The organism is Phycobacter sedimenti, from assembly GCF_038148855.1.
GTDB lineage: Bacteria > Pseudomonadota > Alphaproteobacteria > Rhodobacterales > Rhodobacteraceae > Phycobacter > Phycobacter sedimenti.
The window spans coordinates 224,457-280,762 of record NZ_JBBVGR010000004.1; the positions used below are offsets into that span (position 1 = coordinate 224,457).

Annotated in this window: 56 protein-coding genes and 1 other RNA gene (2 of these 57 cut by a window edge); 21 read left to right on the plus strand and 36 right to left on the minus strand. The window is 61.1% G+C overall.

What is annotated here, in order from left to right; genetic code table 11:
- Positions 1-55, plus strand: the 3' end of a protein-coding gene (locus AADA15_RS09050; RefSeq protein ID WP_341641235.1) for a MarR family winged helix-turn-helix transcriptional regulator. The gene continues 455 nt to the left of window position 1, outside the view; only the last 55 of its 510 coding nucleotides appear in the window; the start codon falls outside the window, past its left edge; it ends in the stop codon at positions 53-55.
- Positions 52-1,698 (plus strand): sulfatase-like hydrolase/transferase, encoded by a 1,647-nt coding sequence (locus tag AADA15_RS09055; protein WP_341641236.1) that lies wholly within the window; start codon positions 52-54, stop codon positions 1,696-1,698. The genes AADA15_RS09050 and AADA15_RS09055 overlap by 4 nt, the downstream gene beginning before the upstream one ends.
- A gap of 8 nt (positions 1,699-1,706) precedes the next feature.
- Here the strand turns inward: AADA15_RS09055 and uvrC are convergent, their stop codons facing one another.
- The 8 genes from uvrC to AADA15_RS09095 all read right to left on the minus strand — a co-directional run bounded on the left by uvrC (position 1,707) and on the right by AADA15_RS09095 (position 10,255).
- A complete protein-coding gene (gene uvrC / locus AADA15_RS09060; RefSeq protein WP_341641237.1) occupies positions 1,707-3,584 on the minus strand; it encodes an excinuclease ABC subunit UvrC in 1,878 nt (625 codons plus the stop codon).
- Between the two features lie 291 nt (positions 3,585-3,875).
- On the minus strand, positions 3,876-4,652 hold the full coding sequence (locus AADA15_RS09065; protein ID WP_341641238.1) for an SDR family oxidoreductase: 777 nt from the start codon (positions 4,650-4,652) through the stop codon (positions 3,876-3,878).
- Between the two features lie 34 nt (positions 4,653-4,686).
- Entirely contained in the window at positions 4,687-5,640 is a 954-nt protein-coding gene (locus AADA15_RS09070) for a calcium/sodium antiporter (RefSeq protein ID WP_341641239.1), read from the minus strand.
- Positions 5,641-5,811: 171 nt separating this feature from the next.
- Positions 5,812-6,609, minus strand: coding sequence for a S49 family peptidase (locus AADA15_RS09075; protein WP_341641375.1), 798 nt, complete (start codon positions 6,607-6,609; stop codon positions 5,812-5,814).
- A 279-nt stretch (positions 6,610-6,888) separates the two neighbouring features.
- Complete coding sequence (locus AADA15_RS09080) at positions 6,889-7,650, minus strand: ABC transporter permease (protein WP_341641240.1); 762 nt, start codon at positions 7,648-7,650, stop codon at positions 6,889-6,891.
- Positions 7,647-8,576: an ABC transporter ATP-binding protein gene (locus AADA15_RS09085; RefSeq protein WP_341641241.1), complete on the minus strand. Its 930-nt coding sequence runs from the start codon at positions 8,574-8,576 to the stop codon at positions 7,647-7,649. The genes AADA15_RS09080 and AADA15_RS09085 overlap by 4 nt, the downstream gene beginning before the upstream one ends.
- A 128-nt stretch (positions 8,577-8,704) precedes the next feature.
- Positions 8,705-9,211 (minus strand): SRPBCC family protein, encoded by a 507-nt coding sequence (locus tag AADA15_RS09090; protein WP_341641242.1) that lies wholly within the window; start codon positions 9,209-9,211, stop codon positions 8,705-8,707.
- Between the two features lie 123 nt (positions 9,212-9,334).
- Positions 9,335-10,255 carry an alpha/beta hydrolase gene (locus AADA15_RS09095; protein WP_341641243.1) on the minus strand — a complete coding sequence of 307 codons (921 nt, stop codon included), beginning with the start codon at positions 10,253-10,255 and terminating at the stop codon, positions 9,335-9,337.
- A gap of 154 nt (positions 10,256-10,409) precedes the next feature.
- Here AADA15_RS09095 and AADA15_RS09100 point away from each other — a divergent pair, with 154 nt between their 5' ends.
- Together AADA15_RS09100 and AADA15_RS09105 are read left to right on the plus strand one after the other, a co-directional pair.
- Positions 10,410-10,850 (plus strand): winged helix-turn-helix transcriptional regulator, encoded by a 441-nt coding sequence (locus AADA15_RS09100; RefSeq protein ID WP_341641244.1) that lies wholly within the window; start codon positions 10,410-10,412, stop codon positions 10,848-10,850.
- Between the two features lie 105 nt (positions 10,851-10,955).
- Positions 10,956-11,618 (plus strand): NAD(P)-dependent oxidoreductase, encoded by a 663-nt coding sequence (locus AADA15_RS09105; protein WP_341641245.1) that lies wholly within the window; start codon positions 10,956-10,958, stop codon positions 11,616-11,618.
- 222 nt (positions 11,619-11,840) lie between these two features.
- Here the strand turns inward: AADA15_RS09105 and AADA15_RS09110 are convergent, their stop codons facing one another.
- Entirely contained in the window at positions 11,841-12,701 is an 861-nt protein-coding gene (locus AADA15_RS09110; RefSeq protein WP_341641246.1) for a crotonase/enoyl-CoA hydratase family protein, read from the minus strand.
- Positions 12,702-12,772: 71 nt separating this feature from the next.
- Positions 12,773-13,954 carry a 4-hydroxybenzoate 3-monooxygenase gene (pobA, locus tag AADA15_RS09115; RefSeq protein WP_341641247.1) on the minus strand — a complete coding sequence of 394 codons (1,182 nt, stop codon included), beginning with the start codon at positions 13,952-13,954 and terminating at the stop codon, positions 12,773-12,775.
- Between the two features lie 93 nt (positions 13,955-14,047).
- Between pobA and AADA15_RS09120 the strand changes: the two genes are divergently transcribed.
- Complete coding sequence (locus AADA15_RS09120; RefSeq protein WP_341641248.1) at positions 14,048-14,908, plus strand: helix-turn-helix domain-containing protein; 861 nt, start codon at positions 14,048-14,050, stop codon at positions 14,906-14,908.
- A gap of 5 nt (positions 14,909-14,913) precedes the next feature.
- On the opposite strand, the gene AADA15_RS09125 is transcribed toward AADA15_RS09120, so the two are convergent.
- Complete coding sequence (locus AADA15_RS09125) at positions 14,914-15,546, minus strand: TetR/AcrR family transcriptional regulator (RefSeq protein WP_341641249.1); 633 nt, start codon at positions 15,544-15,546, stop codon at positions 14,914-14,916.
- A 173-nt stretch (positions 15,547-15,719) separates the two neighbouring features.
- On the opposite strand from AADA15_RS09125, the gene AADA15_RS09130 reads away from it, so the two are divergent.
- Genes AADA15_RS09130 through AADA15_RS09155 form a run of 6 tightly spaced genes read left to right on the plus strand, consistent with a single transcriptional unit; the run spans position 15,720 to position 20,922 of the window.
- Complete coding sequence (locus AADA15_RS09130; RefSeq protein WP_341641250.1) at positions 15,720-16,904, plus strand: lipid-transfer protein; 1,185 nt, start codon at positions 15,720-15,722, stop codon at positions 16,902-16,904.
- 7 nt (positions 16,905-16,911) lie between these two features.
- A complete protein-coding gene (locus tag AADA15_RS09135) occupies positions 16,912-17,358 on the plus strand; it encodes a MaoC family dehydratase N-terminal domain-containing protein (RefSeq protein WP_341641251.1) in 447 nt (148 codons plus the stop codon).
- Positions 17,355-17,765: a MaoC family dehydratase gene (locus tag AADA15_RS09140; protein ID WP_341641252.1), complete on the plus strand. Its 411-nt coding sequence runs from the start codon at positions 17,355-17,357 to the stop codon at positions 17,763-17,765. Before AADA15_RS09135 ends, AADA15_RS09140 begins: the two co-directional genes overlap by 4 nt.
- A 20-nt stretch (positions 17,766-17,785) precedes the next feature.
- On the plus strand, positions 17,786-18,613 hold the full coding sequence (locus AADA15_RS09145; protein WP_341641253.1) for an SDR family NAD(P)-dependent oxidoreductase: 828 nt from the start codon (positions 17,786-17,788) through the stop codon (positions 18,611-18,613).
- A gap of 55 nt (positions 18,614-18,668) precedes the next feature.
- The gene (locus AADA15_RS09150; RefSeq protein WP_341641254.1) at positions 18,669-19,760 is read left to right on the plus strand and encodes a CaiB/BaiF CoA transferase family protein; all 1,092 of its coding nucleotides are present in this window, start codon (positions 18,669-18,671) and stop codon (positions 19,758-19,760) included.
- A gap of 4 nt (positions 19,761-19,764) precedes the next feature.
- Entirely contained in the window at positions 19,765-20,922 is a 1,158-nt protein-coding gene (locus AADA15_RS09155; protein WP_341641255.1) for an acyl-CoA dehydrogenase family protein, read from the plus strand.
- A gap of 5 nt (positions 20,923-20,927) precedes the next feature.
- On the opposite strand, the gene AADA15_RS09160 is transcribed toward AADA15_RS09155, so the two are convergent.
- Positions 20,928-21,098 carry a hypothetical protein gene (locus AADA15_RS09160; RefSeq protein ID WP_341641381.1) on the minus strand — a complete coding sequence of 57 codons (171 nt, stop codon included), beginning with the start codon at positions 21,096-21,098 and terminating at the stop codon, positions 20,928-20,930.
- 136 nt (positions 21,099-21,234) lie between these two features.
- Complete coding sequence (hemE, locus tag AADA15_RS09165; RefSeq protein WP_341641256.1) at positions 21,235-22,269, minus strand: uroporphyrinogen decarboxylase; 1,035 nt, start codon at positions 22,267-22,269, stop codon at positions 21,235-21,237.
- Between the two features lie 111 nt (positions 22,270-22,380).
- Between hemE and hemC the strand changes: the two genes are divergently transcribed.
- Complete coding sequence (hemC, locus tag AADA15_RS09170) at positions 22,381-23,340, plus strand: hydroxymethylbilane synthase (protein WP_341641257.1); 960 nt, start codon at positions 22,381-22,383, stop codon at positions 23,338-23,340.
- Positions 23,341-23,414: 74 nt separating this feature from the next.
- Positions 23,415-24,359, plus strand: coding sequence for a fatty acid desaturase family protein (locus AADA15_RS09175; protein ID WP_341641258.1), 945 nt, complete (start codon positions 23,415-23,417; stop codon positions 24,357-24,359).
- Positions 24,360-24,389: 30 nt separating this feature from the next.
- Here the strand turns inward: AADA15_RS09175 and hemF are convergent, their stop codons facing one another.
- From hemF to clpS, 4 genes are all read right to left on the minus strand, one after another.
- Positions 24,390-25,283, minus strand: a complete 894-nt coding sequence (gene hemF, locus AADA15_RS09180) for an oxygen-dependent coproporphyrinogen oxidase (protein WP_341641259.1) — start codon at positions 25,281-25,283, stop codon at positions 24,390-24,392.
- 38 nt (positions 25,284-25,321) lie between these two features.
- The gene (locus tag AADA15_RS09185; RefSeq protein ID WP_341641260.1) at positions 25,322-26,125 is read right to left on the minus strand and encodes an SDR family NAD(P)-dependent oxidoreductase; all 804 of its coding nucleotides are present in this window, start codon (positions 26,123-26,125) and stop codon (positions 25,322-25,324) included.
- 101 nt (positions 26,126-26,226) lie between these two features.
- A complete protein-coding gene (locus AADA15_RS09190) occupies positions 26,227-27,219 on the minus strand; it encodes a class I SAM-dependent methyltransferase (RefSeq protein ID WP_341641261.1) in 993 nt (330 codons plus the stop codon).
- 13 nt (positions 27,220-27,232) lie between these two features.
- On the minus strand, positions 27,233-27,574 hold the full coding sequence (clpS, locus tag AADA15_RS09195) for an ATP-dependent Clp protease adapter ClpS (protein ID WP_341641262.1): 342 nt from the start codon (positions 27,572-27,574) through the stop codon (positions 27,233-27,235).
- An 86-nt stretch (positions 27,575-27,660) separates the two neighbouring features.
- Here clpS and AADA15_RS09200 point away from each other — a divergent pair, with 86 nt between their 5' ends.
- Both AADA15_RS09200 and AADA15_RS09205 read left to right on the plus strand, forming a co-directional pair.
- On the plus strand, positions 27,661-28,374 hold the full coding sequence (locus tag AADA15_RS09200) for an HAD family hydrolase (protein WP_341641263.1): 714 nt from the start codon (positions 27,661-27,663) through the stop codon (positions 28,372-28,374).
- Between the two features lie 300 nt (positions 28,375-28,674).
- Positions 28,675-30,270 (plus strand): D-alanyl-D-alanine carboxypeptidase family protein, encoded by a 1,596-nt coding sequence (locus tag AADA15_RS09205; protein WP_341641264.1) that lies wholly within the window; start codon positions 28,675-28,677, stop codon positions 30,268-30,270.
- A gap of 75 nt (positions 30,271-30,345) precedes the next feature.
- Here the strand turns inward: AADA15_RS09205 and ccoS are convergent, their stop codons facing one another.
- From ccoS to AADA15_RS09230, 5 genes are all read right to left on the minus strand, one after another.
- Complete coding sequence (ccoS, locus tag AADA15_RS09210; RefSeq protein WP_192964374.1) at positions 30,346-30,504, minus strand: cbb3-type cytochrome oxidase assembly protein CcoS; 159 nt, start codon at positions 30,502-30,504, stop codon at positions 30,346-30,348.
- Between the two features lie 18 nt (positions 30,505-30,522).
- A complete protein-coding gene (locus tag AADA15_RS09215) occupies positions 30,523-32,703 on the minus strand; it encodes a heavy metal translocating P-type ATPase (protein ID WP_341641265.1) in 2,181 nt (726 codons plus the stop codon).
- 6 nt (positions 32,704-32,709) lie between these two features.
- Positions 32,710-33,183, minus strand: a complete 474-nt coding sequence (locus tag AADA15_RS09220; RefSeq protein WP_341641266.1) for a FixH family protein — start codon at positions 33,181-33,183, stop codon at positions 32,710-32,712.
- Positions 33,184-33,186: 3 nt separating this feature from the next.
- Entirely contained in the window at positions 33,187-34,617 is a 1,431-nt protein-coding gene (gene ccoG, locus AADA15_RS09225) for a cytochrome c oxidase accessory protein CcoG (protein ID WP_341641267.1), read from the minus strand.
- A gap of 182 nt (positions 34,618-34,799) precedes the next feature.
- The gene (locus AADA15_RS09230) at positions 34,800-35,687 is read right to left on the minus strand and encodes a LysR family transcriptional regulator (protein WP_341641268.1); all 888 of its coding nucleotides are present in this window, start codon (positions 35,685-35,687) and stop codon (positions 34,800-34,802) included.
- 591 nt (positions 35,688-36,278) lie between these two features.
- On the opposite strand from AADA15_RS09230, the gene AADA15_RS09235 reads away from it, so the two are divergent.
- The gene (locus AADA15_RS09235) at positions 36,279-37,187 is read left to right on the plus strand and encodes a DMT family transporter (RefSeq protein ID WP_341641269.1); all 909 of its coding nucleotides are present in this window, start codon (positions 36,279-36,281) and stop codon (positions 37,185-37,187) included.
- An 84-nt stretch (positions 37,188-37,271) separates the two neighbouring features.
- Here AADA15_RS09235 and ccoP read toward each other — a convergent pair whose 3' ends face one another.
- Genes ccoP through ccoN form a run of 4 tightly spaced genes read right to left on the minus strand, consistent with a single transcriptional unit; the run spans position 37,272 to position 40,702 of the window.
- Entirely contained in the window at positions 37,272-38,141 is an 870-nt protein-coding gene (gene ccoP, locus AADA15_RS09240) for a cytochrome-c oxidase, cbb3-type subunit III (RefSeq protein ID WP_341641270.1), read from the minus strand.
- Positions 38,138-38,335 carry a cbb3-type cytochrome oxidase subunit 3 gene (locus AADA15_RS09245; RefSeq protein WP_341641271.1) on the minus strand — a complete coding sequence of 66 codons (198 nt, stop codon included), beginning with the start codon at positions 38,333-38,335 and terminating at the stop codon, positions 38,138-38,140. The genes ccoP and AADA15_RS09245 overlap by 4 nt, the downstream gene beginning before the upstream one ends.
- A gap of 14 nt (positions 38,336-38,349) precedes the next feature.
- Positions 38,350-39,078 (minus strand): cytochrome-c oxidase, cbb3-type subunit II, encoded by a 729-nt coding sequence (gene ccoO, locus AADA15_RS09250; RefSeq protein WP_341641272.1) that lies wholly within the window; start codon positions 39,076-39,078, stop codon positions 38,350-38,352.
- Between the two features lie 13 nt (positions 39,079-39,091).
- Positions 39,092-40,702 carry a cytochrome-c oxidase, cbb3-type subunit I gene (gene ccoN / locus AADA15_RS09255; RefSeq protein WP_341641273.1) on the minus strand — a complete coding sequence of 537 codons (1,611 nt, stop codon included), beginning with the start codon at positions 40,700-40,702 and terminating at the stop codon, positions 39,092-39,094.
- A gap of 204 nt (positions 40,703-40,906) precedes the next feature.
- Here ccoN and AADA15_RS09260 point away from each other — a divergent pair, with 204 nt between their 5' ends.
- A complete protein-coding gene (locus AADA15_RS09260; protein WP_341641274.1) occupies positions 40,907-41,746 on the plus strand; it encodes a universal stress protein in 840 nt (279 codons plus the stop codon).
- A 69-nt stretch (positions 41,747-41,815) separates the two neighbouring features.
- Here AADA15_RS09260 and AADA15_RS09265 read toward each other — a convergent pair whose 3' ends face one another.
- Both AADA15_RS09265 and glyA read right to left on the minus strand, forming a co-directional pair.
- On the minus strand, positions 41,816-42,073 hold the full coding sequence (locus AADA15_RS09265; protein ID WP_341641275.1) for a GlsB/YeaQ/YmgE family stress response membrane protein: 258 nt from the start codon (positions 42,071-42,073) through the stop codon (positions 41,816-41,818).
- Positions 42,074-42,137: 64 nt separating this feature from the next.
- Entirely contained in the window at positions 42,138-43,475 is a 1,338-nt protein-coding gene (glyA, locus tag AADA15_RS09270) for a serine hydroxymethyltransferase (RefSeq protein WP_341641276.1), read from the minus strand.
- 109 nt (positions 43,476-43,584) lie between these two features.
- On the opposite strand from glyA, the gene AADA15_RS09275 reads away from it, so the two are divergent.
- Positions 43,585-43,797, plus strand: coding sequence for a LysR family transcriptional regulator (locus AADA15_RS09275; RefSeq protein ID WP_341641277.1), 213 nt, complete (start codon positions 43,585-43,587; stop codon positions 43,795-43,797).
- Positions 43,798-43,848: 51 nt separating this feature from the next.
- Complete coding sequence (locus tag AADA15_RS09280) at positions 43,849-44,478, plus strand: LysR substrate-binding domain-containing protein (RefSeq protein WP_341641278.1); 630 nt, start codon at positions 43,849-43,851, stop codon at positions 44,476-44,478.
- Positions 44,479-44,586: 108 nt separating this feature from the next.
- Here the strand turns inward: AADA15_RS09280 and fnrL are convergent, their stop codons facing one another.
- A complete protein-coding gene (gene fnrL / locus AADA15_RS09285) occupies positions 44,587-45,327 on the minus strand; it encodes a transcriptional regulator FnrL (RefSeq protein ID WP_341641279.1) in 741 nt (246 codons plus the stop codon).
- 94 nt (positions 45,328-45,421) lie between these two features.
- On the opposite strand from fnrL, the gene hemN reads away from it, so the two are divergent.
- Positions 45,422-46,738, plus strand: a complete 1,317-nt coding sequence (gene hemN / locus AADA15_RS09290) for an oxygen-independent coproporphyrinogen III oxidase (RefSeq protein ID WP_341641280.1) — start codon at positions 45,422-45,424, stop codon at positions 46,736-46,738.
- Between the two features lie 208 nt (positions 46,739-46,946).
- Here the strand turns inward: hemN and AADA15_RS09295 are convergent, their stop codons facing one another.
- The 5 genes from AADA15_RS09295 to AADA15_RS09315 all read right to left on the minus strand — a co-directional run bounded on the left by AADA15_RS09295 (position 46,947) and on the right by AADA15_RS09315 (position 53,393).
- Positions 46,947-48,527: an ABC transporter ATP-binding protein gene (locus AADA15_RS09295; protein ID WP_341641281.1), complete on the minus strand. Its 1,581-nt coding sequence runs from the start codon at positions 48,525-48,527 to the stop codon at positions 46,947-46,949.
- The gene (locus AADA15_RS09300) at positions 48,524-49,630 is read right to left on the minus strand and encodes an ABC transporter permease (RefSeq protein ID WP_341641282.1); all 1,107 of its coding nucleotides are present in this window, start codon (positions 49,628-49,630) and stop codon (positions 48,524-48,526) included. Before AADA15_RS09300 ends, AADA15_RS09295 begins: the two co-directional genes overlap by 4 nt.
- A gap of 3 nt (positions 49,631-49,633) precedes the next feature.
- Positions 49,634-50,722 carry a microcin C ABC transporter permease YejB gene (locus tag AADA15_RS09305; RefSeq protein ID WP_341641283.1) on the minus strand — a complete coding sequence of 363 codons (1,089 nt, stop codon included), beginning with the start codon at positions 50,720-50,722 and terminating at the stop codon, positions 49,634-49,636.
- A 9-nt stretch (positions 50,723-50,731) separates the two neighbouring features.
- A complete protein-coding gene (locus AADA15_RS09310) occupies positions 50,732-52,588 on the minus strand; it encodes an extracellular solute-binding protein (RefSeq protein ID WP_341641376.1) in 1,857 nt (618 codons plus the stop codon).
- 298 nt (positions 52,589-52,886) lie between these two features.
- The gene (locus tag AADA15_RS09315) at positions 52,887-53,393 is read right to left on the minus strand and encodes a c-type cytochrome (RefSeq protein WP_341641284.1); all 507 of its coding nucleotides are present in this window, start codon (positions 53,391-53,393) and stop codon (positions 52,887-52,889) included.
- A gap of 119 nt (positions 53,394-53,512) precedes the next feature.
- Between AADA15_RS09315 and AADA15_RS09320 the strand changes: the two genes are divergently transcribed.
- Entirely contained in the window at positions 53,513-54,346 is an 834-nt protein-coding gene (locus AADA15_RS09320) for a prephenate dehydratase (protein WP_341641285.1), read from the plus strand.
- 67 nt (positions 54,347-54,413) lie between these two features.
- Here the strand turns inward: AADA15_RS09320 and ffs are convergent.
- Both ffs and AADA15_RS09330 read right to left on the minus strand, forming a co-directional pair.
- An RNA gene (gene ffs, locus AADA15_RS09325) (signal recognition particle sRNA small type) lies at positions 54,414-54,512 on the minus strand.
- A gap of 79 nt (positions 54,513-54,591) precedes the next feature.
- Positions 54,592-56,306 carry the 3' portion of a 5'-nucleotidase C-terminal domain-containing protein gene (locus AADA15_RS09330; protein WP_341641286.1) on the minus strand. It continues 142 nt past the right edge of the window, so only the last 1,715 of its 1,857 coding nucleotides appear in the window; its start codon lies beyond the right edge, outside the window — the gene reads right to left on this strand; the stop codon is at positions 54,592-54,594.

Sequence of the window (56,306 nt, forward strand, 5' to 3'; positions counted from 1 at the left end):
AGAGTTCCTGCGCATCCCCATCGAAGAGTTTCTGGAAGAGGACCCCGTAGAATGACAGACCGCCCCAACGTGCTTTGGATCATGGCAGACCAGCTGCGGTTCGACTACCTCAGCTGCTATGGCCATCCGCACCTGCACACCCCCCATATCGATGCGCTGGCCGCGCGTGGCGTGCGCTTCACCAACGCCTATGTGCAATCGCCGGTCTGCGGCCCCTCGCGGATGTCGGCCTATACCGGGCGCTATGTGCGCAGCCATGGCTCCACCTGGAACGGCATGCCTCTGCGCGTGGGCGAGCCGACCCTGGGCGACCATCTGCGCGAGGTGGACGCCCGTGCGGTTCTGGTCGGCAAGACCCACATGACCGCTGACGCCGAGGGCATGGCCTGGCTTGGCATCGATCCCGGCAGCGAAATCGGCGTGCGCGTCTCCGAATGCGGGTTCGAGCCTTTTGAGCGCGACGACGGGCTGCACCCTGATAGCCCACGTCAGAACTGGTCTGCTTATGATGACTATCTGGAGGCGCATGGGTTCTCCTCCGACAACCCGTGGGAAGACTTTGCCAACTCAGGCCTGGATGACGATGGTGAGTTGCTCTCGGCCTGGCTACTCAAAAATTCCCGCCTTGCCGCCAACGTGCCAGAGGAACATTCGGAAACCGCCTATATGACCGACCGCGCCATGGCGTTTATGGAAGAGGCCCAAAAGGACGGGCGCCCCTGGGTCTGCCACCTCTCCTATATCAAACCTCACTGGCCCTATATCGTGCCCGCCCCCTATCACGACATGTATGACGAGCGGCACATCATTGATCCGGTGCGATCCGAGGCCGAGCGGCAGACGGATCATCCGCTGATGCAGGCCTATCTCGATGCTCGGGTGTGCCGCAGTTTTGCACGCGATCACGTCCGCGAACATGTGATCCCCGCCTATATGGGGCTGATCAAACAGCTGGATGACAACCTTGGTCGGCTGTTCGCATGGATGGATGAAAAGGGCCTCAACGAGAACACCATCGTCGCCTTCACCTCGGACCACGGCGACTACATGGGCGACCACTGGATGGGCGACAAGGACTTCTATCACGAGATGGCCGTGAAGGTGCCGCTGATCATTGCCGATCCCCGCACCGAGGCAGATGGCACCCGCGGGCTGGTGACGGATGAATTGGTCGAGATGATCGACCTGGCACCCACCTTCATGAACGCCGTCGGCTGCCCTGCCAAACCCCATGTGATCGAGGGGCGCGACCTGACGCCGATCCTGCATGGCAAGGACGTGTTCTCGCGCCGCTATGTCATCAGCGAACATGACTATCACTGGTCCGACATGGCCCGCACGTTAAAGCAGCCACAGGAAGACGCCCATACCACGATGATCTTTGACGGGCGCTGGAAATACATTCGCTGCGAAGGCTTCCGCCCGGTCCTGTTTGATCTTGAGACCGACCCGCAGGAGGTCACGGACATCGGCGGATCGGACCTGCCCGAACATGTGGAGGTGCGGGCGCGGATGGAGGCCGCGCTGCTTGAGTGGGCAACCCGACACCACACCCGGATCACCGCAACCCAGACAGTGCTGGCACGACAGAAGCTGGCGGCAGAAACCGGGATCCTGATCGGGTTCTGGGACGAGGCGGAATACAAAGAGGTGACCGGCAAGGCCTTCGAGGACCTCACGCCTGCGGGCCGTCCCTGAGACGCCGCTCAGCCCTGGCCGTGGAAGTGGTCGTAGATCCGCTCGGCCAGGGCTGCTGAAACTCCCTCGACCGCCTTCAGATCCGACAGGTTCGCGCGGCTCACCGCCTTGGCGCTGCCGAAATGCGCCAGAAGCGCGCGTTTGCGGCTTGCGCCGACGCCTGCGATTTCATCGAGCGGGGTTACCCCCATGGCCTTGGCCCGTTTGGCCCGGTGGGTGCCGATGGCGAACCTGTGCGCCTCATCCCGCAGGCGCTGGATGAAATAGAGCACCGGATCGTTGCGTTGCAGGGCGAAGGCGGCCTCTCCTGGGCGGTAGAATTCCTCCTTGCCGTGATCCCGGTCCACGCCTTTTGCAACACCCACCATGGGGATGTCCTGCACGCCGTGCTCCTCCATGATCTCGGCCACGGCCGACACCTGCCCCGCGCCGCCATCAATCAGCAGAAGATCGGGCCACATCCCCTTTTCGCGGTCGGGATCCTCTTTGAGAAGACGCGAAAAACGGCGGTTCAGCACCTCTTTCATCATGCCGAAGTCATCGCCCGGGGTCAGATCGTCGCCCTTGATGTTGAACTTCCTGTAGGCGTTCTTCATCAGCCCCTCGGGGCCCGCCACGATCATTCCGCCAACGGCATTGGTGCCTTGGATATGGGAGTTGTCATAGACCTCGATCCGCTGCGGCGGCCCCTCAAGGCCGAAGGCATCCGCCAGCCCCTTCAGCAACTTCGCCTGCGTCGCGCTTTCGGCCATGCGTCGGGCCAGGCTTTCGCGGGCGTTACGAACGGCGCCTGCCACCAGTTCCGTCTTTTCGCCGCGCTGGGGCACCAGGATCTCGACCTTATGGTCTGTCTTCTCACTCAGCGCCTCCTGCATCAGATCCGCGTTTTCGATGTCATCGGAGAGGATCAGCTGCCGCGGCGGTTCCTTGTTGCTGTAGAATTGGCCCAGGAAGGCCTCCATCACCTCGGCTGGACTGTTGTCCACATCCACACGCGGATAGAAATCCTGATTGCCCCAGTTCTGGTTGGCGCGAATGAAGAAGACCTGCACGCAGGCCTGCCCGCCTTCCATATGCAGACCGATGATATCGGCTTCGGCCACGCCGCGCGGGTTGATCCCTTGCGAAGATTGCACCTGAGTCAGCGCCTTGATGCGGTCGCGCAAGGCGGCGGCGCGTTCGAACTCCATCGCCTCTGAAGCTTCCATCATCTGCTCGGCCAGTTCCTCCTGGATCTTGGTCGAGCGCCCGGACAGGAACCGCTCTGCATCGCGGACCGAGGCGGTATAGTCCTCGGCACTGATCTCGCCCGTGCAGGGCGCCGAGCAGCGCTTTATCTGGTATTGCAGGCAGGGGCGGGTGCGGCTCTCGAACATCGCGTCCGAACAATTGCGCAGAAGGAACGCCTTTTGCAGCTGGTTCAATGTCCGGTTCACTGCCCCTGCACTGGCAAAGGGGCCGAAATAGCTGCCCTTCTCCTTGCGCGCGCCCCGGTGTTTCTTGATCTGGGGAAAGACGTGATCCTTGGACACCAGGATATTCGGGAAGCTTTTGTCATCGCGCAGCAGCACGTTGTACTTGGGCTTCAGCTGCTTGATGAGGTTCTGTTCGAGCAGCAGCGCCTCGGTTTCCGTCCGGGTGGTCAGAAACATCATCGAGGTGGTGAGCGCGATCATCCGCTCGATCCGGGGGCTGTTTCCCGGACGCGTGTAGTTCGAAACCCGCGCTTTGAGGTTGCGCGCCTTGCCCACATAAAGGACCCGGCTTTCCGCATCCAGCATCCGATAGACACCGGGCGAGGCATCCAGCGTCTTCACATAGTCCTGGATAACAGCATAGCCGCTGCGGGGTGTTTCTGCAGTCTGATCGCTCATGTTCTGACACATATGATTCTCAGCATGTCGCTGCAACGATTGCGCTCCGGTTTCAAGAGCATACAAATCCACGACTCCTGTGGATAACTATGAAGATATCTTCGGGCTATCCGGCATTTTCCCTTGTTTCCCGCCGATTTTTGGCGATTGCCTAAAAATTGAGCGAACATTTAACGCATTGATTTTTAACGTTTCTTTTTGCGACACCGGACAAGGTTCTGAAAACAAAGGCACTTTTGTAACGGGTTTGTGAAACCCAATCCTTACGTGCACAACTTTCCTTAAGGACACCCGTTTTGCAGCTCACTCCAGCCCGACGACATCCGGCGTCTCCCATGCCAGATGCTGTCCGCCATCCACACAAATCAGCTGCCCGGTAACGGCGGGCGCTGCGAGGAAATAGTCCAGGGCCGCCGTAATATCCTGCAGGTTTGCCCCCCTGCCCAGCACCGTGCTGGCCCGCTGACGGGCGAATTGATCCGGGCTTTGGCGCGGACCTTGCAGGGTTGGGCCGGGGCCGATTGCGTTGACACGGATACCAGGCGCCAGGGACTGCGCCGCCGTTTGCGTCAGCGTCCACAACGCCGATTTTGCCAGCGTGTAGGTCATGAATTCAGGTGTAAGCGCCCGCACACGCTGGTCGATCATATTGACCACCAGTCCCCAGGCAACCGGCTCACCGCTGCCATCGACAGGCTGCGCCATATCCTGCGCGCACATCGCCTGGATCAGCTGAAAGGGCGCGCGCAGATTGCTGCCGAAATGGCGGTCCCAGCTTTCCCGCGTCGCCGTTTCGATGCTGTCATGTTCAAAGATGGACGCGTTGTTCACAAGGCAGGTAATCGGCCCGCCCAAGGCTGCTGCCGCTGCCGGCAGAAGGGCCGCGGCCTCTGCCTCTCGCAAAAGGTCCGCCTGCAGCACTTCGGCCTTGCGCCCCAACGCCCGGATTTGCGCGGCCGTTTCATCAGCCTCACTGCGCGAGGTCGCGAAATGCACGGCAACATCATAGCCCCGGCGCGCCAGCGCAACTGCCATGGCCTGCCCTAGGCGCTTACCCGCACCTGTCACCAAAGCCCGCATGCCTGCCTCCCTGATTATTGGTCTCCCGGTCTAACTAGAGCAGCACCCACAGGTAGACCACATAAAGCCCGGTCAAAAGCACGCCCCAGCGGCGGGTGATATCCTTCTTGGAGAAAACGAAGGGAACGATGATCAGCGAGGCCGCCAACATGACCCAAAGATCAAAGCGCAGGAACTCTGGGTCAACCGAGATCGGCCCCACAAAGGTTGCAATACCGATGATGGCCAGAAGGTTGAACATGTTAGAGCCGATCACATTGCCCAGCGCAACATCGGCTTGCCGCCGCAGGGCCGCCATGACCGTGGTTGCCAGCTCCGGCAGGGATGTGCCGATCGCAACCAGCGTAAGACCAATCACCGTTTCGCTGATGCCATAGGTTCTGGCGATGATGGTGGAGTTATCAACCAGAAGATCCGCACCCAGCGGCAGACCGATCAAGCCCAGGACCAGATAGACGGAAATCCGCCAGAACGGCATGTCCGGGTCGGCTTCTTCGATGTCCTCCAGGTCATCTTCCGATGCTTCGGAACCATTTCGGCGATGAGCCCGTGCTTCGCGGAAGGCCCCGCCCAGAACAAAGGCCAGCCCACCAAGCAGGATCAGACCCGACCAGACCGTGAAAACTCCGAAAAAGGCGAGGGCAATGAACAGGGCCGACGCAACCAGCATGTAAATGTAGTTTTTGCGCGTGTCGCATTCGCTGGTGTGAAGCCGCGACATGATCGCAGGCACCCCCAGCACCAGCAGGATGTTCGCCGTGTTGGACCCCACGACATTGCCAAGCGCAATCCCGTCGGCCTGATCCATGACCGCGCTGATCGCGATCAGCAGCTCGGGCGCCGATGTGCCGAACGCGACGATGGTCAGGCTGACGATCAAGGCCGGCACGCCCAGTCGAAGCGACAGGTTCACCGCCCCGCGCACTAGGGCATCCCCCGCCAGCAAAAGGATCACCAGCCCCAATGCACACAACAGCCAAGGCATCATCGCTTCTGCCCTCCCTTTCCGCAGGCGCAGGGGCCCTTGCCGATCTTGAAGCGCCCGCAGGATTGGCAGCGCGCGGACTGAAGGCGCTTCTGCCCCGGCATCCGCAGCTTTCCGAACATGGCCATTACCGCCATGACTACAAGGAAAATGGAAACGATCTTGAGTATCACGTCAGAGGCCAAACCGCGCGAACTGCGCGCGCTCCTCGATCCCGCCCAAGGCGTCTTGCGCAAGGCGCACACCAAACCGGCTCAGGAAGGGGCGTTTCATCCCGTAGCGGCGGATCCGCACCTTATCGCCGTAGCGTTCCTTCAGCTTTGGCATCAGGTGACCAATGCCGTCGATCAGTCCAAGCTCCTGCGCACGGCGGGCCAGCCAGACCTCTCCGGTGAACAGATCCTGATCCTTGCTCAGCGCATCGCCCCGGCGCTGGCTCACATGATCGATGAAATTGGTGTGGATATCGTTCAGCAGCCCCTTGAGACGCTCGACATCCTCGGGGTTTTCGGGGCGGAACGGGTCCAGCATGGATTTGCTTTGCCCGGCCGTATAGACCCGGCGCTCCACCCCCTGGCGCGCCAGCAGCACGTGGGCGCCAAAACCAGCCGAGATCACACCGATCGAGCCCAGGACCGAGCTTGCATCGGCCCAGATCTCATCCGCCGAGGCGGCAAGCCAATACCCGCCCGAGGCTGCCACATCCTCGACAAAGGCAATCACCGGGATCTCTTTTTCTTCCGCAAGCCGCCGGATCCGCGCCCCGATCAAAGAGCTTTGCACGGGCGATCCACCGGGAGAGTTGACCTCCAGCGCCACGGCAGCGGGCTTTCCCTTGCTGAAAGCACGTTCCAAAACCGGCGCCAAGGCGGCATCGCTCAGGCTGCCCCGTCCCGGCATGCCGATCGCGCCGGACAGGCGCACGACAGAGACAAGAGGCGGTCTATTGGTAAAGGGTATGCGCAGCTTCATGGCGCCGATGTAGAATGCCCCCCGGCCTGAAACAAGGTCCATGGCAAAGGGAATTCCCACTCAAGGCAAAAAGGCGCAAGGGAACGGGCAAATTTGCAACGAAGATGCTGATTGAGAGCGCAGATCCGCAAGCACGGGATGTGACAAGACCAGGTGGCGACATGCGCGCGGCGTGCATCCGCACGCCGCCGGGCCCAAGGCCGCCAGGGTGGTCCGGCACAGCCGGGGGCACCTGCGGGCGCGGGAGCCCTCCCCTTCCCCGGCCTATCCCCGCCGCAGTCAGGACCGGATGCGCCAACCGGTTTTGAAGATCCACCAGATCACCGCAAGACACATGCAGGTAAATCCGCCGATTGCCAAAAGGCTCGTCACCACCGGCACATCCGAGGTGCCAAAGAACGACCAGCGAAAGCCCGAGATCAGGTAGACCACAGGATTGAACAGGGTGATTTTCTGCCAGATCGGCGGCAGCATCGAGATCGAATAAAAAGACCCGCCCAGAAACACCAGCGGCGTGACGATCAACAGCGGCACCAGTTGAAGCTGTTCAAAGTTCTTCGCCCAGATCCCGATGATGAAACCCAACAGCGCAAAGCTGAGACAGGTGAGCAACAGGAACAATACCATCGCGCCAGGGTGCGCGATGCTCAGATCCACAAACAGCGACGCCGTGCCCAGGATGACCAGGCCAATGAACAGGGCCTTGGTCGCAGCTGCCCCGACATACCCCAGAACGATCTCAAGGAAACTGACCGGCGCTGACAACAACTCGTAGACCGTACCGATGAACTTTGGAAAATAGATCCCGAAAGAGGCGTTCGAGATGCTCTGCGTCATCACGCTCAGCATGATCAGCCCCGGCACGATGAAAGCGCCATAGGCGATGCCTTCAACTTGGTCGATCCGGCTGCCGATGGCAGCACCAAAGACGACGAAATAGAGCGAGGTCGACAGCACGGGCGACAGGAAACTCTGCATCAACGTGCGAAAAAAGCGTGCCATTTCAAATCGATAGATCGATACAACTGCGACCCAGTTCATGACTGTTCTCCTGCGACAAGACCCACGAAAATGTCCTCAAGGCTGGACTGACGCGTCACCACATCCGCCAGCACAAGGCCTGCGCCCGCAACATCGTTCAGAAGAGACGTGATGCCTGTGCGCTCGGCACGCGTGTCGTAGGAATAAATGAGGGCAGTTCCATCCTGCGATAGCTCCAGTCCGTAGGCGGACAAACCCTCGGGGATTGCCTCGATAGGGGCATTCAGCTGCACCTCAAGCTGCTTTTGGCCCATCTGCGCCATCAGCGTAGCCTTGTCCTCGACCAGCAGGATCTGCCCCTTGGTGATCACACCCACCCGGTCGGCAATCGCCTCTGCCTCTTCGATGTAATGTGTGGTCAGGATGATGGTCACGCCGTCCGCTTTCAACTCGCGCACCACCTCCCACATGTCCTTGCGCAGTTCCACATCGACCCCGGCGGTGGGTTCATCGAGGAACAGGATGCGCGGCTCGTGGCTCAGCGCCTTGGCAATCAGCACACGTCGCTTCATGCCGCCCGAAAGCTCCTTGATCTGGCTCTTGCGCTTGTCCCAGAGCGACAGCTTTTTCAGGATTCCCTCAAGAAGGGCATCGTTCCTTGGCTTGCCGAACAGCCCGCGCGAAAAGCGCACAGAATTCCACACCGTCTCGAACGGCTCAAGGTTGATTTCCTGCGGCACGAGGCCAATCAGGCGGCGCGCGGCGCGGAACTCTTGCGCGATGTCGTGCCCACCCACAGTGATACTGCCGGAAGTGGGCGTGGTGATGCCGCAGACCGTGGAGATCAGCGTCGTCTTGCCCGCTCCGTTCGGCCCCAAAAGGGCCAGGATCTCACCCTCTTCTATCTCGAGCGAGGCGCCTTTCAGCGCCTCGAACCCGCCCTCATAGGTCTTGCGCAGATCGTGAATGGACAGGATTGTGGACATGACATCTCCCTCTTGCCTTTTAGGCCGTACATTGCGCCACGCTACCCAGCGGCAGCGCTCCCGGCCACTGATGAGACGCGCAGCCAACTGTGCGCGCATGCAGGGGGAAACCTCCCGTCAGTTCCTGCTCAGGCGCCGGTGATTTTCTTGAACCAGCCCTTTTTCTCTTCTGAGGGCTCTTCACCGTCTTTACCTTCCGGGGCGAGGTGGGTCTGCAGATTTACAAAGAACTGGTCCGCCATCTTTTTGGCAAAACCGTCGATGATCCGGCTGCCCAGCTGCGCCAGTTTGCCTCCCACCTTGGCCTCGACCTCATAAGACAGCAGCGTTCCACCCTCCGACGGGGACAGGCTCACCACCGCTCCGCCCTTGGCAAAGCCCGCAGCGCCGCCCTTGCCCTCACCGGCGATGGTCAGCTTTTCACCGGGCACGAGGTCAGAGAGCGTCACTTGCCCTTTGAAGGTGGCTTTCACCGGACCGACCTTTTGAGTGACAGAGGCTTCAAACCCGTCTTCCGGCGATCCGGTGACCTCGGTTGCGCCCGGCACGCAGGCTTTTAGAACCTCGGGCGTCAGAAGCGCGGCATAGACCTCGGCCGGGGGGGCTGCGATTTCTTTCTGGTCACTCATCTGCATGGCGGGTCCTCCGTATTGGCCTCTGTTCGGCAATCATATGCTGCACCAGACGTAACCGAGGCCGACCACCTCTGCCAAGCAGGAACCGGATGTGTTGCCCTGACCCGGCACCGCAAGCATTCATCAAGCAGGGGCTTTGCCTTGCGGCGCCAGATGCTCCACCACACGAGAAATGACCACCTCATCCCGCAAGATGCGCCCATGTCCCAGACCGGCAGTCACATGCAGCCGGGCACCGGGCCAGCTGTCGGCCAGTGCCCGCCCCTCGGAGACCGGAACGATCTTGTCGCCATTGTCATGCACGATAAGGGCGGGTTGCGACAATCCCGGGGCCAGATCCGTGCCCTTCAGCGCGCTGAACGGAACGCCGTAGCGCTGCTCAAGCCTGCGTTGCGCTCGATATGCAACACGCTCTCCAAAGCCCAGGAGCCGCGCCACCTTGCCAAGGTACCGCTCAAGATCTGTCGGCGGCGCCAAGAGCGCAACGCGCCGAACCCGCATGCCCCGCGCAAGCGCCGCAACCGTGGCAGCCGCGCCATTGGAATGGGCCACGATGCCATCCAGCGGCCCCAGATGCGCGGCGACCTCTTCTGTCACCCAAAGCATTTCCGGCAAAGAGCTGCGCCGCCCTTCTGCGGCACCATGGCCGGGCGCATCAAAGGCTACCACGCGAAATCCCGCCGCAACCAAGGGCGCGGCAAAGCCGCCAAGCTGCGCGGCGCGCCCCGACATGCCGTGCACCAAAAGGACCGTCGGCAACGGCGCCTCATCCAGCACACCACATTCGCGCGGCATGGTGCGCCATTCATAGAGCGGGATCTCGGCCCCCGACTTCAGCCGCATGGGGCGCGCGGCCGCTGCGGTGAGCCATTTCTTTTCCTCGGATGACAGCTTTTGCCGCCGCGGCGTTGTGAACACCCGCGCCAACAGCGCTGACGCCGCAGCCGGAGAGATTGCTCCAAGCATCCCGGACACGGCCTGAATCACCGAAAGCAAAGGGGGCGGGCGGCGGTTTTGTTTCACCGTCGGGGTAACACTGACCATATCTGATCTCCTGTCCGTTCAAGGTCGCCATAGCCGCGCTTTGGGCCGGATGCGACGCCGGTCACAATATTGAGTTCCAATTTAGAACTCATTATCAGTTCCATTTGAGAACCTTGTCAATCCATGGTACAAGCGCCTTATGAAATGGCATGACATGAAAGACGCCGCCTGTCCCGTTGCCCGGGCCATGGGCGTGATCGGAGATCGCTGGACCTTGTTGATTCTCAGGGAATGTTTTCTGGGCGAACGCAGGTTTGACGGCTTTCAGAAGCGGCTAGGCATCACCAGACACCTTTTGGCCGAGCGGCTGAAACGGCTTGAGGCGATGGGACTACTGGACCGCCATCCCTACCAGGAACGCCCCTTGCGACACGAATATAGATTGACCGATTCGGGCAAAGCCTTCGCCCCGGTCATGCTCTCCCTGCAGGATTGGGCCCGAAAACACCTGCCCAGCGAGGATACGCCGCCCATTTCCTTTGCCCTGCGCGATGGCGGTGCGGAAATCGACCCGGTCCTGACCGACAGGCAAACCGGACAGGAGCTCAATCACCGCACGGTTCTGATACACCCCCGCAAAGCCTCCACTCCCTGAACTTGCCCCAAAGCCGCATCTTCGGCCGCAGGTATTAGGTAGGTATTTATCTTGACGTCAAGATTTATGACGACTATCTCGACGTCGAGACAAAAGGAGATGCACATGAAAATCGTAATTTTTGGCGCAAGCGGCGCCGTCGGAAATGCAACCCTTCAGGAAGCGCTCAACCGCGGACACAGCGTCACTGCGGTCGCCCGCAAACCGGACCGGGCCCCGAGGGTGCAAAGTGTTTCACTGGATCTGCTCGACCAGCCAGAGGCCGCAGTCGACCTCGCAAGAGGCCATGACATACTGATCAGCGCCTTGCGACCTGCCGAAGGCCGTGAAGCGGATCTGGTGCCGCTGACCCGCGCCGTACTGGAGGCCGCGCGCGCGAATGGCATTCCCGCCCTGATCACCGGAGGCGCTGCCCTGTTGAAGCTGGCGGACGGCAGCGGCCACACTGTTCTGAGCGCCCCCGGCTTCCTGCCGCCCGTGGTGCGCCCCATCGCGGAAGCGTGCGCCGCACAGGATGCCTTGCTCGAGGAAGATACAGAGACATGCTGGACCTGCCTGCGCCCTCCAGCGATGCTGCTCGAGGCCGAGCGCCGTGGCCAGTATGCACTGGGCACCGACACGCTGGTGACCGATTCGGAAGGCCAATCGCAGATTTCATACGCGGATTTCGCGGTAGCCATGATGGATCTGGCGGAGGCGCCCCACTCTGCGCGTCGACGCCTGACCGCTGGCTGGAGCGCTCCCGCGCCCGTCCTGCAGGCCGAATGAAAACGGGCCGAGGCTGGCTTGGGTCCGGCAGCGCGCCTTGCGCGCTGCGTTCCCTCCGGATCGCAACCCGGCACCACGATCCTAATCTCCCCGCATCGCGGCACCGCGCCGCGCCCCCGGGCGCGGCGCCAGGCCCAACGGCAGAAGATCATCCCGGATGATCGCCCTGCAGGCGGGAGACCTCCCCTGCACCGTCAGGAAGGGACCATAGTGGAAATCTGCCTAGCGGTTTCCTTTGGGGATTTCCTCTTTGAGCGTCCAATCGTAAGTGCCTTCGTCCCGCTCCCGGACCGTCTGTTTCCAGCCCATCTCTTCAGACCGCTCCTTGAAGGCGATCCCTTCGGGAGAGTGCCGCGTGATTCCGTCAAAAATCGTCGCAAGCCTCTGGGTCTGCATCATGCCCGTCTGCTCGATAGCCTGGTTGATCACCATCTTCTGCATGGCAAGCTGATTGATGGGAACCGTTGCCATCCGTGCCGCCAGCTCCTCTACTGCGTCGTCCAGGCGCGCCTGAGGCACGGCTTTCAACACGAGCCCCATATCCGCCGCCTCGCGCCCTGAGATCTTGTCACCGGTGAACAGCATGCGCTTGGCTTTTTCGGCCCCCAGCCGGTAGACCCACATGGCCGTCGTCGGACAGCCCCAGACGCGGGCCGGCATGTAACCGATCTGGGCCTCCTCGGCCATGAGTGTCATATCAGCGCACAGCGCAATGTCCGATCCGCCCGCCACGGCAAAGCCATGGACCTTGCACACCACAGGCTTCACCGCCCGCCAGAGCGACATGAAGTGCTGGGTATTCTCCCACATGAACCGGTAATCCTTGATCGGATCCCAAGGCATCGGCTGCGTCGCCTCACCCGATCCGTTACCTTCGGCATAATAGGCCAGATCGTAGCCTGCGCAGAAGGCCTCCCCCGCGCCCGAAAGCACCATCACATGCACAGCCGGATCTGCATCCGCCCGCGCCACCGCGGCGGCAAGGTCCTGCGGCATGCGGTCGTCGATGGCGTTCATCACCTCTGGCCGGTTGAGCGTAATCCGCGCAATCCGGCCATCTGTTTCATAGGCAACTGTACTCATGGCTTTCCTCCCTCTGATCCCGAAGAGAAAAGCATGCCCGGCCTCCGATACGAAGCCGGGCGAACGCAACGTCAGTAGGGCAGGCCGACGTAATTCTCCGCGAGCGACGCCTGCGCGGCCTCGGAGGAGAAGAGGTAATCGAGATCGGCGCATTGCAGGCGCTGATCAACCTCTTGAGCCTCCGGGAAGAGATGCAGCAGATTGGTCATCCACCAGCTGAACCGCTCGGCCTTCCAGACCCGGGCCAGTGCCTTTTCGGAATACCCGTCAAGTCCCGCACTGTCGCCCTTGAGGTAGTGATCCATGAAGCCGTGATAGAGATAGAAGATATCGGAGGCCGCCGAATTCAGCCCCTTGGCCCCCGTTGGCGGAACGATGTGAGCCGCATCCCCGGCGAGGAACAGATTGCCATAGCGCATCGGCTCTGCCACGAAACTGCGCAGGGGGGCGATGGATTTCTCGATCGTCGGCCCTGTCTCCATCGCCGATGCGACCTCTTCCGGCAGGCGGCGCTTCAGCTCCTCCCAGAACGCATCGTCCGACCAGTCTTCCGGTTTGTCCGTGAGTGGGACCTGGATGTAATAGCGGCTCAGCACCTGGCTGCGCATCGAGCAGAGCGCAAAGCCGCGCTCGTGGCGTGCATAGATCAACTCGGGCGATACGGGTTTGGTTTCGGACAGCACCCCAAGCCAGCCAAAAGGGTAGACCTTTTCGTATTCCTTCAGGACGTCAGACGGGATCGATTTGCGGCTGACCCCGTGAAAGCCATCGGCCCCGACGATGAAATCGCAGTCCACGCGATGCTCTTCGCCGTCCTTTTCGAAGGTCAGATAGGGGGCATCCGATTTCAGATCATGCGGCTGCACATTGGCCGCTTCATGGATCACCACACCAGCCATCGCATCGCGAGCCGCATAAAGATCGCGCGTCACCTCGGTCTGCCCATAGACCATTACGGTTGCACCATTTGCATGTTTTTCCAGATCGATGCGATCGGTACGGCCCTGATGCGCGATATAGAACCCTTCGTGGATTTCGCCTTCGGCGTCCATACGGTCCGAACAGCCCGCCTCCCGCATCAGATTGACGAAACCACGCTCCAGAACCCCGGCGCGGATACGCCCCAGGACATAGTCGCGGGTCTGCCGCTCCAGCACGATGCTATCGATGCCTTTGCGATGCAAAAGCTGCGACAGAAGCAGGCCAGACGGCCCCCCACCAATGATTGCGACCTGGGTTTTATGAACAGTCATTTACGCGCCTCCGTTGCAAAGTGGAGGGCACTATGGCGCCAAAGACTGAATTTGCGAATGGACCATCCGCGCAAGTTCTTGTACATTTCGCACATGACAAACGCGCTTCAGATCCGCAGCTACAACCTGTTCGGGGAAACGGACGAACTGGCCGATGTCCTGCATGTGGAAACCATCCGCTCGCGCTCGGAGCAGCACGACTGGGAACTGTCCCCGCATCGTCACGCCCGGCTGCATCAGGTCCTGTTCATGACAAGCGGCGGCGGAACGGTGGACCTGGAAGGGACCTCTCACCCGCTGCCCGCTCCCTGTTTCGTCAACATCCCGCGCGGCGTCGTGCATGGCTACCAGTTCGAACCGGATACCAGCGGCTGGGTGGCGACGCTGCCTTCGGACCTTCTGGACCACTCGATCCGAAATGGCGAAGGCGTGCGCAAACCCCTGGAGCACGCCTGCGTGAAACCCCTGCCTGCGGATCTGCGGACCCTGGCGGAAACCCTGTACCAAGAATACCACGGGCAAAGCTTTGCACGGGCCCAGCTTCTGCGGTCCCTGGCGGGCAGTCTGACCGCGCTCGTTGCCAGGCATATCCACAACGCCCTGGGACGCGCACAGACAGACGCAAGCAACCCGATCTTTTCCCGCTTTGAAGCCCTGGTCGAGCAACACTTTCGCAGCCGCAGGCCGCTCGCGGACTACGCCAGTGATCTTGCGGTCTCTCCCACGCATCTCAACCGGATCGTGCATCAGGTAACCGGCCAATCAGCCTCGCATCTGGTCAATGAGCGGATGCTGCGTGAGGCCCGCCGGATGCTGCTATACACCTCGCTCAGCGCCGCACAGATCGCCTATGAACTGGGCTTCAGCGATCCGGCGCATTTCAGCCGGGTGTTCACCAAGGGAACGGGCATGCCGCCGCGCCGGTTCCGCACGCAACTGGGCGAGAGCCCCTGATCGCCTCAATCCTTCTGTGATCGCGGCGTGGGCAGCAGACCATTCAGGATCATAGTGAGGTACTGTTCAGCGATTTCCTCATGGGGCACCGGGCGCGGTGTTCGATTCCAGAAGGGGATCCAGTTCAGCGCACCGAACACCCCCGCCGCAACGAGACGCGGATCGCAGTGGTGGATGACACCTTCGCGGATACCCTGCTCGATCAGCGCGCGCAGTTGAAAATCGACCCGTGCCTTGCCCTCATGAAGCGCTTCGCGCCGCTCGGGCGACAGGCTGTGCGGGCGCACCATGGCGAGGCTGGCGCCAAGATCTGTCGACACCCATTCGCAATAGCCCCGGATCAGGCGCGAAATCCGCTCCTCGACGGGCAGGGTCTCATCACGGCTGATCTCCATAACCTCGCCGAGGAACTCAAGGCTCAACTGATGACAGCCGAACAGGATGTCTTCTTTGCTTTGCACATAATAGTAGATGGTTCGCTTGGTGATGTTGAGCGCCGCCGCAATGTCCTCAAGCGAGGTCTGCTCGTAGCCCTGATCATTGAACAGGCGGGCACCGGCCATCAGAACCGCGCGCCGCTTGATCTCGCGCTGCGCACTGCGGCTGTCCGCCGTTTTCGTCCAGGTCCTGTTCCCCATCGCACATACCCATTCCGCCGTCAGCACACTGGCCAGCCGTCCTGTTGACGCCCGGTAATTACACTCATGAGTTACACACTTCTTGACAGTTTGCCCAGCCCGAACCGAAAGTAACCCGCAAGTGTAATTTCGACTCGCGCAGTATTTTGACGCGCAAACGGGAGAGAAAGCCAATGTCTGCAAATGTGATGGTCGCCGGGGTGGGCATGACCAAATTCGCCAAGCCCGGCCAGAATGAGCCCTATACCGACATGGGCGCCGCCGCAGTGCGTGATGCGCTGAAGGATGCGGGCCTGCCCTATGACGCGATCCAGCAGGCCTATGCGGGCTATGTCTATGGCGACAGCACTTGCGGGCAGGCTGCGCTTTACAAGGTGGGCATGACCGGCATTCCCGTAATGAACGTGAACAACAACTGCTCCACCGGGTCGACCGCCCTGTTCATGGCGCGTCAGGCTGTGGAATCAGGCGCTGTCGATGTGGCCCTGGCGCTGGGGTTCGAGCATATGCAGCCCGGCGCGCTGACCTCGCATTGGACAGACCGGCCCAGCCCCTTTGATGCGTTCGATGCCGAAACTGATGAACTGGTCGGCAACCCGCAGATTCCGCTGGCGCTGCGTTATTTCGGCGGTGCGGGCAAATCGCACATGGAGAAATACGGCTCCACCATGCTGGATCTGGCCCGCATTCGCGCCAAGGCCAGCCGCCATGCGGTGAACAACCCGCTGGCCCTGTTCCGCAACGAGCTGACCCCCGAGGACGTCCTCGAAAGCCCGATGATCTGGGACGGCGTGATGACCCGCCTGATGGCCTGCCCCCCCACCTGCGGCGCGGCGGCTGCCGTCGTGGTCAGCGAAGCCTACGCCAAGAAACATGGTCTCAACAGTAATGTGCGCATCATTGGCCAGGCGATGACCACCGACTACGCCAGCACCTTCGATGATCACGACATGATGAAGGTGGTGGGCTATGACATGACCGCTGCGGCCTCCAGACAGGTGCAGGAACAGACCGGCATCGGCATCGAAGATGTCGATGTGGTCGAACTGCACGACTGTTTTGCCCATAACGAGATGATCACCTACGAAGGTCTGGGCCTCTGCCCCGAGGGCGGCGCCTCCAAGTTCATCGCCGATGGCGACAACACCTATGGCGGCAAATACGTGACCAACCCGTCGGGCGGGCTTTTGTCCAAGGGGCACCCGCTGGGCGCCACAGGTCTTGCGCAATGTTACGAGTTGACCCGCCAGCTGCGTGGAACGGCTGGCGGCACTCAGGTCGAAGGCGCCCGCACCGCGCTACAGCACAACCTCGGCCTTGGCGGCGCTTGTGTCGTCACAATGTATCAGGCGCAGTGAGGCGGCAATGATCGACACCTCTTTCATCGGCCATGTCACCACGCCTTTCGAGGTGACGGTGGAACAGGGTCGGCTGCGGGATTTTGCCCGCGCCACCGGCCAGAGCGATCGCGTCTATTTCGACAGGGACGTGGCGCAGGCGGCAGGCTATCGCGGCGTTCTGGCGCCGCCCACCTATCTGTTCTCTCTGGATCTGGACCGCGAAGATCCGTTCTATTTCATCACGCTGTTGAAGATCGATATCGCCCGTGTCCTGCATGGGGAGCAGGCCTTCACCTATGGCGCGCCGATCTGCGCCGGGGACACCATTACCCTCGTGAGCGAAGTCACCGACATCTACGCCAAGAAGGGCGGCGCCATGGAGTTCGTGCATCTCAAAACCTCGGCCACCAACCAGCTGGGCGAAGACGCAGGCAGCATGACCCGCACCGTGATCGTGAGGCACCCGCAATGACCCTGCCAACCTACGCCGAGATCAGGGTGGGTGATGAACTCCCGCCCGTCACCACCAAGGAGATCACCCGCACCACACTGGCCCTGTTCGCCGGGGCCTCGGGCGATCACAACCCGATCCATATCGACATCGATTTTGCCAAACGCGCCGGCATGCCGGATGTCTTCGCCCATGGCATGTTGAACATGGCCTATCTGGGCCGCCTCCTGACGGGCTGGGTGCCGCAATCGGCCTTGCGCGAATTCACCACCCGTTTCGTGGCGATCACACAGGTCCATGCGGTGATCACATGCACCGGAAAGGTCGTGGAAAAACGCGACGGCAATCTGGTGGCACTCGAAATAGAAGCGGCGGATCAGAACGGCGAGGTCAAACTGGCCGGAACCGCCCTGATCGAACTGCCATAACGACAAGGGACTATGACACAATGAGCAAACTTGCAGGAAAGACCGCCTATGTCACCGGCGCCGGGCGCGGCATCGGCCGCTCCATCGCGCTGAAACTGGCGGCGGATGGCGCCAATGTGGTGCTGAACGATCTGGACGCGGAACCGGCAAACGCGGTCGTCGCCGAGATCGAGGCGATGGGCGGCAAGGCGCTGGCTATTCCTGGCTCGGTCACGGCAGCGGGCTTTGCCGATGATTTCATCGGGGCCGGGATCGACAAGTTCGGCGGCGTCGACATCATCGTCAACAATGCGGGTTACACCTGGGACAGCTTCATCGGCAAGATGAGCGATGAGCAGTTCGACGCCATGATCGACGTGCACCTGAAGGCGCCGTTTCAGATCCTGCGCGCGGCCTCCCCCTTTATCACGCAAGCCGCCGCACAGGAGGCCGCCGAAGGGCGCGAGGTCTTCCGCAAGGTCGTGAACATTTCCTCGATCTCGGGCACTGGCGGCAATCCGGGTCAGGCGAACTACTCCGCTGCCAAATCGGGCGTCATTGGCCTGACCAAGACCATGGCCAAGGAATGGGGTCGCTTCAAGGTGAACGTGAACGCCGTGGCCTTTGGCATGATCTCCACCCGCCTTACCGAGGCCACGGATGAGAAGAAATCGATCGAGGTCGAGGGCAACAAGGTCGCCATCGGCATACCCAGGAAACTGGTGCAGGGCATGGAGATGATGATCCCCCTTGGCCGCGCGGGCACGCCCGAGGAGGCAGCCGGCGGCGTCTATCTCTTCTGCATTCCCGAAAGCAACTACGTCTCGGGCCAAACCCTGATCGTGGGCGGCGGCCTTTCCGGCACCTGACGCAAGACGGCCTGCCCCTGCCCCGGGGCAGGCGACCCAAACGAGAGGCATCATCATGCTGGAAGGCACACGCATCATCGAGGTCGAAGGCCTTGGCCCCGGCCCCTTTGCCGCAATGACACTGGCCGACATGGGCGCTGATGTGATCTGCGTCCACCGCAAGGGAGGCGGCGTCACTCCCGGCATGCCGGAACGGTCTGTGCTGGACAGGGGCAAACGCTCGATCGAGCTGGACCTGAAGGATCCCGAAGACATCAAGACCTTCATGGCGCTGGTGGAAACCGCCGACGGTCTGATCGAAGGCTTTCGCCCCGGCGTGATGGAAAAGCTCGGCATCGGCCCCGAGGCCTGCCATGCCGTGAATTTGGCCCTCGTCTTTGGCCGTATGACCGGCTGGGGGCAGGACAGCGCCCTCTCCCATGCGGCGGGGCATGATCTCAACTACATTTCGCTATCCGGCGCCCTTTGGTACGGGTCGAACCCCGGCGATGCGCCGCTGACACCCGCCACGCTGGTCGGCGACATTGGCGGCGGCGCCATGTATCTGGTGGCGGGCATGCTGGCCGGTATTCTGCGCGCCCGCACCAGCGGCGAGGGCTGTGTGGTGGATGCGGCGATCTATGACGGCTCGGCTCATATGATGAACCTGTTGATGAGCATCCGTCAGGCGGGGAACTTTGGCGACACACGCGGACAGAACCTGCTTGATGGCCCGCACTGGAGCCGCACCTACGCCTGCGCCGATGGTGGCTATGTCTCGGTGCAATGTCTTGAGCCGAAATTCTATGCCCAGTTCCTGTCGCTGATGGGGCTTGCGAATGAGCCCGAGTTCCAGCGTCAGTTTGACAAAGCGCTTTGGCCCGCGCTGACCGGGCGCCTGGCGGGGATCTTCGCCAGCCAGCCCCGCGATCACTGGGCAGGTATTTTTGAGGGCACCGATGCCTGCGTTGCCCCAGTCCTCAGCCCCGGCGAAGCCTTGAGCCACCCGATGAATAACCGCGGCACCTGGGTCAATGCGCACGGCGCGCTTCAGGCTGCCCCTGCCCCGCGTTTTTCGGGAGCCGGAGACTGGACACCGCCCGAAAGCCCCGTTCGCGGGCAACACGCAAAAGAAATTCTGGCCGAACTTGGCCGTGACAAGGACTGACCCCATGACAGCGCATGTTTCACCGTGGATGACCGACGAGTTGGTAATGCTGCAGGACAGCTGCCGCAGCTTTTTCACCGCCGAAATGACCCCGCATGAGGAACGCTGGCAGAAACAGGGCCATATCGACCGGGAGTTCTGGAACAAGGCCGGGGAATTCGGCCTCCTGTGCGCAAGCGTTCCCGAGGAATACGGCGGCATGGGCGGCGATTTCCGCCACGAGGCAGTGATCACCACCGAACAGTTCCGCGCCGCCGGGTTTTCCGGCTTTGGCAACTCGGTGCACAGCCAGATCTGCGCAGGCTATATCCTCGATTATGGCACCGAGGATCAGAAACAGCGCTGGCTGCCCAAGATGGCCAGCGGCGAAATGGTCTGCGCCATCGCCATGACCGAACCCGGCACCGGGTCGGACCTGCAGAACATCAAGACAAACGCCCTGCGGGACGGCAACGACTATGTGCTCAGCGGCTCCAAAACCTTCATCACCAATGGTCAGCAGGCCGATCTGATCATCGTGGTCTGCAAGACCGATACCACGCAGGGCGCCAAGGGGATCTCTCTTCTGGTGGTGGAAACCGAGGGCGCCGAAGGTTTTGCACGGGGTCGCAATCTCGAAAAACTGGGTCTCAAGAGCCAGGATACATCCGAGCTGTTCTTTGACGAGGTGCGCGTGCCGCCCGAGAACCTGCTTGGAGGCGTCGAGGGACAGGGGTTTTACCAGCTGATGAAGGCGCTGCCGCAGGAACGGCTGGTGATCGCACTGGGAGCTGCCGCCGTGATCGAAAAGGCGCTGGAAGATACCGTCGCCTATACCTCAGAGCGGCGTGCCTTCGGGCAGGCGCTGATCGAGATGCAGAACACCCGCTTCAAGCTGGCCGAGGCCAAGACCATTGCCCATATCGCCCGCGTGTTTCTGGATGACTGCGTTGCCAAGCACCTGCGCGGAGAGCTGGACGCCGCCACCGCCTCGATGGCGAAATGGTGGGTAACCCAGATGCAATGCGATGTGGTGGACGAATGCCTGCAGCTACATGGTGGATACGGCTACATGCTGGAGTACCCGATCGCCAATATGTACGCCGATGCCCGCGTGCAAAAGATCTACGGCGGGTCGAACGAAATCATGAAAGAACTGATCGCCCGCACCCTGACGCAGTAGGCCGCTTAGCCGTCTTTCTTGGCGGCTGCGGCTTTCTTCATGCGCGCCAGCAATTCGGCTTTCGTTTCGCGCTTGCTGTAGGGGTTCTTCTCGGTGCCCTTGGCGTTGTGTTCGCTGTGGCGTGGTGCATTGCGGCCCATTTTCGGCGTTCCTTGTTTTCCGTAGTCCATCGTCATGCCTCACTTTGCGACACAGGTCTGATGCTCATGCACCACTTCGCAGCGCTGCACAAGGCGCGCCAGTCTGAACACCAGCGGTTACCGGCCTGCGGCACGCCATTGGTGCGGCGCGCCTCAACCTTGCGATGCGCCCTCAGCCCTCGCGGACCGTGTCGATCATCAGCTGCACGTTGTCGGGGTTTGCATCGGGCGTGATGCCATGGCCAAGGTTGAAGATATGCGGCCCGCCGCGCAGGGTTTTGACGATGTGGCGCGTCTCGTCGATCAGGTCCTGACCGCCGGTCACCATGTGGCGTGAGGCGAGGTTGCCCTGCACGCAGCCATCGACCTGCACATGTTCCGCGACCCACTCAGGCGTCACCGAATTGTCCACGGCAACGCAGTCGACACCAGACGCCTTGGCAAAGCCGATGTAGCCATCGCCCGCCTCGCGCGGGAAGCCAATCACGGGAATGCCGGGATGACGCTCTTTCAGCGCCGCGGTGATCTGGCGACAGGGCTCCAGCGCGTATTTCTGGAAATCATCGCCTTTGAGCGATCCGGCCCAGCTGTCAAAGATCTTCACGACCTCGGCGCCTGCCTCGATCTGATTCGACAGGTAATCGATTGTGGCCTCGGTGATACGGGTCAGAAGCGCCTCGAAAAGAGCGCGGTTTTCAGACTTGAGCGCATGGGCTGGCCCCTGATCGGGCGTGCCGCGTCCGGCTATCATATAGGTCGCAACCGTCCAGGGCGCCCCTGCAAAGCCAATGAGCGCTGTTTCGCTGGGAAGTTCCCGCTTCAGGATCTTCAGGGTCTCATAGATCGGATTCAGCGTCTCGTGGATGTCGCTGGACGGACCGAGCTTGGCAAAATCCGCTTCAGTTGTGATGGTAGACAGGCGTGGTCCCTCGCCGGTGACAAACCACAGATCGGCGCCCAGCGCCTGCGGCACCAGCAAGATATCGGCAAAGAGGATCGCCGCGTCGAACCCGTAGCGGCGGATCGGCTGCAAGGTCACCTCGGCGGCCAGTTCCGAATTGTAGCACAGCGACAGGAAATCCCCCGCCTCGGCCCGCGTTGCGCGATACTCAGGCAGGTAGCGGCCCGCCTGGCGCATCATCCAGATCGGCGGCACATGCTGTTTTTCGCCTGCCAATGCGCGCAGCAGTTTCTTCTGTTCGGCCATGGGATCCCTCGCTTGTCTCTTGGGTACTGAGGTCTAGCCTGAGCGGCAAATTGTCAAGGGCGGTGGGGCGGATGCTTGTCATGGCATAATGTCGCGAATAAAGGTTCTGACATGACACAGAACCTGCCCTCCCCCGCTTCGCCCCTGAAGATAGGCACCCGTGGATCGCCGCTGGCCCTCGCCCAGGCGCATGAAACGCGCGATCGCCTGTCTGCCGCATTCGACTTGCCGCAGGAGGCGTTTGAGATCGTCGTGATCAAGACGACCGGGGACAATCAGGCGCTGATCGCGGCGGACCGCCCTCTGAAGGAGATCGGCAACAAGGGCCTGTTCACCAAGGAAATCGAAGAGGCGATGCTCACGGGCGAGATCGACATCGCCGTCCATTCGATGAAGGACATGCCGGTGGCGCAGCCCGCAGGTCTGGTTCTGGATTGCTACCTGCCGCGCGAGGACGTGCGCGATGCCTTTGTCTCCCCCAGCCTGTCGTCAATCAAGGAGCTGGCGCCGGGGGCCGTGGTGGGCACCTCCTCCCTGCGCCGCCGCGCACAGCTGCTGAACCGTCGCCCGGACCTGCAGGTGGTCGAGTTTCGCGGCAACGTACAGACCAGGCTGAAAAAGCTGGCCGACGGTGTGGCCGATTGCACTTTCCTTGCCATGGCCGGCCTCAACCGGCTGGGGATGAGCGATGTTCCCGCGCGTGGGATCGACACCGATGACATGCTGCCCGCCGTCGCCCAGGGCGCCATCGGGATCGAACGGCGCGACGGTGACAGCCGCGCCGCGGATATGCTGGCCGCCATCCATGACCGTGAAACCGCCCAGCGCCTGGCCGCCGAACGGGCCTTTCTGGCCGCGCTGGATGGGTCGTGCGAAACGCCGATTGCGGGCCTTGCGGAACTGGACGGGACCACCCTGCGCCTGCGCGGCGAAGTGCTGCGGCCCGATGGGTCAGAGGCCCTGCAGGATGCCCAGACCTGCGCCATAGAGGACGGCCCGGATTTGGGCCGGGAGATGGCTGCCAAGCTGCTGGAGCAGGCCGGGGAAGGCTTCTTCGACTGGCGCGGCTAGGCGCGCCTGACGCCACGCCCTTCTTGACCGGACTGCTCCTGCCCTGAACACTTCGGGGCGGGAGGACTGTGATCATGACACCAGGAAAGGCCTATCTCACTTCGGGCGAAATCCGCCCCCTGGCCGCGCGGTCGGACCTCATGGGTCTATGGCTGCTGCTGCACTGCTGGGGCACCATTGCACTGGCGCTGGCGCTGTTCGCGCTCTGGCCCAATCCACTGACCTTTGTGCTGGCCGTGATGGTGATCGGTTCACGCCAGCTGGGGCTGGCGATCCTGATGCATGAGGCGGCGCATAACGCCCTGTTCAGGACCCTCCGCTGGAACGAGATGGCAGGGGATTGGCTTTGCGGGCGCCCCATTCTGGCCGATCTTGGCGCTTATCGGCACTATCACCTGACGCACCATCGGTTCACACAGACGGACAGGGACCCGGATCTTGTGCTCTCGGCCAAGTTTCCGACCTCCCGCGCCTCCCTGCGGCGCAAGTTCACCCGCGATCTCACCGGACAGACAGGGCTCAAACAGCTGATGGGTCAGATAGCGATGTCGCTGCAACTGGCCGGAGATGACGACGCGATCAAGGCGGCCAGCTCCGATTTCGCCCAAAGTTTCAAGGCCCCGCGCCTGTGGGGGGCCTTGCCGGTCTTTCTTGGCATCGCGTTGCTATTCAGCCTGATCGGGGACTGGTGGTGGGGGCTGGCCTTCTGGCTTCTGCCCTATCTGACATGGTTCCAATTCGTGCTGCGTGTGCGCAACATCGCGGAACATGGCGCGACCGAGCAGTCAGAGAACCCGCTGCAGAACGTGCGCACCACACGGGCAGGGCCGATTGCGCGCCTGTTCGTTGCGCCCTATTGGGTCAACTACCATCTGGAGCACCACATGGTCATGCACGTGCCCTGCTGGCAGCTGAGGCGCATGCACGGTCTTCTGCTCGATAAGGGTCTGGGAGAGCGCATGCGCATTGCGCACGGCTATGGTCAGGCCCTCGCCGAAGCGGGCTGGCGCCGCGCCTAGGCGTCACGGACCCAAAGTCCTCTCTTTCGATCAGACCCATTTCGCCAAGGGCGGCAGGCTCATCAGGACCGCATTGGCATCATGGCCGGTTTCCAGACCAAACTTGGTGCCGCGGTCATAGACAAGGTTGTACTCGGCATAAAGGCCCCGATGCACCAGCTGCGCCTCCTTGTCCTTGTCATCAAAGGACTGGACCCGGCGCTTTTCCACCAGGGGCAGATAGGCAGGCAGAAAGGCGCGACCGATGTCCTGCGTCAGCGCAAAATCCGCCTCCCAATCTCCGGTGCAGCGGTCGTCCATGAAGATCCCCCCGACACCGCGCGCACGGTGGCGATGGGGAATGTAGAAATACTCGTCCGCCCATTCCTTGAGGCGCGGGTAGAGATCGGCGCCATGCGGGTCGAGGTGCCGTTTCTGCTGCGCATGAAAATGCGCGGTGTCCTCATCATATTCGATGCACGGGTTCAGGTCAGAGCCGCCGCCGAACCACCAGGCGTGCGGCGTCCAGAACATGCGGGTGTTCATGTGGACCGCCGGCACATGCGGGTTCTGCATATGCGCCACGAGGGAGATCCCCGAGGCCCAGAACCGCGGATCCTCTTTCATGCCGGGAATGCCTTTGCGGGCCGCCATTGCGTTTTGAGCGCGCGCGCCAAGCGTACCGTAGACCTCGGAAATATTGACGCCGACCTTTTCAAAGACGCGCCCACCGCGCATCACGCTCATCAGCCCGCCACCGGCATCCGATCCGTCATCCGAGGTGCGCTTGGTTTCAGTGATCTCGAACCGCCCCGGAGCCTGATCCGAAAACGGGCCGGTCTCATGACTGTCCTCAAGAGCCTCAAAGGCGGCAACGATATCATCGCGCAACGTACGAAACCAGGCGGCGGCACGGGCCTTTTGGTCAATCATTTCAGAGGTCATTGTCAAATCTCATTGGGGCTTTGTCAGTGGGGAACGGATCAGTGGACAGGCGCGGCGACCGAATCCAGCAGGGTGCGCCCGCCGTCCACGGTCAGGATTTGCCCGGTCATGAACCCGGCCGCATCGGAAGCGAGATACTGTGCCGTTTCCGTCAGTTCGGTTGGCGCTGCAATCCGGCCCAGTGGCGTATGGTTCTCGATATCCTGCCGGTAAGCACGGTTGTCCTTGAGGGTATCACGCAAAGAAGCGCTCATCACCGACCCGAAGGCGATGGAATTGACCCTTATGCCGTGGGGCGCATAAGAGACCGACAACGAACGCGTCAGCTGATCGAGCGCCGCCGAAGCCACCGAATAGGCCATCAGGGCCGGGTGCGTGCGCCGCGCCGCGATGGAGGACAGGTTGATGATTGCCCCCCGAGGCGTACCGGGCTCGCGCCCCTCGCCCTGCTTGATCATCCGCCGCGCCACCTGCTGCGACAGGCGCATGTTCGGCAACAGATTCTCGGTCAGCAACAATTCTAGCGAGTCATCCTTGGGATCAAGCGGATCGCTTGGCACCACCTGGCGGGCACCGTTGACCAGAATGTCCACCCTTTCGAACGCATCGATCGTGGCAGACAGCAGGTTTGCGATGGTCAGCCGCTCGCGCAGATCACCCGCAAAAAAACGGATATTGCTTTCGTCGGCCTGCTCGCCAAGCTCTGCCAGAAGGGCCGCCTCATTGGTATCGGCAAACATCACGTTCGCGCCTTCGTCAGCAAACTTCTTGCCGATGGCAAGGCCGATCCCGCTTGAGGCACCGGTCACGATGGCGGTCTTGCCGGAAATCGAGAAGGACATGCGGGCACTCCAGGCCTGTGGAAAAGGTTGCGCGGACTGAACCGGAGACTAGACCGGGGCAGTTCGTTTGAAAACCGGCAATGCGGCACTCTGGCGGGTCGTCATCGCCGCAGCCTTTTGGGACGGCTTGCGTGCAGGACCTTGAAACGATTGTCGCCCGCAACCTCGTCGACCCTGGCAAAACGCTCGCCCAAAGTCGCCTCATAGGGAAGATGCCGATTGGCCACCATCCAGAGCGAGCCAGAGGCCGTCAGCATCGCGGCTGCAGCAGCAATGAAGGCCTGCCCCAGCTCTGGCTCGGCGCTGCGGCCAGAGTGAAACGGAGGGTTCATGACCACGGCGTTCATCGCAACAGGTGCCTTCCAGCCCCGCACATCCGCCCAGTGAAACGAGGCGCGCGGATCCTGTATGTTCTGGCGGGCACAAGACAGCGCATCGTGGTTGGCTTCAACCAGATGCAGGTCTTCGACCTCGTCATGTGTCAGGATCTGGCGGGACAGATACCCCCAGCCTGCCCCAAGATCCGCCACAGTGCGGCCCAGCTTGGCGGGCAGCGCTTCTGCCAAGAGGCGCGAAGCCGGGTCGATAGCATCTGCAGAGAACACCCCAGGAGAGGTCACGAACCCTTCAACCGACGTCTTTGCCTCAGACAGCCAGTCGCCCAGAACATCCCCTCCGCCATCAAACCAGAACACCTTGCCATGGGCCTTGGACACCGGCGCAGAGGGTGAGGCCAGCTTGCGCAGCGCCTTGTAGATCGAATCGATTCCGTCGGTTTTGGCCCCATCCACCAGAACCGGGCCTTTCGTCACCGCCGCAGCCTGCGCCACGGTCATGCGCGCCTGCGTCTTGGCCCGCGGCAGGAACACGACCGCTGCGGCAAAGGCCATATCGGTCGGCAGTTCGGGGCGGCAATCGTACCCCTGCGCCGCGAAGGCGTCATACTCGGGGCACATGGGCTGGATCAGAATCAGCCGCTCTTTTGGAAGCGGCGTCAGGTCATGATCGCTGCGCGGGTGAAAAACGGCGATACGGCCTTCTGCGGGCAGCGCAAAGCCGCCCGTCTCAAGCGCGAGCGACAGGCGTAGGGACATCACTGGACCTCTTTCAGTCTTCTTTTTCCATGGTGCATTGTAGCGGATGCTGATGCCGACGGGCAAAATCCATCACCTGGGCCACCTTGGTCTCGGCAATCTCGTGACTGAAGACACCGACAACGGCCAGTCCCTTTTTGTGCACGGTCAGCATGATCTCGAAGGCCTGCGCATGGGTCATGCCAAAGAACCGCTCAAGCACCATGACGACGAACTCCATCGGGGTGTAGTCGTCATTCAGCAGCAGTACCTTGTAACGCGGCGGGCGCTGGGTTTTCGGCCGTGTCTTGGTCAGGACCCCAAGATCGGTTTCGTCGTCCGATTTGTCCGTCATCATCACTGGCTGAAGCGGCATAGCGTCTGTTTTCCGGTCGTGCTTGGATTGGTATTCTCGCATATATAGCGTTTTGAGCGCGCAGGAAAAGAGAGTGTATCGCCGCAATGACGGGCAAATTGACAACAATCGGTTTCGATGCGGACGATACGCTTTGGCACAACGAACGGTTCTTTCGCGTCACGCAAGAGCGGTTTGCCGAATTGCTGCAGGATCATACGCCAATGGACATGGATGCCGAGACGCTGGCCGCGCGGCTGCTGGAGGCCGAAAAACGCAACCTTGGCCGCTATGGCTATGGGGTCAAAGGCTTCACCCTGTCGATGATCGAAACGGCAATCGAGGTAACAGATTCGCAGGTGCCCGCAACCGTCATCAAGGAGTTGATCGTGGCTGGGCAGATGATGCTCTCCTATCCGATCGAGCTGCTCCCTCATGCGCGCACCGCCGTTGAGCGTCTGGCGGACCGCTATCGCATTGTTCTGGTCACCAAAGGCGACCTTCTGGACCAGGAGCGCAAACTGGCCCAATCCGGACTTGGCGACATGTTTGACGGCGTGGAGATCGTATCGGAGAAAACTCCCGCCATCTATGCCGACATATTTGACCGTCACGGTGACGGCGCCGCAAAGGGCATGATGGTGGGCAACTCGATGCGGTCTGATGTGGTGCCCATGATCGAGGCCGGCGGCTGGGGCATCTACGTCCCGCACGGGCTGGTCTGGGAAGTCGAACATGCGGAAGCCCCGTCAGGCCACCCCCGCTACGCAGAAATCCCGGATCTTGGTGCGTTGGAAGTCCTGGTTGCGACCATCGGTTGACCAGGTCTGAGCACCCGCCCCGACAGGGGGCGGTTTTTGTGTCCACTGCGCATCACTCCGCCCCGCCATGAGGCGATGACGACACCGCGCGCACCCCGATATGCAACTTTTTTCGTCAACACTTTCTTAACAAAACGCGCATCTTGGGGCGACCTGGAAAAGATCCACAAGATGTCGCGCAATTGGCTGGCAATTCCTCCTGAACCAAGGATCCAGCCTGTTTCTTTCAACGCGTTTCCATGTTACGATTTCGCTAAAGCAGTAAAACGTCAGCCGGAAAACCGGCGGCAAGAGGCAGAAATGGCAGATATCGAACAGGTCAGGTGTAACCCTGTGACCTTTGCACTGCGGGCCGTGCCCCGTCAGGTGGCCTTGGTACTGGGTTTGGTTCTCTCGGTCACGTTGGCTGGTCTTGCAGCTCCGCAGGCGACGGCCGCGCCCTATGCGGCGATGGTCATGGATGCGCGCACCGGCGAGGTGCTGCACTCCCGCAACGCCGACACGCGGTTGCACCCGGCGTCTCTGACAAAGATGATGACGCTCTATATCGCTTTCGAAGCAGTCCGGAACGGTGAAATCACCCTGGACACCAAGGTTCGGATCAGCAGCAATGCCGCAGCTGAGCCTCCGTCAAAACTGGGCCTGAAGGCGGGCCAGCGCATTGCGTTCCGCTATCTGATCCGCGCCGCCGCGGTGAAATCGGCCAATGATGCCGCCACTGCCATCGGTGAAGCGCTTTCGGGATCCGAAGCCGCCTTCGCCCGCCGGATGACACGGACCGCCAAGGCGCTTGGCATGTCGCGCACCACCTTCAAGAACGCGCATGGCCTGACAGAAAGCGGGCATATGTCCACCGCCCGTGACATGACCACACTCGGGCGGCACATCCTTTATGACTACCCCGAATACTACAACCTGTTTTCGCGCACGTCTGCCGATGCAGGGATCCGCACCGTCCCCAACACCAATCGCCGCCTGCTGGCGGCTTACAAGGGCGCCGATGGGATCAAGACCGGCTACACCCGCGCCGCAGGCTTCAACCTTGTGGCATCGGCCCAACGGGGCAATGAGCGGATCATTGCAACCGTCTTTGGCGGCAAATCCTCGACCTCGCGCAATGCGAAGGTGGCGGAGCTTCTGGATCTCGGCTTTCGTCGAGCTCCTTCGCGGGCAAAACTGCGCAAACCGGCCGTCCCGGCCTATGTTGGCAATCAGAACATCGTCGTGGCAGACGGCAACGCCGCCCCGGACGTGGCCGGGAAAACCGTGCGGGTCAGCGGCAGTGTCAAGACCAGTCTGCGTCCGCGCCTGCGTCCTTCCTCGGGTGAAACCGCGCCTGTCCTGGTTGCCGACGTACAAACCGACATCGGCGTGAGTGCCGAAGCTTCGGCCGTCGAGGCAGCCGTGGCTCAGGCCACAGCGACGTCGCAGCCCCCGAGACTCGAACTCGATCCCGAGGTGCTGCAAGCCAGCGTTGCTACGGCCATCGCAGAAGCAAAGGTTGTACCCGCCTCCGCGCCGTCCGTAACAGTCCCTTCCACCGTGAGGACCTTCTTCAAAGGTCTGCGACCCGTGGCCCGTCCCAGCCGGTTGGCGCAGACCGACACCGCGGCAGCGCCGGAGCCGGTTGTTGTGACGCGTCTTTCCACGTCGGGCGGGCGCTATTGGGGGATCAATGTCGGTCGCTTCACCAACCGCTATGAGGCCGAAAAAGTGCTCCTGCGCACCGCGCTGTCAGAGATGGAAACCCTGAACGGTTCCTTGCGCAAGGTCGCAAAGTCCAAGCAAGGGTTCGAGGCAAACTTCCTTGGCATGACCAAGGAAACCGCCGAACTGGCCTGCAAGCGCCTGAGCGCACGGAATGTGACCTGCGAGACCCTTGGCCCCGCCTCGTAATTTCAACTGATACCCCCAAAGACGAACGAAGGCCCCGGTTTCGGGGCCTTCGTTTTTGGCAGGGGCAGCTTTGCCTCAGGGCTTGGGGTGATCGTCCCACTCATCGCTCAGGATCCGCCGCGCATCCCCTTCGGGGTCGTCATACTGATTTGAGCGCACCGTGTAGATGAACCCCACAAGCGCGGCGCCGCCCAGGATCAGGGAGATCGGGATCAGGTAGGACAGGACGCTCATACGCAAGGGCCTTTCGGATCAGGATTTCAAACGCAGCGCGTTCAGCGATACGGTGATGGAGGAGCTGGACATGGCCAGCGCCGCGATCAGGGGCGTTGCCAGACCTGCGACCGCCAGAGGCACGGCAATCACGTTGTAGAGCGTGGCAAGACGGAAGTTTTCGCGAATCCGGCGGATCGCCTTGCCCGCCACGGCGCAGGCGTCGGCAATGGGCTCGAGGTCCTGCCCCAGGAGCACGATGTCAGAAGCAACGCGCGCCGCATCCAGGGCAGAGGCCGGCGAGATCGACACATGCGCCGCAGCAAGGGCCGCCGTGTCGTTCAAACCATCGCCGACCATCAGCACCTTCTTGCCCTGATCGGCGAGCATCCGTATGCGCGCGGCCTTGTCCTCTGGCAGAGCCTCAGCCACCCATTTGTCGATGCCAAGCCGCTGCGCCAGCGCCTCCACCGCGCCGGTGGTATCGCCCGATATCAACAACACATCCTTGCCTGCCGCCTGCAAGGCCCGCACAGCTTCGGCTGCGCCGGGACGCAGGGAATCGGTAAAGAAAAAGCCAGACGGGCTGCCCTCCCCGGTATCGAGCCAGGCTGCCGTCTGACTGCCCTGCTGGGCACCCACCCAGGCCGCACGCCCCAGACGCACCGTGCGCCCCTGATAGACACCCTCGGTGCCATAGCCCGGCACCTCACGCAGATCGGTGACCTTTGCAGGTTCGATCCCGGCCTCGCGTGCGGCACGTACAAGGGCAACCGACAGAGGATGTGAAGACGGCATTGCAAGCGCCAGTGCAATTTCCACGTCGCTGCGGTCGATCGTTTCAAGGTTCACAAGCTGCGGCGTCCCGGCAGTCAGCGTGCCGGTCTTGTCGAACACTACGGTATCGACCCCGGCCAGACGCTCAAGCGCGGTGGAATGCTTGATCAGCATGCCCTTCTTGAACAGCCGCCCCGAGGCCGCCGTCGTGACGGCAGGCACCGCAAGACCAAGCGCGCAAGGGCAGGTGATGATCAGCACAGCAGCCGCGATATTGAGCGCGGTGCGCATGTCGAAGGTGAAAACATACCAGCCCAGAAAGGCGAGCGCCGACAGGATGTGTACCCCCGGCGCATAGAGTTTCGCGGCACTGTCAGCCAGCGAGGTATAGCGTGAACGGCCCGACTCTGCGATGGCCACCAGATCGGCCATGCGGTGCAGCGAGGTTTCCTCTCCCACCGCTGTTGCCCGGATGGTCAGGGGGCCGGTCAGGTTCACTTCTCCCGCCGAAACCCCTGTGCCGGGTGCTGCGAAAACCGGCAGGGTCTCACCGGTCAGAAGCGAGCGGTCCAGTTCCGAATGCCCTTCGACCACCTCACCATCTACGGGCATCCGTCCGCCGGGGCGCACCAGAATCAGATCGCCGATGACCAGATCAGCCACCGGAATCTCATATTCCTGCCCGTCCAGCAGGCGTATGGCGCGAGGCACCTCCAGCGCGGCCAGTTCCTGCGCCGCCGACCGGGCCACCGCGCGGGTGCGATAGTCCAGGTAGCGCCCCGCCAGAAGGAAAAAGGTCAGCGTCAGCGCCGCGTCGAAATAGGCATGTTCACCTGAGAGCGACGTCTCCCAGAGGGAGGTTACGAGGGCCAGAACCAGCGCCAGCACGATCGGCACGTCCATGTTCAGGCGACCGACCTTCAGCGCACTCCAGGCGTTCTTGAAGAAAGGCTGCGCCGAAAAGATGATCGCCGGAAAAGTGATTGCCGCCGAGATCCAGTGGAACATGTCCCGTGTTGCGTCCGACGCCCCGGACCAGACAGAGATAGACAGCAGCATCACATTCATCGAGGCAAAGCCCGCAACCGCCAGCCGCATCAGCAGATCCCGGCCCGCCTTGTCGTTCTGCGTCGCAGCCAAGGCAGTCAGGTCCAGCTCATGCGCCTCATACCCAAGACCTTCCAAGACCGGGATCAGATCGGTGGCGCGCAGGTCCGGCTCGGCCTCGATCAAGGCGCGTTTCAGCGTCAGGTTCACCCGTGCGGAATGTATCCCCGGATGGGCGTTCAGCGCCCGCTCCACCGCAGAGATGCACCCCTGACAATGGATTGTGGGCAGCGACAGAGCCAGACGCGCTTCGGTTGGGGCTTGCTCCACCGCCTCGGAGGGCGCCGCAACGCAGCCGGGGCATACCGCCATCTGTGGGCGCATCTGGGCCGTCATTTCGTCTTACCCTTTGGTCACATGCAGGATCACACGCTGGGTGAACTCGGTGCCATTCTTGGCCCGCGCAACCATGCGGATGTTCCAGTTGCCAGCCCCCAGATCGGCAGGGGCCACATAGGCCTGACCGTCAAACTGGAAATCCGGTTTCTGGTCGTCCTTCACATGGGTCGCCCGCCCGAGTGTCGCCGAAAGCTTGGCAACCTCTACGGGCTTGCCGTCCCGGTCGGTAATCTCAAGCTTCACGAAACCATCCTGCGCCGAAGCATAGACAGACCAGCCAAGGGCCTCTTGCGCGGTCCGCCGGACGTCAAACTCCTGACTGGCCACGTAAGAATTCTTCACCTCAAGCCCCGGAAAGGTCTTCACGGCATTGAAAGCCAGCGCAAGATTCACACTGATGATCACCGCAAAGGCCCCGACAAAGACCATGAGCGCATGGCGACCGGTGAACTCGCGCGGGCGTTTCTCTTCGGTCATGGCTCAGTTCCCCCGTCCGTTAAAGGTAGTGTCCTTGTAGGCCCGCTCGCCGTTACCGAGGTCTTCGACCCAGATCCGAACCGGAGAAGATTCAACCAGAGAAGACGGCGCCCCTTTTGGAGTCACAATATACACACGCTGAAGGAAAGCGGTATCCGCCGGCACCTCGACCGAAGAATAGGGTGTGCCTTCCAGCTGCACACGCATCTCCGGCGCGCCCTTGATCGAAACGTTGAACTGGCGCGGCTCTCCGTGCTTGTTGCGCAGGCGCACATCATAGGTGTTGCGGATGGAGCCGTCCGACAGGGTGACAAAGGTCGGATTTCGGACCGGAGCGACCGTGAGATCGATGTCCGAACGGATAAACAGGGCAAAGACCAGCGCAAAGCCAACCACTGACCAGAGCGAGGTGTACATAATCGTGCGCGGGCGCAGGATGTGCTTCCAGACGCTGCGCGGCGGCTGGCCTGCACGCTCGTTCGCCTCGTCCGACAGGGCCATGTAATCGATCAGCCCGCGGGGTTTGCCGATCTTGGCCATCACATCGTCGCAGGCATCGATACACAAAGCACAGGTGATGCATTCCAGCTGCTGTCCGTCGCGGATGTCGATCCCCATGGGGCAGACGTTGACGCAGGCCATACAGTCGATGCAATCGCCGAGCTGCTCTGTCTCGGCGGATTTGCGATGCTTGCCGCGCGGCTCACCACGCCACTCACGGTAGCCAACCGTCAGCGTGTCCTCGTCCATCATCGCCGCCTGAATACGCGGCCAGGGGCAGGCGTAGATACAGATCTGTTCGCGCGCGAAACCGCCAAAGAAGAAGGTGGTCAGTGTCAGAACCAGCATGGTGGTATAGGCGATGGGGTGCGCCTGAAGCGTCACCAGATCACGCAGCAGCGTCGGCGCATCGGCAAAGTAGAAGATCCAGGCCCCGCCTGTGGCCAGACCGATCAGGAACCAGGAGATCCATTTCGTCACCATCAAGCGTGCCTTGCGGACATCCATCTTCTTTTGGCGATGCAGGCGCAGGCGGGCATTCCGATCCCCCTCGATCCAGCGCTCAACCAGGATGAACAGGTCGGTCCAGACCGTTTGCGGGCAGGCATAGCCGCACCAGACACGACCCAAAGCGGATGTAAACAGGAACAGCCCCAAACCGGCCATGATCAAAAGGCCCGCCACGAAATAGAATTCATGGGGCCAGATCTCGATCCAGAAGAAATAGAAGCGGCGGTTTGCTAGATCCAACAACACGGCCTGATCCGGCAACGACGGTCCCCTGTCCCAGCGGATCCATGGCGTCAGGTAGTAGATGCCAAGCATCACCGCCATCAGATACCATTTGAGATTGCGGAAAGCCCCGGACACGCGCCTTGGAAAAATCGGCTCCCTGGCAACGTAAAGGCTTGGGGCGGGATCGGAATCGCTCACGGACTCACTCCACTGAATTGGGTCTTTGCCTTGCGTTCTCACAGAAGCGAGGTGACGCAGCTTTGACGTGGATCAAAAAGTGCATCGGGCAAATATCTTTTGCCGCGGCATTTCTCCGCATATCGGCGGCATGACCGGCATCCTTCACGCAGTTGTGAAGCCGTGGACAGGCATCGGGGCAATCAGATCGCGGAGCCGCCCGGCTCCCTGTGCCGTTTGAGCCATGCGACAAACTTGCGTGCCTGGGGGCGCACGACTCCCGGACGATGAACAATATGATAGCCGCGAGTGTCGTCTTCGGTGAACAAGGCCTCAAGCCGCCCTGCCCGCAGATCGTCCTCGACAAATGAACGCACGCTGACTGCGACACCCTGCCCGTCGCGCACCGCCTCCATCAACAGGTTGCCGGGCAAACGGATGCGCGGCCCCCGCAGTGCATCATCCACGCCACGCGACGTCAGCCATTTTGCGGCTTCGGTCGTGCCAAGCTCCTCCAGCCAAGGAAAATCCAGCAGATCCTGCGGCGAAGACACCCTGCGCCCGTCCAAAAGCTCTGGCGCAGCCACAACCACCATGGGCGATTCCAGCAAGGGCAGCGTCTCCAAACCCGGCCAATTGCCCGCCCCGTAGCGCAGCGCGATATCAATCCCGCCAAGGGTCAGTTCGACCAGTTCGCCTGTTGGATCAAGAACCATGTCCACCTCGGGGTGCAGCGCGCGAAACTCGGCCAGTCGCGGCATCAGCCACTGAGCGGCGAACATCGGGGTGCAGGTCACATGCAGCGGGCGCGCCGCGCCTGACGTGGTGAGATCCTGAACCGCCGTCTGGATCGCACTGAATCCTAATTGCAGCCCCCGCGCCAGATGCTCTCCTTCGGGCGTAAGGGTCAGGTTGCGCCCGCGGCGATCCAACAAAGCGACGCCCATGTGCCGTTCCAGTGCGCGCAGCTGCTGGCTGATGGCAGCGTGACTAACATTCAAGGCAGCTCCTGCCTGAACCACATTTCCCGTCTCCGCAAAGGCAGAAAAGGCCCTAAGTGCGGCCAGGGGCGGAAGAGAAAACCACTCCATATGTAACCTGTACTTACATTATGACTTTTTTCCTGACTCGCATGAAAGCCGGTTTGGCGCAACAGTTGCCGCATGTTCAAGCTCAGGAGGCACGACGATGCTGACCGATATCTACGCCCGCACAATGATCACCGCGACCCGTCAGACCTGCGTCAAATTACGTGATCTACCCGCGCCCAAACCGCTGCCCCTCGCCACTGGGCGGATCGCGCGCATCAGGCATTGGCTCGCGCATCGAAGCGTTCTGACGCCACGGCGTTCTCGCTGTGTTCATCCACTCAAGCTATGAAAACAGGCGTCGGCTTTTCAGGAAACGCGCGAACAGATCGAAAAGCCGACGCCTTGTACCCGCCTTGCCAGCACGTCGGCGCAGGCGGGATGCGAGAGCTGCGCAGACAGCTGCCACGAGGGAGGGCAGCAATCTGCGGAGCCTGTCTCTGTTGCATTCATAGAAGCACAGTCGCCGCGACAGCGATTTGATGCGGATCAAGTCGGTCAGGAAAAAGGGCTGCCGGGGCAGGAAAAACGCTCGCCCAGCCCGGCTTTCCGATTTCTGCGCGTGCTTCATGGAAGTCGTGCTATCCAACCAAAATGACACAGGCCTCACACAATCCGCCCCTGGCAGGGCCTTCGGTCCTTGTCGCCAGCCTCGGGGTTCTTTTTGCCTCCCTGTGCTTTGGCGTTTTACCCTATTTCGCCCGCGGCCTCACCGAACAGGGCATGCCGCCACATGTGATCGCCTTTCATCGCTTCACGCTGGCCGCCGTCGTTCTGTCGCCTCTGCTGATCCGACACCGACACAAGGCGCGGGCAATACTCTGGGGTCTCGGGGCAGGTGCTGCGATGGGACTGGGATGGATCGCCTATGTGGCCGCCCTGCGCACCGCGCCGGTTGCCCTCGTCGGGGTGCTCTACATGACCTATCCGGTTTTTACTCTGCTGATCGCTTGGGTTCTGTTTCAGGCCAAACCCAGCCTTCGCGCCATCGGCGCGGCCGGTCTGATCATCTTGGCGGCCCTCGTGGCAAGTGGCCCTGCGACGGCGGGGGCAGGTGTCCTTCCGGCGCTGATGCTCTCTCTGGCAGCTCCCCTGGGGTTCGGCCTTGGCATCACGGCGCTGGTCTACCGTTTGACTGCGCTGCCTCCACTGGCGCGTATCGCTGCGGTTTCCCTTGGCTCTGTCCTTGGTCTGTTGCCGCTGATTGTCACCTCGGCGCCTTCTTCCATTGTGCCGCAGGACGATCAGGGATGGCTTCTGCTGGCCGGGATCGCCCTAGGCACCGCGCTGATCCCACAGCTGATCTATTCCGTCTGCGCCCCGATCGCAGGCGCTGGCCAGACCGCAGTCATCGGCAGTATCGAGCTGCCAACCATGTTCGCCGTTGGCCTGTTGGCCTTTGGGGAAAGGATCAGCCCAGGCCAGATCACGGCCTGTCTCCTTATCCTCCTCGCGATCGTGATCAGCAGCCGGGACCGCCCGCATGCAGCCCCCCAGGGGTGAGGCTTCGCAACAGGGCCGACTACATGAGAAAAGGGCCACCCGTGGGGCAGCCCTTTGAGAATTGGCTTCAATGCGGGGACCCGTTTATTCACCACCACCAAGCTGATGTACATAGGCCGAAACCGCACGGATTTCAGCTTCGCTGAGGCGGGTGTTCCACGGTGGCATTACGCCGTAACGCGAATTGGTAACGGTTTCCGTCAGCGCAGCATGGTCACCGCCATAGAGCCAGATCGCATCCGCAAGGTTCGGTGCGCCCTGGGCCCGGTCACCGGTCCCATCGTCCATGTGACAGGACGCGCAGTTGTCCGCAAAGACCACCGAACCGGCTTCGACCTTGGACGCATCCTGCGGCTCGCCCGAGAGCGACATCACGAAGTTCACAACCAGGTCGATTTCTACGGCCTCAAGCAGTTCATCCCGGCCAAAGGCAGGCATTGCCGAATAGCGCGCTTCGTCGCTTTCCTCGTTGCGGATACCGTGGGAGATGGTGAAGTGGATATCCTCCATCGAGCCACCCCACAGCCAGTCGTCGTCCAGAAGGTTCGGATACCCTTTGGCACCAGCCGCACCGGAGCCGTGACACTGGGCACACCATGTCTTGAACACGGCCGAACCCGCAGACACCGCGTAGGAGTTCAGGTCCGCATCCGCCGAAATCTCGGTCAGCTCGGTTTCCACCAGCTTGGCGTTGACCGGCGCGTTGGCTTCTTCCACCGCGGCGATCTCATTGGCGACATCGGCGCGCGTGGACCAGCCGAGAACACCGGCAGTTGCCGAGTTGATCAGCGGCCAGGCAGGATAGGCGATGGTATAGCCGATCCCCCAGATGATGCAGAGGTAGAACGTATACAGCCACCAGCGCGGCATCGGGTTGTCGAACTCCTCGATCCCGTCCCACTCGTGGCCGGTGGTATTCGGATCGCCATCGAACTTTTGCGATTTCTTACTCATGTCCGCGCCTCCTTGGCTTTACCCTGTGCAGGGGCGGGTTTGTCATCGTGACGAAAGGGGATATCGGCCGTGTCGCGGTAGACCCGGCTGCTGCCCGGGCGGAACACCCAGACAACAACCCCGATGAAGAAGGCGAACAGCATCAGCAGCATCCAGCTGTCTGCGAACTGCCGCAGGAGTGTGTATTCTTCCATCTCTTCCTCCTGCCTTAGCGGCTTGCATCCGGGGTGAAGGTCGAGAAGTCGACCAGAGTCCCCAGCATCTGCAGATAGGCGATCAGTGCGTCCGCTTCGGAAACCCCCGGCTGACCGTCAAAGTTACGCACGTTGACGTTTTCACCGTAGCGCTCCAGCAGGCCATCATAGTCGCTGTCGGGATCCGCTTGCGCCATGAAATCGGCTTGGGCCGCTTCGACCATTTCCTCGGTATAGGGAACACCAAGGATCGCGTTGGTCGCCATCAGCTCGCCGATGTATTTGCCGTCGATCATGGTGGTCTCGAGGAAGCCGTACTTGGGCATCACCGATTCCGGCACCACCGACTGCGGATCGCGCAGGTGATCCACGTGCCATTCATCCGAATACCGACCGCCAACGCGGGCTAGATCCGGTCCGGTCCGCTTGGACCCCCACTGGAACGGATGATCGTACATCGACTCCGCCGCCAGCGAGTAGTGCCCATAGCGTTCGACCTCGTCCCGCATGGGGCGGATCATCTGGCTGTGGCACACATAGCAGCCTTCGCGGATGTAGACCTCCCGGCCGGTCATCTCGAGCGGGGTGTAGGGACGCATGCCCTCCACCTCTTCGATGGTGTTTTCCAGCCAGAACAGCGGTGCGATCTGCACCAGACCACCGATGGTCACAACCAGGAAACTGCACACCAGAAGGAGGGTCGCGTTGGTCTCGAGGATTTTATGTTTGTCGAGAATTGCCATTGTCCGGCCCTCCTTATTCAGCCGGGACCGTGACCGACAGGCTGGCTTCTTTAGCCGGGGCCCGACGGACGGTCATCCACAGGTTGTAGCACATGATGACGGCACCCGCGAGGAACATGACCCCACCCAGACCGCGAACCACATACATCGGGAACTTGGCGGCAACGGTGTCGGCAAAGGAGTTCACCAGGAAACCGTTCGCATCCACTTCACGCCACATCAGGCCTTCCATGATACCGGTCACCCACATCGAAGCGGCGTAAAGAACGATACCGATGGTGGCGAGCCAGAAGTGCCAGCTGACCATCTGCAGCGAGTAGAGACGTTCCCGCTTCCACAGGACCGGCACCAGGAAGTAGAGGGCACCGAAGGTGATCATGCCGTTCCAGCCGAGCGCACCGGAGTGCACGTGACCGATGGTCCAGTCGGTATAGTGCGACAGGGAGTTCACGGCGCGGATGGACATCATCGGACCTTCGAAGGTGGACATGCCGTAAAAGCCGACCGAGATCACCATCATGCGGATCACCGGGTCCGTGCGCAGCTTGTCCCAGGCGCCCGAGAGCGTCATCAGACCGTTGATCATACCGCCCCAGGAGGGCATCCACAGCACGATCGAGAACACCATGCCAAGGGTCGAGGCCCAGTCAGGCAGTGCGGTATAGTGCAGGTGGTGCGGACCGGCCCAGATGTAGATGAAGATCAGCGCCCAGAAGTGGATGATCGACAGTTTGTAGGAAAAGACCGGGCGTTCTGCCTGTTTCGGAATGAAGTAGTACATCATGCCAAGGAAGCCCGCGGTCAGGAAGAAGCCCACGGCGTTGTGACCATACCACCACTGTACCATGGCGTCCTGCACGCCCGGCCAGACGATGACCGACTTCGATCCCCAGATGGAAACCGGGATGGTCAGGTTGTTGACCACGTGCAGCATCGCAACGGTGACGATGAACGCAAGATAGAACCAGTTGGCCACGTAGATATGCGGCTCCTTGCGCTTGATCAGGGTACCGAGGAAGACAGCAAGATAGGCCACCCAGACCACGGTCAGCCACAGGTCGACGTACCACTCGGGCTCGGCGTATTCCTTGGACTGCGTACCGCCCAGCAGGTAGCCGGTTGCCGCAAGAACGATAAACAGCTGATAGCCCCAGAACACGAACCACGCCAGGTTGCCGCCCCAAAGCCGCGCCGCCGAGGTACGCTGCACCACGTAAAAGGATGTTGCCAGCAGCGCGTTGCCCCCGAAGGCAAAAATCACCGCAGAAGTGTGCAGCGGACGCAGGCGGCCAAAGTTGGCAAAGCCCTGCGCCCAGTCAAAGTTCAGCGCCGGGAAGGCCAGCTGGAAAGCAATGAACGTGCCTGCCAGAAAGCCCACAACGCCCCAAAAGGCGGTTGCGATGACACCGGCGCGCACGACGCTGTCAAAGTATTCGTGTTCGAGGCTGCCCGCGGCCAGTGCTGGCTCATCGGTGCGGCGCAGAGTGTAGAGGAAAAAGCCACCAGCCACGAGCATGACGATGACCGCATGCACCTGGTAAGCCAGATCCCGCGCGAAATTGATCCCCATCATCGCAAAAAGCGTGACGAGACCAAGCGCTATCAGCTTGAGATAATTAGACATCTTGCGTCCCTTTAACATGTACCGCGCGATTCTTCCGCCACGCGGGACCTTTTTAGACCGGGTTTGTGATGCAAAACGCGCCCGGACAACGCATTGATCTGCATCAAGACACTCACGAAACAACTGTGACACATCAAAAATGGCACGACCAATGAAACGCGCGTCCACTTGGGGATTTTGCGCTATTTCCACAACGAGGCGACAATGACCTACAAAACCCTATTGACCGTTCTGACAGACAAGAACACCGCCGCCGCGCCGCTGGCGCAGGCTGCCGCACTCGCCGACCATCTTGCGGGTCACACCGAGGCCTTGTGCCTTGGTGTCGACCGGACCCAGACCGGTTATTACTACGCCGGTGCCAATGCCATGATCATCCAGGAAGCAATGGTGCGTGCGCAGGAAGAAGCCGCAGATCTGCAGGCCCATGCAACCGAAGTTCTCAAACACCTCGGCACACCCTTCTCAACAGACATCGCCATTGCGCCCATCGCCGATCTGGGTCGGCACGTCGCCCGTCATGCGCGGTTCTCGGATCTGGTGATCCTCGGCAAACCTTACGGTGAAGGCGTTGGCGCCGAGGCCGAGCCGGTGGTGGAGGCCGCCCTGTTCGAGGGGCGCACACCAGTCCTGGTTGTTCCGGACAAGACCGCACCCCTGACCCAGCCCAAAACCGTTCTCTTGGCCTGGAACGAAAGCATCGAGGCGATGACGGCCATTCGCAAGGCCCTGCCCTTCCTGACCAAAGCAGATACTGCGCGCATCGTCGTGATCGATCCGCCGCAGCATGGCCCCGAACGCTCTGACCCCGGCGGCATGCTGGCGCAGATGCTGGCCCGCCACGGCGTGAAATGCGAGATTGATGTGCTGAGCAAGACGATGCCCCGCGTCTCGGACATCCTGAACCGTCATGCGACGGATACCGCAGCAGACATGATCGTCATGGGGGCCTATGGCCATTCGCGATTCCGCGAAGCGATCCTGGGCGGCGCCACCCGCAACATGCTGGAAAAGGCGGCCGTCCCGGTCTTCATGGCGCATTGATCCTGCGCCCATAATGCAAGCGAAGGCGCCTCACGTCTGGGGCGCCTTTTTTGGTTTCGGATAGCGCCCCTAGCGCCCCTTGCGGATCAGTCCGATCACGAACAGCAGGATCACCGCGCCGATGGTGGCATGGATGATGGAGGCCAGAGCCCCGCCTCCGACGGCAAAGCCAAGCGCCGGAAATATCATCCCCGCCAAAAAAGCCCCGACGATGCCCACAATGATGTTTCCAAAAATACCAAAGCCGCGCCCCTGCATGATCTTTCCCGACAACCACCCGGCAAGGGCGCCGATGATCAGCATTCCGATCAGGCTTTCGAATTGCATGGCTTTTACTCCTTTGTTTGGAACAGCCTAGCAGTCAAAACTCGCAACGTCACCCGCCTGGATTTCATGCCCGCACATAGTGCATCCCCTGAAACCTGACGCGCATCGCACGGGTCCGGTTGGCGACAGCTTCGGGATCATTGCCGGTCAGCCCGTCGGCAATCAGCCCAGCCAGTTCCGGAACATCGGCCAAGGACACACCGCGCCTGACCAGTTCAGGCGTACCAATCCGCAATCCGTTCAAATCCCCCGGAACCTCCGCAATCGGCAGGCCTATGCCACAGGCCAGAAACCCGGCTTTTCGCAGAGTTTTTGACGCGGCCTGCCCGCCCCCGAAATCCGCCGCCTCGAGCGCGAACTGGTGCGACTGGGTGGCACCCCCCTCCCCTTTGAACACCGGCAGGCCAAGCGCCTCCAGTTCCGCCGCCAGGGCCTGCGACAGCTCGATCATCGCGGCAGCATAGTCTTTTCCATATTCGACCCAGTCCAAGAGGCTCACCGCCAGCGCAGCCGTCTTGGCCGCGTCGAAGTTGGCGGTCATTCCCGGAAAGGCGATGGCGTCCAGCCGCTCGGCAATCCCCGCATCATTGGTGACGATCAACCCGCCAGCAGGCCCGCCAAGGCTCTTGTAGGTGCTCATGGTCATCAGGTGCGCGCCTTCCTGCAACGGGTTGGCCCAGGCGCCTCCGGCGATGATACCGCATTGATGCGCCGCATCGAACAGCACCTTTGCCTCCACTTCGTCCGCGATGGCTCTGATGTCCGCTACGGGATGCGGGAACAGGTTCAGACTGCCGCCAATGGTGATCAGCTTGGGCCGCACCTGCAGCGCCAGGCGTCGAAGGGCATCAAGATCAACGGTATAGCCATCGCCGTGCACCGGCGCCGGGTGGGTGTTTAGACCATAAAGACCCGCGCAGCCGTCCCTGTGGTGGGTCACATGCCCGCCCACGGCAGCGGGCGGCGCGATGATTGCGTCACCGGGCTGCGTCAGCGCCATGAACCCGTAAAGATTGGCCAACGCACCCGATCCGACGCGCACCTCTGCATAGGAGGCCTGAAACACCTCTGCCGCCAGTTCGGCTGCGATCACCTCGATTTCCTCGATCGCCTCCAGTCCCATTTCGTATTTGTCACCCGGATAACCCAGCGACGGGCGGCTGCCGAGCCCCAAGGACAAAACCGCCTCGGCCTTTGGATTCATGACATTGGTGGCAGGGTTGAGGTTGAAACACTCCTCATCATGGATCTGAGCGTTGCGCGCGATCAGCCTGTCGATCCGGTCCGCCACGTCGGAAGACTTGGATTCTGCGGTGCCTGCCGCGATCCCCTGCACGAGGGTTTCACATTTTTCAGGCACCCAGGTGCGCGGCAAAAGGGCGGGGGTCACGGCATCAGTCATATGTCTGGATCCTGTTTCATGGCTTGGTCCCCGTCAGTGAACCCCATGGATTGGCTTGCGGGCAAACCAGTTTTCTGAAAAATTAGGGTTAGAAAAATTGAGCCTTATCATGCCCGTTGCCCCCCCTCACCCAAAACCCCTTCCCCTCACTGCGCTACGCGCCTTTGAGGCAGCCGCGCGACTCGGCAGCTTTGCCGCGGCGGCCGAAGAGCTTGGCGTGACACCTGGTGCAGTATCTGCGCAGGTGAAATCCCTTGAAGACAGCATCGGCGCGCCTCTGTTCCACCGCCGCGCCAGGGCGGTGGAGCTGACTGCCCCCTGAATCCGCGTCCTGCCCGACTTTTCTGAAGCTTTTGATCGGCTGGGGGCCGCGGTGCAAAAGCTGCGGGATGAAGCCGCCCCGCAAGTGGTGCATATCGCGGCCTTGCCTGCGGTTGCGCAGTACTGGCTGTCGCCTCGGCTGCCGCACCTGCGCCATGACATGCCACAGACCACCATATCGATCACCGCGCTGGAAACGCCCCCGAACCTGAAACGCACGCCTTATGATCTGTGCCTGTTCTTCGACACCCAGCAGGGACATGAAGTCGAGACCGATATCATCTTTCCGGTCTGCAGCCCGGATCTGGCCGAACGGCTTTCACACCCGAAAGATCTGGAAGATGTGCCCTGTCTTTCCGACAGCACGTGGGACCGCGATTGGGCACATTGGCTTGCGGCAGAAGGCTTGAGCGGACAGGTGACGCCGCGTGGGCCGGTTTATTCGCTCTATGCACTGGCCGTGGAAGAAGCCTTGAACGGTGCCGGGGTCCTGATGGGTCATGCGGCTCTGCTCGCCCCCCTGTTGCGCGCAGGTCGTCTGGTTGCCCCGTTTGAAGGGAAAGTCACACTCCCCGCTTCCCTCAGGCTTTGGCGGCTGCCCGGGCGCAGTTCGACCGCGACGGTCAGCCGCGTGGCAGACTGGCTTCTGTCCAAAGGACCCCGGTCCATTCATGCAAGCTGACACATGGATCAAGGGTCGGGCACGCAAAGATGAGCCGGGCGCTACCGTGATGTGCGGCTTGCCATCGCCCAAAGCCAAAACAAACTGGCTGAAGCCGGATGTAGACCTCTACCCGATCAGGCCGCCATCGCTGTCGTCGCCCGCCTCTTCCATCAGGCGCCCCATGTCCGGAACGGTGACGCGGCGCTTGCCTTCCAGCTCGATCACCCCGTCCCTTTTGAGGGCAGACATCTGACGGCTCACCGTTTCCAGGGTAAGCCCCAGATAATCGGCCATGGCCTCGCGCGTGAGAGGCAGATCAAAGGACATCGTATTCGTCGCCCCCTTCGGGGTGAGCGATGCATCCCGGCGCGCAATGATCGCCAGAAGGCTTGCGATCTTTTCCCGCGCGGTCTTGCGCCCGAGGACAAGCATCCATTCCCGGGCCGCATCGAGCTCATCAAGAGTCATTTCGAGAAGGCGGTGCGCAATATGAGGTGTGCGCGCCATCAGCTCTTCGAAAGGCTTCTTGCGGAAGCAGCACATGACCACCTCGGTCGTGGCCACGACATTGTAAGCAGAACCGTCGCGCCCAGGCCTGCCCACGAAATCACTGGGCAGCAGCAGCCCCACCATTTGGGTGCGCCCGTCTTCCATGGTCTGTGTAAGCGTCGCGATGCCTGAGACAACCGAACCAACAAAGTTCATGAGATCACCCGACCAGATGATCGGCTGCCCCGCCTCGTAGGTGCGATAGTATTTGATCGCATCCAGCTCGCCCAATTCATCGGCATCACAACGGGCGCAGACCGCACGATGCCGAATCGGACAGTCGCCGCAACTGACGGAGGCTATGGTAGGGGCGTTCATGGCAATTATTGATTGATCTGGGTCAAGGTTTCTGTTCGCGTTCGCGTTTTACGTTAAAGGGATGGGACAGAAATCACAATTGGCAAGATACGGTTTGTTCGACGCCAAAGTGCCGCGGTACACGAGTTACCCAACAGTGCCGAGTTTTGGCGCCGACGTGAATGCGGCAGTATTTTCCGACTGGCTCACCCATATCCCCCCCGGCAGCGAGGTCTCGCTCTACGTTCATATCCCCTTCTGCCGCAGATTGTGCTGGTTCTGCGCCTGCCGCACCCAGAGCGCCCAGTTTGACGGGCCGGTGCTTGATTACATGGAGACACTGAAAGCCGAATTTGCATTGGTCAAAACCCGCCTGCCGGAAGGTGTCAAACTATCGCGGGTGCACTGGGGCGGCGGCACACCCAGCCTTCTGAGTGCTGATATGATACGGACTCTGGCGGCGACCCAGTTCGACCTCGCACCGCTCACCCCTCAGGGTGAGTTTTCCGTGGAGATCGATCCAAACGAATGCGACGCTCAGCGGCTTGACGCCTTGTGTGATGCGGGAATGACCCGTGCCTTTGTCGGGGTGCAGGACTTCGATCAGGAGATCCAGCAGACCATTGGTCGGCTCCAGAGCTTTGAAACGACCCACGAGCTGTTCGAGATGCTGCGCGCCCGGGGTGTTGAAAGCATCAGCGCCGAAGTTCTCTTTGGTCTGCCGCATCAGACCGCAGAACGGTTGACACACTCTCTGCAAAAGCTGCTGTCGCTCTCGCCCGAGCGCATCGCCGCCTACGGCTATGCGCATGTTCCATGGATGGCGCGACGGCAGACCATGATCCCGTCCGAAACCCTGCCTACGCCTGAAGCCTGTCTCGAGCTCTTCGAGACTGCCCGCCAACTGCTGATATGGGACGGCTACCGCGAAATCGGAATCGATCACTTTGCCCTTCCCCAAGACAACCTGATCAGGGCTCAGCACGGCGGACGCCTGCGCCGGGATTTCCAGGGCTACACCGACGACACCAACGATGTGCTGATTGGCATCGGCGCCTCGGCCATTTCGCGATTCCCACAGGGCTATGCTCAGAACGCAACCGGCACCGCCGATCACGCCGCCGCAGTTGCCAGAGGCGTTTTTTCAACGTCCCGAGGCCACATCCTTGGCGGAGAGGACCGCGTGCGCGCCCGGCTGATCGAGGCCCTGATGTGTGATTTCGGCATTCACCGCGAAGAGATCCTCAGCCGCTTCTCCGTCTCTGCACAATGGCTGGACAGGCTACTGGAGAAAACCGCATACGCCTTTCCCGGCATGATGGACCTGTCGCCAGACGGGCTGTTCGTTCGCGACCATGCAAGACCACTCACTCGCATGATGGCGCGCAGCCTCGATGCATATAACTCGATGCATATAACTCGATGCATATGACCTGAGCCCAGCCGGCCACAGTCCCTCGATCTGGGACAAATTCTGGATCGGGGCACTCCCGCCCGTCGCTGGTGCATGGGATGCACCGCTCCCGTTGGGCCAGGCTCGGCGCCCCTGGCGCCGAGCCTGGCCCAAGGCCGCCAAGGGGTCACGGCCAACAGCCGGGGCACCTGCGGGCGCGGGAGCACCTTCGTTTCTGCCAGTACGGTTATCGCGTGGCCGCAAGCAGCTGCCGGGTATAGTCTTCGCGCGGGGCTTCGAACAAAGTCCTGGCGTCCCCGGCCTCGACCACATCTCCCTGTTTCATCACGATCATCTTGTGCGACATGGCGCGCACAACATGGAGATCATGAGAAATGAACAGATAGGCCAGACCATAGCGCGCCTGCAGATCCCTGAGCAGATCCACGATCTGCACCTGAACCGTCATGTCCAGCGCCGAAGTCGGCTCATCCAGAACAACGAGGCGCGGACGCAGGACCATGGCGCGCGCGATTGCGATCCGCTGGCGCTGACCACCCGAAAACTCATGCGGGTAGCGATCCATCGCGGCGGGATCCAGCCCCACCTCCTGCATCACCTCCGCCACCAGATCGCGGGTGTCGCGGTGCTGGTCCACCTTGTGGATCGCAAGCCCCTCGGAGATGATCTGCGCGCAGGTCATGCGCGGGCTGAGCGAGCCAAAGGGATCCTGAAAAACGATCTGCATGTCCTTGCGCAAGCGCCGCAGATCCCGGGTCGACCATTTGCGCAGATCATCGCCCCTGAAACGCACCTCCCCTTCGGAGGCGATCAGCCGCATGATCGCCAACGCCAGCGTGGTCTTTCCCGACCCGCTTTCGCCGACGATACCCAGGGTCTCCCCCGCCCTGACCGAAATCGACGTTGGGTTGACCGCCTTCACATGACCCACGGTCCGTTTCAACAGCCCCTTCTGGATCGGGAACCACACCTTGAGGTTCGAGGTGCGGATCAGCTCTTCGGCGCCATCAGGCACCGGCGCGGGCTGGCCTGAGGGTTCGGCGGCGAGGAGTTTTTGGGTATAGGGGTGCTGCGGGTTGGCAAAGATCTCTTCTGCCGGGCCGCTCTCGACAATCTTTCCGCCTTTCATCACGCAGACCCTATCGGCAATGCGGCGCACGATGGCAAGGTCATGGGTGATGAACAACAGGCCCATGCCTTCGCTCTGTTTCAGCTCTGCCAGCAGATCGAGGATCTGCGCCTGAATCGTCACATCCAGCGCGGTGGTCGGCTCATCCGCGATCAGGATCTCGGGCTTGTTGGCCAGTGCCATAGCGATCATGACCCGCTGACGCTGCCCGCCGGACAACTCGTGCGGATAGGCGCCAAGCCGCGTTTCGGGATCGCGGATCCCGACCTTGACGAGCAGCTCCAGGATCCGATCCCGCGCGGCCTGCCCCACCAACCCCTGATGCAGGGCCAGCGATTCCGACAGCTGCTTCTCGATCGTGTGCAGCGGGTTGAGCGAGGTCATCGGCTCCTGAAAGATGAAGCTGATGTCGTTGCCGCGCAGACGCATCAGGTGCTTTTCATCGGCACCGACCATTTCCTCGCCGTTATACAGCACTGAGCCGCTTACCGTGGCGCTATCCCCCAGCAAAGACACGGTGGACAGGGCCGAGACAGACTTGCCCGACCCGGATTCCCCAACCAGAGCCACCGTTTCACCACGGTCCACGGTAAAGGACACGCCCTTCACGGCCTCTGTCGTCTTGCCGTCCTGCCGGAAGGAGACGCGCAGATCTTTGACCTCCAGTATCGCAGTCATGAGAAGGTCTTCCTTGGGTCGAACGCATCGCGGATGCCTTCAAAGATGAAGACAAGAAGCGACAGCATGATGGCAAAGGTAAAGAAGGCGGTGAAGGCCAGCCAGGGCGCTTCAAGGTTCTGTTTTGCCTGCAGGGTCAACTCCCCCAGCGAGGGCGCGGAGGACGGCAGACCAAAACCGAGGAAGTCGAGCGAGGCCAGCCCGCCGATGGTGCCGGTCACGATGAAGGGCAGCATGGTCAGCGTTGCCACCATCGCGTTCGGCAGCATGTGGCGGAACATGATGGTCATATTACCGACGCCCAGCGCCTTGGCCGCGCGGACATATTCAAGGTTCCGCGCCCGCAGGAATTCCGCCCTGACGACCCCGACAAGAGCCGTCCAGCCAAAGAGGATCATCAGGAAGACAAGCAGCCAGAAGCTGCGCCCCAGAATCGCGAACATGATGATGATGACATAGAGCGTGGGCGTGGAGGACCAGATCTCGATGAAGCGCTGGAACAGAAGATCGAGCCAGCCACCGAAATAGCCCTGCACCGCGCCTGCCGCGATCCCGACGACCGTGGCCGCGCCGGTCACGATCAGCGTGAAAACGATGGACAGGCGGAAGCCGTGAATGACCCGTGCCAGAACATCGCGTTTGGTGTCATCGGTGCCCAACAGGTTCTGCCCATTGGGCGGCAGCGGCGCTGCGCCGGGCCTGTCGACGGTGGTGTTGTAGGAATAGGGAATGGGCGGCCAGATGGTCCAGCCTTTGTGGAAATCCTCGCCCGCAAACGTGCCTGCGTCTATGTCCGCAAGGATGCCTTCTGGATCATCGAAACAGTCGACATTACCGCCCGACTGGATCAGGCATTCCACCTCGGGATCCCGGTAGACCGCCTCGGTCCGGAAATCGCCGCCGAATGCGGTTTCCGGATAGAACTTGAAGATCGGCATGAAAAGTTCGCCGCGATAGCTGACGAGGATCGGTTTGTCGTTCGCGATGAACTCGGCAAAGAGTGACAACACGAACAGGACCGAGAAGATCCAGAACGACCAATAGGCGCGCGTGTTGCGGCGAAAGTTGTTCCAGCGGCGTTGGTTGAGCGGGGACAATGCCATGGCTCAGCCCTCCCTCTTGTCGAAATCAATGCGCGGATCGACCAGCACATACATGATGTCCGAAATGATGCCGACCACGAGGCTCATCAGACCAAAGATAAAGAGCGTGCCAAAAATCACCGGATAATCGCGCGCCACGGCCGCCTCGAACCCGAGCCGCCCGAGCCCGTCGAGCGAAAAGATCGTCTCGATGATCAGTGAGCCTGAGAAGAACACCCCGATAAAGACCGCCGGAAAGCCTGCGATCACGATCAGCATCGCATTGCGGAACACATGCCCATAAAGAACGCGGCTTTCGCTGAGCCCCTTTGCGCGCGCGGTCATAACGTACTGTTTCTTGATCTCGTCGAGGAAGGAGTTCTTGGTCAGCAAGGTGAGCGTCGCAAAGGAGGCGATGGTGGAGGCCACAACCGGCAGGGTGATGTGCCAGAAATAGTCGCCGATCTTGCCCAGAAGGCTCAGCTCTTCCCAGTTGTCCGATGTCAGGCCGCGCAGCGGAAAGACCTGCCAGTAAGAGCCGCCCGCAAAAAGGACAAGCAGCATGATGGCAAACAGGAAGCCCGGAATGGCATAGGCTGCGATGATCACGCCGCTGGTCCAGGTGTCAAAGCGCGACCCGTCATTCAGCGCCTTGCGGATGCCCAGCGGGATCGAGATGACATAGGCGATAAGGGTTGACCAGAGGCCCAGCGAAATCGACACCGGCATCTTTTCCAGGACAAGATCGGTCACTTCGATCTTGCGGAAATAACTTTCGCCAAAGTCGAACCGCAGGTAATTGCCGATCATCTGGATAAATCGCTCCAGCGGTGGTTTATCAAGGCCGAACTGAACTTTGAGTTCTTCGATCAACTCGGGCGGCAGACCCTGACGCCCCGCATAGCTATCGTTGGCGCCCAAAGTTTCCGTGGCGCCAGTATCGCCGCCGCCGCCCGCAAACCCCTCGAATACGTCGCCACTGCCCTGCATCTGGGCAATGATCTGCTCCACCGGCCCACCGGGAACGAATTGAACAAGGGCGAAGTTGATCACCATGATCCCGAACAGGGTCGGGATGATCAGCAGAAACCGCCTGAGGATATAGGCTGCCATGGCCCGCGCCTATCGCAGGGCGCCAGAGGCCTTGAGATCGGCCTCCTTTTCGCCATTGACCCACCACAGGTCCAGCCAGCCAGACGAAAACGGCGGCAGGGTCTCGGGGTATTCATACATGCGCCAGTAAGCAATCCAGCTCACATCCAGATACCAGGTCGGTACCATGAAGCGTTTGGCCCGCAGCACGCGATCCAGGGCACGGGTATTGGCATAAAGGTCCTCCTGGGTGGTTGCCTTCACGATATTGCCGATCAGCGCGTCCACCGCCGGATCGGCAAGTCCCGCCGGATTGAAGACCGAATACTCATGCGCCTCGGATCCGAACTGCTGATAAAGGCCCGTCGAAGGCTCCAGAGACTTGGGATATGCAAAAGAGACCATATCAAAGTCTTTTTCGCGGCGGCGGCTGGTGTATTGGGCAAAATCCACCCGGTTCAGGACCGCCTCGATACCCATGGTGCGCAGATTGGTCACAAAGGGCTGAACGATCCGCTCCAGCACCGGGCTGTCGAGGAGAAATTCAATCTTCAGCACCTCTCCGGCGGCATTCCGGCGGATACCGTCATCGCCCACGATCCAGCCTGCCTCATCCAATAGTTTCATGGCACGGCGCAGGTTGCGCCGGTCCGATGGGCGGTCGGCCTTGGAGGTATGTGCCATCACGGCAGGTTCGTTCAGGATGGTCGGGTCGATCTGATCGCCAAGCGCTGCAAGCACCTCTTTTTCCAGCCCCTCAGGCAGGTCCTTGGCTTCCAGCGCGGTATCCTGCCAAAAGGAAGAGCGATGACGGAACAGACCGTATTGCAGGCTCTCGTTGGTCCATTCGAAATTATAGGCAAGCTGCACCGCCTCGCGCACGCGGATATCCTGGAACACGGGGCGCAGCAGGTTCATGACGAACCCGTTGGCCGAAGGAACGTTCCCGTCCGGGATTTCGTCCTTGATCACATCACCGCGCGCCACCGCATCGAATTCATAGGCCGTCGCCCAGTTCTTTGAGTTGTTCTCGGTGCGCAGGGTGTAGACGCCAGCCTTGAACCCCTCCATCGCGGCGATAGCGTCGCCGAAATACTCGATCCGCAGGCGATCAAAGTTGTGACGGCCCTTGTTCACATTCAGGTGCCACCCCCAGTAGTCGGGGTTGCGCCGGTAGATGATGCGCTGGTTTACATCGAAGCTTTCCAGCACATAGGGACCAGAGCCGATGCCGGGATCAAGACGGGGCTCATCCAGGCGGCGGCTTTCGGGATCGGCGTCAAACCAGGCCTTCGAGAACACGGGCGTGCCGCCGACCTGAGTGATCATGGCCCGTCGCGGAAAATCCGGGGAGAAATGGAACTTTACCCGATGCGGATCGAGCGCCTCGGCCTTGGGAATGCGCTTGCGCACCGCTTCGGCATAGGATTGCAACCCCTGATCCAGCAAGATGTTGTGGGAAAAGACGACATCCTCGGCCGTGACGGGTGTGCCGTCGGAAAACCGCGCTTCGGGGCGCAGATTGAAGATCACCCAGTCCTGGCTTTCGGGGTATTCGAGGCTTTCGGCAATCAGCCCGTAATAGGATCCAGGCTCATCGTAAGATTCGACCAGCAGGCTTTCCAGATGGTAAGAAGCCAGCGCCCCAGCCCGACCCTTTCGCGTGAAAGGGTTCATGCTGTCAAAGGTGCCGACGTCGGCAATGGACATCTCTCCGCCTTTGGGGGCGTCAGGATTCACATAGTCGAAATGATCAAAGCCTGCTGGGTATTTCAAATCGCCAAATTCCGCAAAGCCGTGGCTCTTGATGATCCCTTCATCGGCGCGGGCCTGCACACTCATCCCAAGGAGCAGCAAAAGCAACCCTGCGAAAAACAGGCCCTGCATGAACGACGCGCTGCTCTGAAGAAGGGCCGCGCTGGCCTTTGCCTCTGTTTTGACCGCGATCTGTCGTGATCTCATCTGCCTTAACCTCCGCTGTCCGGTGTTCAAGCGATCCGGATTTACCCTACTTTTCAAGCTAATGGGAGGTGGACACAACATTCAAGTTGCGATGCGGTCACAATCCTTTGGGGGCGAGGCGATTTCACGCCGGTTTTCACATTCCCGACGTTTGCCAAGCAAGGCACGCAAAAAAGGCCGCTGGATCACAGCGGCCTTTTCTTCATCTCGGTTCCTGACGCAATTAGTCGTCGAGGCTGTCCAGATAGGCGATGAGGTTCACCCGGTCGGAGGCCTTCTTCAGGCCGGAGAACGACATGGTCGTGCCCGGCGCATAAGCGGAGGGTTTCTCCAGGAAGGCGCTCAGGTTTTCCGGGGTCCAGTCGCCGGTCATGCCGGACAGTGAAGCAGAGTAGCCGAACCCGTCTGCCGCAGCTTTCGGTCGGCCAACAACACCGTAAAGGTAGGGACCGGTTGCATTGGCACCGGCTTCGAGTTTGTGGCACGCAGCGCATTTCTTGTAGACCTTGGCACCTTTGCCAACATCCGCAGAGGCCATCAGCTCGTCAAAGCTGACTTCAGCCACTTCTTCTGCTGCGCCACCTGCCTCTTCCACTTCAATCACGTAGGAGGCCTCTCCGTGGCTCTCAACGTGGTACAGTTCCTCTGCGGCCCATTTGCCCAGAAGGAACACGAGGAACGCGCCGCAGAAACCTGCAGTCGCTTTGGTAAGGGTCATCGTGTCAAACATGATCGCGAGTCCATTTCAGCTGTCTGGGGGCGTGTCTAAGGCTTCCCCTCTCAAGTGGCAAGGTGTAGACAGCGCGACGAAACGACCGATTACCCGAGTTTTGCAGGAAAGTCGCACTCATGTCCGGAAAAATCGCCATTCAGGGGGAACTCGGCTCCTACAGCCACGAGGCCTGCCGCAACGCACGTCACGATATGGAAGTGCTGCCCTGCCGAAATTTCGAAGACGCGATCGAGGCCGTAAGATCCGGCGAAGCAGATGAGGCCATGCTGCCGGTCGAGAACTCGACCTATGGCCGCGTGGCCGACATTCATCGGCTTTTGCCGCACAGCGGGCTGCATATCGTCGAAGAGGCCTTCGTGCGGGTACATATCAACCTTCTGGGCGTTCCGGGTGCCCGGCTCGAGGATATCCGCGAAGCGAAATCGCATCTCGTGCTTTTGCCGCAGTGCGGCCAGTTCCTGCGCCAGCACAATATCACTGGCCGTGTCAGCCCCGACAATGCCCGCGCCGCCCGTGATGTGGCCGAGGCCGGAGACAAACACGTTGCCGCGCTGGCAAGTGAGCTGGCCGGAGACATCTACGGTCTGGATGTTCTGGCACGCCACATCGAGGATAACGGAGACAACACCACCCGCTTCCTGATCATGTCACGCGAACCGGACTACAGCCGCCGCGGCGCACACGGGATGATCACCAGCTTCGTCTTTCAGGTCCGCAACATTCCGGCCGCGCTTTACAAGGCGATGGGTGGTTTTGCGACCAACGGCATCAACATGACGAAACTGGAAAGCTACATGGTCGATGGCTCCTTCACCGCCACCCAGTTTTATGCCGATATCGAAGGGCATCCCGAGGACGCAAACGTGAAACTCGCAATGGATGAGCTGGCCTATTTCACGACAAACATAGAAATCCTGGGTGTCTACCCTGCGGATAATGGCCGCTATTGAACCAACACGCCTTGCGCCGGATCGCGCGGTCTGTCAGCCGCGTAAGGCTGATTAACTGTCGGGGATAAGGTGAGAGGTTGGACATCGACCCAAGCGGGGCTCGTTGTGGCTGCTTCCTTCCGGACCTGACCAGGTTGGCGAGGCGCTTGCCCGCGCCAACCTCTCGAATCCCGATATAGGCGGCTGCCGGAGCAATGACAAGGCCCGCCGGACCTCCTGAGCGCGGGGCTGCAGGTCTCGACCTGCTACAAGGTCAGCATCAGTTTCAGAAAACCCGACGGCGTGATGCCGCAGTTTCGCGCACGCTCTTCGCTCAGCTCATTCAGATATTCAGTGGCCGCGGGACCGGTATAAACTGCGGCTTGAGCCCCGTTTAAAGACGCAAAATGCCAGGGATAGCTCTGCTCCTCGAGCGGATCTGTCGGCAAACGCCCCGCCACGTAGTCCCGGATCACATCCCGAATGCGCACGGTCGGCAAAGGCACATTCGCGGCCTCCTTCACCACCTGAAAATTACCGCCCCCGCTCACACGATAGCTGTTTGCCACGACCGCAAAATTCTGCTCCGGCCGCAATGGCTCTCCGGCAAACGTGACGTTTCGGATCCGCCGCGCCTCAGGGTTCACGCGCGCGCCAACGGTCGAGAAACGCGATGGAACGGAGAGATCGATTTCATACTGCAAGCCAAACAAGACATCGAAGTTATGTCCCGCCCGGTCCGGATCCACCAGGTCCGTCCCCTGCGCGCCCGATACGACCTGGTTGAAGACACCGGCGGACATTTCGAGCCAGTCCAGAACCTGAGCGCCAGTTGCGATCACCAACCGCAGCTCGTTTGGAAAGACATGAAGATCGGCCACATTGCGCATGCACAAGGCCCCGGCGCCGATGTCCGTGAAATGGGATGGCCCGGACCGGCCGCCAAACTTCCCCGGTGCCGCAGCAGACAGCAACGGCAATTCGCCGGCCGCCGTTCCCTGGACTAGAGGCCGCGCCGCGGCCGCTTGTGCCGCCGCCGCAAGCTTGAGCCCGAGATCCTGTCCAAACAACGTAAAGAAGGAATGCAAAGCCACATCGCTATAACCGACCGGCTGCCGCATGCGGGCACGGGTTGCCTCATGAGGCTCCTTCAAGATCCGTATCAGGTCCGGTGATTCCTCCACCAGCGAGACCAGCGTTCCGTCCTCACTCCGATCACAGATCCCATGCAGCCTGGCGGTACCGCCGGTCACTTGCCATCCGTCTTGCCCATATGCCACATCAAGATCGATTTCCCCCAGATGCGAGCCGTGCGCGCCGGCCATCACCACTGGTTTTTCGAAAGGAAGCTCAGGATGCGGCAGAGTCTTGTGCGTATGCCCCGCGATCACCGCATCGATCTCCTTTATCGCCGCAATCGGAAAGAGCGCATTCTCCATTCCCGGCTCTGCCTCACGCGCCCCGACACCTGTGTGCGCCAGCGCAACAACAACGTCGCAGCCCGCCGCGCGCAGCTCGGCAGCCTTTTCCTGTGCGGTGTGGACCATATCCGCCACGACCACCTGCCCTTTCAGAAGATGCGCATCCCAGGTGACCGTTTGAGGCGGCAGCACAGACAATACCCCGACCCGCAGCGGCGGCGCCCCGGCGCAAGCCAGCATGTCACGCTCCAGGATTGTACTGCTGGCAAACGGCAGCTTTCGTCCTGGCTCTGCCGGTGACATGTTCGAGCAAACGACAGGGCAATGAGCCTGTTCCAGAACGGTTGCGAGCGTGTCCAGGCCAAAGTTGAAATCGTGATTTCCAAGGCCGATGGCATCATACCCCAGATCCTTGAAAGCACTCATGACCGGATGCGGGATCATCGGCGTGTCAAACGATGTCTCCCCGATGGGCGCACCCTGGAGCGAATCCCCGTTGTCCAGCAACAAGGTCACGCCACCGACCTCCTTCATCTGCGCACGGGCCTCGACGATCAGGG

Bases quoted from the DNA above. Each gene is read 5' to 3' on its own strand.
- AADA15_RS09295 (WP_341641281.1), bottom strand. From the start codon at position 48,527: ATGACTGCGATACTGGAGGTCAAAGATCTGCGCGTCTCCTTCCGGCAG.
- AADA15_RS09185 (WP_341641260.1), bottom strand. From the start codon at position 26,125: ATGTCCTTCTCGATTTCCGGCAAGACCGCCATCGTGACCGGTGCCTCA.
- AADA15_RS09070 (WP_341641239.1), bottom strand. From the start codon at position 5,640: ATGATGCCTTGGCTGTTGTGTGCATTGGGGCTGGTGATCCTTTTGCTG.
- AADA15_RS09190 (WP_341641261.1), bottom strand. From the start codon at position 27,219: ATGTCCCTACGCCTGTCGCTCGCGCTTGAGACGGGCGGCTTTGCGCTG.
- AADA15_RS09275 (WP_341641277.1), top strand. From the start codon at position 43,585: ATGCCCGTTGCCCCCCCTCACCCAAAACCCCTTCCCCTCACTGCGCTA.
- hemF (WP_341641259.1), bottom strand. From the start codon at position 25,283: ATGACCTCTGAAATGATTGACCAAAAGGCCCGTGCCGCCGCCTGGTTT.
- AADA15_RS09235 (WP_341641269.1), top strand. From the start codon at position 36,279: ATGACACAGGCCTCACACAATCCGCCCCTGGCAGGGCCTTCGGTCCTT.
- AADA15_RS09125 (WP_341641249.1), bottom strand. From the start codon at position 15,546: ATGGGGAACAGGACCTGGACGAAAACGGCGGACAGCCGCAGTGCGCAG.
- AADA15_RS09100 (WP_341641244.1), top strand. From the start codon at position 10,410: ATGAAAGACGCCGCCTGTCCCGTTGCCCGGGCCATGGGCGTGATCGGA.
- AADA15_RS09265 (WP_341641275.1), bottom strand. From the start codon at position 42,073: ATGCAATTCGAAAGCCTGATCGGAATGCTGATCATCGGCGCCCTTGCC.
- AADA15_RS09230 (WP_341641268.1), bottom strand. From the start codon at position 35,687: ATGGAGTGGTTTTCTCTTCCGCCCCTGGCCGCACTTAGGGCCTTTTCT.
- hemC (WP_341641257.1), top strand. From the start codon at position 22,381: ATGACACAGAACCTGCCCTCCCCCGCTTCGCCCCTGAAGATAGGCACC.
- AADA15_RS09080 (WP_341641240.1), bottom strand. From the start codon at position 7,650: ATGAACTGGGTCGCAGTTGTATCGATCTATCGATTTGAAATGGCACGC.
- AADA15_RS09160 (WP_341641381.1), bottom strand. From the start codon at position 21,098: ATGACGATGGACTACGGAAAACAAGGAACGCCGAAAATGGGCCGCAAT.
- AADA15_RS09320 (WP_341641285.1), top strand. From the start codon at position 53,513: ATGTCCGGAAAAATCGCCATTCAGGGGGAACTCGGCTCCTACAGCCAC.
- AADA15_RS09055 (WP_341641236.1), top strand. From the start codon at position 52: ATGACAGACCGCCCCAACGTGCTTTGGATCATGGCAGACCAGCTGCGG.
- AADA15_RS09200 (WP_341641263.1), top strand. From the start codon at position 27,661: ATGACGGGCAAATTGACAACAATCGGTTTCGATGCGGACGATACGCTT.
- AADA15_RS09075 (WP_341641375.1), bottom strand. From the start codon at position 6,609: ATGAAGCTGCGCATACCCTTTACCAATAGACCGCCTCTTGTCTCTGTC.
- hemE (WP_341641256.1), bottom strand. From the start codon at position 22,269: ATGGCCGAACAGAAGAAACTGCTGCGCGCATTGGCAGGCGAAAAACAG.
- AADA15_RS09260 (WP_341641274.1), top strand. From the start codon at position 40,907: ATGACCTACAAAACCCTATTGACCGTTCTGACAGACAAGAACACCGCC.
- AADA15_RS09155 (WP_341641255.1), top strand. From the start codon at position 19,765: ATGACAGCGCATGTTTCACCGTGGATGACCGACGAGTTGGTAATGCTG.
- AADA15_RS09215 (WP_341641265.1), bottom strand. From the start codon at position 32,703: ATGACGGCCCAGATGCGCCCACAGATGGCGGTATGCCCCGGCTGCGTT.
- AADA15_RS09140 (WP_341641252.1), top strand. From the start codon at position 17,355: ATGACCCTGCCAACCTACGCCGAGATCAGGGTGGGTGATGAACTCCCG.
- uvrC (WP_341641237.1), bottom strand. From the start codon at position 3,584: ATGTGTCAGAACATGAGCGATCAGACTGCAGAAACACCCCGCAGCGGC.
- AADA15_RS09095 (WP_341641243.1), bottom strand. From the start codon at position 10,255: ATGGTCAGTGTTACCCCGACGGTGAAACAAAACCGCCGCCCGCCCCCT.
- ccoO (WP_341641272.1), bottom strand. From the start codon at position 39,078: ATGGCAATTCTCGACAAACATAAAATCCTCGAGACCAACGCGACCCTC.
- AADA15_RS09315 (WP_341641284.1), bottom strand. From the start codon at position 53,393: ATGTTTGACACGATGACCCTTACCAAAGCGACTGCAGGTTTCTGCGGC.
- AADA15_RS09130 (WP_341641250.1), top strand. From the start codon at position 15,720: ATGTCTGCAAATGTGATGGTCGCCGGGGTGGGCATGACCAAATTCGCC.
- ccoP (WP_341641270.1), bottom strand. From the start codon at position 38,141: ATGAGTAAGAAATCGCAAAAGTTCGATGGCGATCCGAATACCACCGGC.
- AADA15_RS09065 (WP_341641238.1), bottom strand. From the start codon at position 4,652: ATGCGGGCTTTGGTGACAGGTGCGGGTAAGCGCCTAGGGCAGGCCATG.
- AADA15_RS09150 (WP_341641254.1), top strand. From the start codon at position 18,669: ATGCTGGAAGGCACACGCATCATCGAGGTCGAAGGCCTTGGCCCCGGC.
- AADA15_RS09175 (WP_341641258.1), top strand. From the start codon at position 23,415: ATGACACCAGGAAAGGCCTATCTCACTTCGGGCGAAATCCGCCCCCTG.
- fnrL (WP_341641279.1), bottom strand. From the start codon at position 45,327: ATGAACGCCCCTACCATAGCCTCCGTCAGTTGCGGCGACTGTCCGATT.
- glyA (WP_341641276.1), bottom strand. From the start codon at position 43,475: ATGACTGATGCCGTGACCCCCGCCCTTTTGCCGCGCACCTGGGTGCCT.
- AADA15_RS09110 (WP_341641246.1), bottom strand. From the start codon at position 12,701: ATGAGTACAGTTGCCTATGAAACAGATGGCCGGATTGCGCGGATTACG.
- AADA15_RS09105 (WP_341641245.1), top strand. From the start codon at position 10,956: ATGAAAATCGTAATTTTTGGCGCAAGCGGCGCCGTCGGAAATGCAACC.
- AADA15_RS09245 (WP_341641271.1), bottom strand. From the start codon at position 38,335: ATGGAAGAATACACACTCCTGCGGCAGTTCGCAGACAGCTGGATGCTG.
- AADA15_RS09300 (WP_341641282.1), bottom strand. From the start codon at position 49,630: ATGGCATTGTCCCCGCTCAACCAACGCCGCTGGAACAACTTTCGCCGC.
- pobA (WP_341641247.1), bottom strand. From the start codon at position 13,954: ATGACTGTTCATAAAACCCAGGTCGCAATCATTGGTGGGGGGCCGTCT.
- AADA15_RS09135 (WP_341641251.1), top strand. From the start codon at position 16,912: ATGATCGACACCTCTTTCATCGGCCATGTCACCACGCCTTTCGAGGTG.
- ccoN (WP_341641273.1), bottom strand. From the start codon at position 40,702: ATGTCTAATTATCTCAAGCTGATAGCGCTTGGTCTCGTCACGCTTTTT.
- AADA15_RS09085 (WP_341641241.1), bottom strand. From the start codon at position 8,576: ATGTCCACAATCCTGTCCATTCACGATCTGCGCAAGACCTATGAGGGC.
- AADA15_RS09310 (WP_341641376.1), bottom strand. From the start codon at position 52,588: ATGCAGGGCCTGTTTTTCGCAGGGTTGCTTTTGCTGCTCCTTGGGATG.
- clpS (WP_341641262.1), bottom strand. From the start codon at position 27,574: ATGCCGCTTCAGCCAGTGATGATGACGGACAAATCGGACGACGAAACC.
- AADA15_RS09120 (WP_341641248.1), top strand. From the start codon at position 14,048: ATGACAAACGCGCTTCAGATCCGCAGCTACAACCTGTTCGGGGAAACG.
- AADA15_RS09205 (WP_341641264.1), top strand. From the start codon at position 28,675: ATGGCAGATATCGAACAGGTCAGGTGTAACCCTGTGACCTTTGCACTG.
- ccoS (WP_192964374.1), bottom strand. From the start codon at position 30,504: ATGAGCGTCCTGTCCTACCTGATCCCGATCTCCCTGATCCTGGGCGGC.
- AADA15_RS09220 (WP_341641266.1), bottom strand. From the start codon at position 33,183: ATGACCGAAGAGAAACGCCCGCGCGAGTTCACCGGTCGCCATGCGCTC.
- AADA15_RS09305 (WP_341641283.1), bottom strand. From the start codon at position 50,722: ATGGCAGCCTATATCCTCAGGCGGTTTCTGCTGATCATCCCGACCCTG.
- AADA15_RS09145 (WP_341641253.1), top strand. From the start codon at position 17,786: ATGAGCAAACTTGCAGGAAAGACCGCCTATGTCACCGGCGCCGGGCGC.
- AADA15_RS09090 (WP_341641242.1), bottom strand. From the start codon at position 9,211: ATGCAGATGAGTGACCAGAAAGAAATCGCAGCCCCCCCGGCCGAGGTC.